This is a genomic window from Halorubrum depositum, assembly GCF_007671725.1.
GTDB lineage: Archaea > Halobacteriota > Halobacteria > Halobacteriales > Haloferacaceae > Halorubrum > Halorubrum depositum.
The window spans coordinates 57,672-115,342 of the sequence record NZ_VCNM01000003.1 but is presented as its reverse complement, the minus strand read 5'-3'; the positions used below and the strand labels follow the sequence as shown (position 1 = coordinate 115,342).

The window sequence follows — 57,671 nt, the reverse complement described above, 5'->3', positions numbered from 1 at the left end:
TCGTAGGTCCGGAAGAAGTGCGAGCGGGTGAGCGCGCGGTCGACGGAGCCCTGGTTCATCACCAGCGCGTCCTCGATGTTGAACCCCTCGTAGGACATCACGGCGACGACGAAGTTCTGCGCCGCCGGCCGCTTGTCGAAGCTGATCTGGTCGGACGTCTGCGTCTTCACCATCGCCAGCTGCGGGTAGTGCAGCAGGTGCTGACGCGTGTCCGGCCGGATCCGGTAGTTGGCGGAGGGGAGCCCGAGCGACTGCTTCATCATCCCCGCGCCCATCGTGATCCGCGGGCTGGCGTTGTGCTCGGGGTACGGGATCATCCCCGCGCCGATACCGAACACGAGCTGCGGGTCGATCTCGAGGTGCGTGTGGTCCTCGGTCACGTCCCCCTCGTCGACGGCGACGAGGATGTCCTCCTCCTCCTCGGCGTCGATGAACTCGACGTAGCCGCGGTCGATGAGGTCGTCGAACTCGACGTCGCCGCGCTCGAGCGCCTCGACCTCCTCGTCGCCCAGCAGGGGCTCGCCGTTCTCGACGACGATCAGCGGTCGGCGGGCCCGCCCCGCGTCCGCGTTGACGATCACTTCCTGGGTCCGGTCTCTGACCGAGACGTTCACCATGTCGGAGACGTCGCCTCGGCGGCGCGCCTCGCGGATCTGTTCGGCGAGGGCCTCGGGGTCCGGATGGGTCCCGACGAGGCTCCCGTTGACGTACACCTTCGCTTCGCGTTCTGCCTGTGCCATGTTAGTCGTCCGCCGTCTGTCGTTCGACGCCCTCGATGCCGGGGATCCCCTCGACACCCATCGACGCCAGTTCTCGTTTCAGCCCCTGTTCGTCCTCGACCGTCTGCGACAGCTCCATCGACTGCGCGAAGTTCTTCACGAGCCCGCAGTTCGGTCCCTCCGGCGTCTCGGAGGGACAGATGCGACCCCACTGGGTCGCGTGGAGGTCCCGCGCCTCGAAGTGCGGCTGCGACCGCGACAGCGGCGAGCGCAGGCGCCGCAGGTGCGAGAGCACGCCCATGTAGTCCGTCCGGTCGACGAGCTGGGAGACGCCCGAGCGGCCGCCGACCCAGTTGCCCGTCGCGATCGGGTGTTCGAGCCGCTCGGTCAGCACGTCCGAGCGGACGACCGTGTTGACGGTGAGCTGCCGGTTCCGCATGTTCGCGCGCTCCAGCTGGTACTTCACGTCGCGCGCCAGCTTGTTCAGGGCGGTCCGGAACAGGTCGCGCATCAGGTCGCCGGAGACCTTCAGGCGCTTGTTGGCGTAGTGGTCCTTGTCGTCGGACTCGCGGCGGTCCAAGGCGAGCTCGAAGCACGCCTCGGCCATCCGGCAGAGGTAGTACGCCTTGTTGATCCGCACGTCCTCCTCCTCGACGCCCTCCTCGTGGAGGTGCGGCAGGAGGTAGCGGTCGATGACGTAGTTCGCCCGCTTGAGCTGGTAGTTCTTCCCCTGGCCGGAGGCGACGCGCTCGCCGAGGGTCTCGATGGCCTCCTCGGTCGTCTGCACCTCCGCCTCCTCTAAGTTCTCCAACATGAACTTCACGATCTCGGGGTCGTCCGAGACGCGGTGGACGATCTCCTCGTCCGACTCCAGTCCGAGCGCGCGGACGAGGGTCACGAAGTCGATCGAGCCCGAGACGGACGGGAACGACACTTCGAGCAGCCCCTCGCGGTTGCGCTCGCACAGCACCAGCGCGCGGTAGCCGCGGCGCTGGGAGAACGTCTTGGCGACCTGGATCTCGTCGCCGTACTTCGAGTCGTACTCCGCGAGGATCTTGTTCGGCGCCAGGTCCTCCGAGGTCATCAGCACGCGCTCGGAGCCGTTGACGATGAAGTAGCCGCCGGGGTCGACGGGGTCCTCGCCGATGTCGATGAGCTCCTCGTCGGAGAAGCCGGCCATGTTACACTTGTCAGAGCCGACCATGATCGGCATTCGACCGACCTTCGTCTCGGTCGTGTCGACGACCTGTTCGGGCTCGTCCTCGCCGCCGCGCACGATGGACATCTCCATGAAGACGGGCGCCGAGTAGGTGATGTTCCGGAGCCGCGCCTCCTGGGGGTACAGCAGCTCCTCGGAGCCGTCGGCCTCGCGGACGCGCGGGGTGACCATCCGCACGTCGCCGAGCTCGACGTAGACGGGCTCTTGGCCCTCCTTGTCGCCGATGTCGGTCTCGATCGTCTCCTTCTCGTCGACGACCTCCTGCATGCCGCGGTCCAGGAAGTTGTTGAACGAGCGGAAGTGATGTTCGGCGAGCCGTTCGTCCGAGAAGTACTCGCGTGAGACCACGCGTCGGTCTTGCCTGTTCATGAGACGACTAGTCGGTACACGACCGCTTCCTCGGTCGTGCGGGAGTTTCGAACGATCTTCACCACGTCGCCGACCTCGGCCTCGTCGGGGATCGCGGGATCCGTGCGTTTGATCTTCGGTAGGTTCGTCCGCTTCACGTCGTACTCCGCCAGAACCTCGTCGACCTCGTCGTCGTCGAGGAGGACGTGATCCGGGACGAGTTCGTGTTGGCTTACGTCTACCATGGGTGGTGGTTATTGAAAGAAGCTATCACGAGATACTACAGATCGCTATATGGGCCAGCGGCATAAGACTTGCCAACCGACTCCGCCGCGCGCGGCTCACGACGACGGGGGCGTGCGATACTCACACTCATGCGGGTATCGTACAAAAGACTACCGCCGCGATCGGCGACGAGGTCGGCCGTCTTTCCCCTGTCACCCGTCCCCACCGTCGCCGGCGATGACAAGCCTTATTTGCCAGACAGGGGTACCAATGACTGCGACAAGCCCGGATGGTGTAGTGGCCCATCATACGACCCTGTCACGGTCGTGACGCGGGTTCAAATCCCGCTCCGGGCGTCCCCTGTTCGGGGCTTTTGTCGCTGTTTGCCCGGATGGTGTAGTGGCCCATCATACGACCCTGTCACGGTCGTGACGCGGGTTCAAATCCCGCTCCGGGCGTCTTTCGCTACCGCAACAACGAACGAGGAGCGACAGCGACGAGTGAGTGCCGCGGTAGCGAAGCGCCTGATGATTTGAACCCTATCAGTCGCGCGCAGCGAACGGAGTGAGCGAGCACGTCTGATTCCGGTTCAAATCCCGCTCCGGGCGTTTCTGTCGTCGCCGACTACGAGCGAGGAGCGAAGCGACGAGCGAGTCCGGCGACGACGAACTCAGACAGAGGGATTTGAATCAGGGAGTGAAGCGAGTGAAACGAGCGGAACGACTGTGGTTCAAATCCCGCTCCGGGCGTTTCTGTCGTCGCTAATCGACGAGCGGAGCGGTCGGAGCGTCGATTCGGTCGTGCCCTCACCGCGGACGACCGTCGCGGTCGACCCCCGCCTACAGGTCGAGCAGCTCCCGCAGCTCCGACACTAACGATTCCGTCTTCGCGTCCGGCTCCTCGTCGTCGGTGACCGGGGTTCGCCCGTCGTACGTCTCGTGAACCATTGAGACGCCCTCGGCGAGGGTGTCGAGCCCGTAGCCGCCTTCGAGCACGTAGGCCTCCGCCGCGCCGACGTCGTCGGCGACCGACCGGATCCGATCGGTCATCATCGCGTACCCCTCCGAGGAGACGCGCATCCGCGAGATCGGGTCGTGGCGGTGGGCGTCGAACCCCGCGGAGACGATCAGCAGATCGGGGTCGAACCGATCGATCGCCGGCGCGATCGCCTCGTCGATCGCGTACCGGTAGTCGCCGTCGCCGGCACCGGCGGCCAGCGGGAGGTTCACCGTGGTCCCCTCCCCCTCGCCGCGGCCGGTCTCCTCGAGGTCGCCGGTGTCCGGGTAGAGCCCGTCCTCGTGGATCGACGAGTAGAGCACGTCGCCCCGGTCGTAGAACACGTCCTGCGTGCCGTTCCCGTGGTGGACGTCCCAGTCGAAGATCGCGACCCGGTCCGCGTCGCCCGCGTCGAGGACGGTCTGGGCCGCGACGGCGGCGTTGTTGAAAAAGCAGAAGCCCATCGCGTCGTCGGGAACCGCGTGGTGGCCCGGCGGGCGGCCGAGCGCGAAGGGGGTGTCGCGGCCGTCGGCCCCGTCGAGCGCCGACTGGGCCGCCCACTGCGCGAGGCCCGCGGCGGTGAGCGCGGCGTCCCACGTCCCCCCGCTCGCGACGGTGTCGGGGTCCCAGCTCCCGCCCCCGTCGTCGACGAACGCCTTGAGCTCGTCCACGTACTCGGCGTCGTGAACGGCGACGACCTCCGCGCGGGTCGCCGGGTCCGCCTCGGTGTACTCGACGCCGTGCCGCTTGGCGAGGCCGCGTCGGATCGCGCGCAGTCGGTCCGGGTTCTCCGGGTGTCGCTCCCCCGTGTCGTGCGCGAGACACCGCTCGCTGTAGCCGAACCGCATCTACTCGAACAGGGCGAAGTACGTCTCGATGTCCTCGGCCTGTACGGTCCGTCGGTCGGCGTGTCGCGCGAGCGTCGCGGCCGCGCTCGCGACGTTGTCGGCGTAGTCCTCGAGGATGTCGGCCAGCGCGATCCGCGCGTCGACGCCGACCCGGTATCGGTCGTCGATCCGGAGCCGCGCGATTCGATCGATGGGCGCGACGGGCAGGGTGAGCTCCTCGCGAGCGATCACCTGTTCGACGCCGAAGTCGGCGGCCATCAGCGTCTTCCGCCCGTCCTCGGTTGCCCGTTCGGCCGCGTCGATCGCCAGCTCCGCGCCGTGCAACTGGATGCGGCGCGCCAGCTCCTCGGCGGCGTCGGCGCTGACCCGGAGCTCCCCGGCGTTCCGCCGGATGATCCCGTCGACCGGCGCGAACGGCAACTCGACACTCATACACACAGTCGCGTCCGTGTACCGTATAACGCTTTCCGTTACCGGCGTCTCCGCGCCCGAGCGCTGGCGTCGCGGCTACTCGGCGCGTCGCTCTCGTCGTCGACCGCCGCTCCGGCGGTCGACCATCCCCCCGTCGCGCCGCCGTCCGATCAGAACACGTCGTCGGCGTCGATCGTTCCGTCGCGCTCCGTCCCGCGGACCGTGATCTCCTCGCCGAGCCGCAGGCTCGCGTCCGTCTCGACGCTCTTCGTGCGCTGGCCGTCGTCCAGCACGACGGGATCGCCGGTCTGGACGACGGTCCCGGTGAACTCGACCTCCTCGGCCGATCGCTCCGCCGTCGCGGCCGCGGCGCCGCCGGACCCGGCGCTCCCGCCGCCGTCTCCGGTGGTCTCGCCCGAGACGGCCTCGGCGGCCGCCTTCTGTCCGTCCTCGGCGAAGGCGCCGAGCCCCGTGTCCTCCGCGCCGCGGTCGCCGCTCCCGCTGTCGGCGCTGGACGCCCCGTCCGCCGCCTCCGCCCCCTCGTCGAGGACGGTGACCGTCGAGCGCCAGTTCGCGGACGCCTCCAAGTCGTCCTGCCAGCCGTCCTGGATCTCCACGTCGGTGAAGACGACGCGGTCCGCCAGGTCGATCTCGCGGTCGGCCTTGTCGCCCCACAGCGCGACCCGGATCTCGCCGGTCTCGTCTTTGATCCGGACGTTCCGCACCTGTCCCTCCGACCCGTCGTCGCGGTCGAACGTGCGCTTCGGGTCCGTCTCGATGACGCCGCCGCCGACGTCGACCGTCTCGCCGATCTCGAGGTCGGCGATGTCGGTCGTCTCGGGGACGTACTCGACGTCCTCGTCGACGCGCTCGACGGTGCCGCGGTCGCCGACGTGGAGCTCCAAGTCGCCGTCGCGCTCGCGGACGTAGCCGTCGCCGACCTCGACGACCTCGCCGGCCTCGAACTCGTCGGCGAGGCCGGCCTTGTCGTCCCACAGCGTGACGCGCACGCGGCCCGTCTCGTCGCCGACGGTGAGGTTGGCCACGCGCCCCTCGCTGCCGTCGTCGCGGTCGAACGTCCGGACCGAGTCGGTGTCGAGCACCTGCCCGACGAGGTCGACGTCGGAGGCGCCGAGCGAGAGGTCCTCGACGCGGTAGGTGTCGAGCACCTGCACGTCGACCTCGGCGTCCTCGTCCGGCTCGACCTTGTCGGCGCTCACTTCCAGCCCGCTGTACCCCTCCTTCGGGCGGCCCATGACGCGGAGCACTTGGCCGACCTCCAGTTCCTCGACGGCCGCCGCGGCCATGTCGTCCCAGAGGGCGACTCGCACGGAGCCGGAGGCGTCCGCGACGTCGACGTTGCAGACGCGCCCCTCCTCGGCGTCCTCCTCGTCGCGCTCGAAGGTCCGAACCTCGCCGATGGAGGTCACCTTCCCGAGGAACTTCACGTCGTTCATCCCCGGCTCGATGTCGGCGATCGTGTCGGCCTCCTCGTCGCGCAGTTCGTGGGCGATCAGCATCGCAGCCGTCTCCTCGTCGGCGAGCCCGCCCATCTGCTCGACCTTGTCCTCGACGGCCGCCTCGAACTCCTCGAACTCGACGTCGGTGTCGAGGTCCCCGTAGACGTCCTCTATCACTCCCATACGCGTACCTCCTCGGTTGTCGAGTCCGCGGATAAGCGTTGTCCTTGCCGGGGTCTCGCGGCTGAACGCGTGCCCGTCGCCGGTCCGGTTCGGGCCGCGGTCGCCGGTCGGGTCCGCGGCGTCGCCGTCGCGGAGCGGAGTTCAGTCATACGGGTCCATCGGTCCCCTCGATACAAAAGGTGTGCAATCCGGCGCGGTCGTCTGCCCCCGACCGCGTCGCGTGCGACCCTCCGCCACGCGGCCTCCGGACCGTAACCGTCTTAAGTTCCACCGCGGTACGTTTGCTTGAGTCCTGGTAGGGTAGTGGACTATCCTCTTGGCTTGCGGAGCCAGGGACCGGAGTTCAAATCTCCGTCAGGACGTTCACTTTGCGGCTGCCTCACTTCGTTCGGCAGCCGCGGCGTTCGGTCCTGACGTGCCTCACGCTCGCTCCGCTCGCGTGAGACTCCGTCAGGACGTTTTCGGATGCACAAACGGCGAGCACCGCGAGCCGTGCGTGAATTCCACGCTGTACCCCTATTCATTCGCGATTTAGAAGGGGCGGTGGCGCGTGCCTCCGAACGCCCAACGGGGCGTGAGGAGCACGCGCGAGGTCGCCGGCGCTACGCGCCGGCTGCCAGAGAATCTTCGATTCTCGCTGGAGTCGCTGGCGCCGACGGCGCCAGCGACGAGGCTGGGGCTTTGGAGCTACTCACCGCACCAACATCGACCATTTATAAACAACCGAACGCAGCTCCGACGCTCCTCGCCCTCGCTCCGCGAACGGACGGTGCCTCTCGGTCGGCGTCTTAATCGTGCGGGTGGAACCGCTCCATCGCGCGCCTGACCGCGTCCGTGTCGCCGATGAAGGTGACGTGGTCGCCGTACTCCAGCACGCTGTCGGCCGACGGCACGTGGTTCTCCCCGTTCCGGCTGACGACGGCGACGAAGGTGCCGTCGGGGATCTCCGCGTTGAGGTCGCGGATCGTCTTCCCGGTGAGGTGCTCCGCGGTCATCTCTACCTCTTGGACGTCGTGGCTGTCGCCGAGCTCGTTCATCCAGTGGGTGATCGCCGGCCGCTCGATCTCGTCGTCGATGGCCACCGCGGTCGCCGTCGGCGAGTCGATCGCCTTCACGCCGATGCTGTCGAAGGCGTCGACGTTGTCCGGCTCGTTCACCCGCGAGTACACCGACTCCACGTCGAACTTCGTGATCGCGAGCTGGCACGCGAGGAGGTTGATGTCGTCGTCGCCGGTCACCGTGATCAGCCGCTTGGCGTCCTCGACCCCCGCCTCGCGCAGCGTCTCCGTGTCGCTGCCGTCGCCCTCGTACACGGTGAACCCGTCCGAGCGCGCCCGCTCGACCACCTCGTCGTCGATCTCGACGATGACGACGTACTCACCCCGCCGCTCCAGTCGTGTGGCGAGCGCCCGGCCGACCCGACCGCCGCCGATGATTATCGTGCGCATTGGTGACACTCCGAGAACGTCGCCGATCTGCCGCGCGAGCCCGGCCTCGACCGCGACCGTCGCGAAGATGACGGCGAACACCGTCCCGACCAGCAGCTCGCCCTGCGCCACGCTCCCCGCCAGCTCCAGCTCGATCGCGAACAGCGTGGCCACGCTCGCCGGGATGATCCCGCGCGGCCCCACGCCGGCGATGAACAGCCGCTCAGGCCAGGTGAACCGCTCGACGCCGGCGGTGGCGATGAGGGCCCCGAGCGGCCGGAGCACGAGCATGACCACGAGCACGAGCCCGACGGCTCCGACGCCGAGCGCCGCGACCGCCTCGATGTCGATCAGCGCGGCCAGCGAGATGAACACGAACGAGAGGACGACGAGCGTCGTGTTCTCCGCGAACCGCTCGATCTCCTCTCTGTTGTCGATGTCGAGGTTCCCGAGCAGGATGCCGCTCGTCGCGGCCGCCGCGATGCCCGCCTCGGCCGCGACCGCCTCGGCGGCCGCGAACGCTCCGACCGCCGCCGCCAACACGAGGAACTGCGACGCCTGCACGTCGCGCTCGGGGACGAACTCGCTGTCGAGCAGGTAGTAGATGATCACCGTCGCGAGCACCCCGGCGCCCACGCCGACGCCGAGCCGCTCGGCGAACGAGAGGAGGGTCGCCGGGACCCCGAGGTCGTCGAGCAGCAGCGTCTCGAAGATCACGACGGCGACGATGGCGGCGGTCACGTCGTTGACGATCCCCTCGGTCTCCAACGCGGTCGCGACGTGGTCCCTGACGCGGACGACGTTGAGTATCGGCGTGATCACGGTCGGTCCCGTCGCCACGAGCAGCGCCCCGATGAGCAGCGCGATCTCCCAGTCCGCCCCCTCGAAGAACCGGACCGCGACCGTCGTCCCGAGGAACATCACGAGGGCGCTGACCGTCACCAGTCGGAGCGACACCGTGGACGCGCCGCGGATGCGCTCGATCCGCAGGGCGAACGCCCCTTCGAAGACGATGATCGCGACGCTGAGTCCGACGATGATCTCGAGGCCGTCCCCGAACGTCTCGAGGGTCACGAGCCCCAACACCTCCGGTCCCATCACGACTCCGATGAGAAGGTAGAAAATGACGCTCGGCACCTTCAGACGGTGAGCGACCAGTTGGACGACGAGTCCCGACACGAGGATCGCCGCGATGACCGGCAACAGGCTGGACACGTCTACCGCTCGTACGCCCGCCGCCCTCCTTAGTGTACTGGTGGCGTCGCGCCGGAGCGGTCGTCCGTTCCGAATGAGATAATCAGAACGAATACTCCCGGACCGCCGAATCACGCCATTGATCCGCACACTCGGACAACTATTAACTCGGTTCCTCCTCTGCGTGAGTGTACGCCCGAGCGGACTCCCCCGCCGGGCGCCCCCACCATGACCGTCCGCGACCCCATTCCGACGTTCGCCCCCCTCCGGAGCGTCGGGAAGCGGGTCCGCGGGCCGGTCGTCGCTCGTCTCGACGCCGTCGCCGCGTGACCCCGACGCGGGGACGGTCGGCCCCCGCCTGTCGAGGCGAGCGCCGCCTTCTCTCCCGTCTCCCGACGCTTCAGCCGCGTTCCCGTAGGCCCGGTAGCTCAAGCGGCAGAGCCTCGGGGTGAGGAATCGACTCCCTCCCGGGTCCGTATGGCAGCCCACCCTGCCGCCGCGCGACCGACGTCGCGCTCCGGGTGGCGGTCCCCCGCGACGCCGCGGGCGACCTCCACGCCGGCGTCCGATCGAAGCTCGAGGGTCGCGACGGCGTCGCCGTCGAACGCGTCGACGTCGTCGACCTCCGCCCCCGCCTCAACGACCTCGCGGTCGAGGTCGACGCCTCGGTCCGGCTCGCGCCGGACGTCGAGGTCGCCGACCTCACCGACGTCGTCGGGATCTCGGAGGTCCGTCCGCGCGAGCGGACGGCGACCGGACGCGACCGATGACCGTTCGCGGGCGACAACCGTTCGCGACCGATGACCGCCCGCGGGCGGCGACCGCCCACGGACGCCGATCGGACCGCGACGCACCCGACACGGTCCCCGACCGACGAACAGCAATCGACCGCGGCGCGAGGCCCTCGCGCCACCCACCCCCACTCAGCATGAGACGAGACCGATCCCGCTCCAGACGCACCGCACACCCCGATCCGTACCTGGGTCCCGACCCGACCGCGCCCCTCCCGTCGGCGCGCGTCATGGCCGCCTTCGCGGCGCTCCCCGCCGCGATCGTCGCGGTCGCCTCCTTCCCGGTCGCGGCCGCGATCGCACTGGCCCTCTTCGCCGGCGTCGTCGCCGGCGCGGCGCTCGGGCGCCGGTACCCGGGCGCGGTCGACCGGACGCTGCCGATCCCCGGCGGCGACTCGGCGTCCGCCGCCGGCGATCGGTAACCCGCGTCGATCGCGGCCGGGGTCCCCGCTGACGCTTTCCTCCCACTCTCGGCGACGCCTCGCCGTCGCGGTCCGCGTCGCGACTCTCGCTTTTTTACGTCGCCGTCGCCGAGGCTCGCACGTGACCGACAGAGACTCCGGCGTCCGCGACGGCGCGGCCGACGACGGCGGGGAAGGCGACCGCGGCGGCGACTTCGAGGGGCCCCCGTCGGTCTCCGCCGCCGTCGCCGCCGGCGCCGCCCTGTTCAACGAGGGGCACGTCCTCGCGGCCCACGACCCGTGGGAGGCGGCGTGGCTCCCGCTCGACGAGGGCGACGACGAGCGCCTGCTCCACGGGCTGATCGCGGCCGCGGCGGCGACTCACCACGCGACCGAGCGGAACTGGTCCGGCGCGACCGGGTGCGCCGCCAACGCGGTTCGGTACCTCGGCGGTCTCGACGGGGGGCCGACTCGCGACGCCGACGCGGGGGCTCGCGGCGTCGACGTCGCGACCGTCCGGGAGTGGTGCCGACGGCTCGCGGCCGACCCCGAGACGGTCGAGCGCGCCGGCCCGCCGCCGATCCGCGTCGACGGCGCGGCGCCGGGGTTCGAGGATCTTGACCTCGCGGCCGCGCTGCTCGCGGCGCCCGCGCTCGCCGAGGCGGTCGACCACGCCGACGAGGAGACGTTCGAGACCGCGGCGTCGCTGGCGCGCGAGGAGCGCGGCACCGGCCGGACGCGGTTCGCGGAGCTCCTCTTCGCGTTCCTCCGCGAGCCCGACGCCCGCCCGCAGGTGGCCGCGCGGCTCGCGGACCACGTCGAACTGGCGGAGCGGAAGCGGCGCGACGTCGACGACCTGTTTTGAAAACCGGCCTCGGGCGCCGCCGACCGGTCAGGCGCCGTCGGTCGGGGTGTCCGGGTCCGAGGGGAAGTTCGGCTCCTCGGTGACTGCGGGATCGATCCCCCCGTCGGGGTCGATCCCCCCGTCGGGGTCGATCCCGTCGCCGGAGTCGCCCCCGTCCGGGTCCGCGTCCCCGTCCTTCGGCTCGCCCTCGAAGGTGTAGTTCGCGGAGTTGTCGGCGGGGTCGTAGCCGAGCGCCTCGCGTGCGCGCTCGATCGAGTAGTAGCGGCGGTCGTTGTTCGAGATGCCGTAGACGATCTCGTAGCCGTAGTCGGCCTGCAGACACCGGTCGAACAGGTGCGCGCAGTCGCGGTGCGAGAGCCACATCGCCTGCCCGCGCTCGTACTCCCGCGGCGGGTGGTCCTTCGTGAGGTTCCCGATGCGGACGCAGACGACGCTCATCCCGTGTTCGTCGTGGTAGAGGCGCCCGAGCGCCTCGCCGGTCGCCTTCGAGACGCCGTAGAGGTTCCCGGGGCGGGGGAGCTCGGTCCCGTCCAGCCGGTAGTCGTCGCCCGGGCGGTACAGGTCCGGGGTCCGGTCGTCGGTCTCGTAGCCGCCGACGGCGTGGTTCGAGGAGGCGAACGCGAATTTCTCGACGCCCTCGTCGACGGCCGCGCGCATCACGACCTGCGTCCCGTCGATGTTGTTGCGGAGCACGGAGTCCCACGGCGCCGTCTTCCGCGGGTCGCCGGCGAGGTGGATCACGGCGCCGACGCCCCGCATCGCCTCCCGGACCCCCCGCTCGTCGGTGATGTCCGCGACGTACCGGTCGGCGTCGGTGACCCCGTCCGGCACCTTCGCCGCCGGGAGCGGCTCCCTGTCGAGGAGTCGCCACTCGTAGTCGTCGCCGATGCCGCGGAGGATGGCCTGCCCCACCCGTCCGCCGGCGCCCGTCAGCAGGACCGGCTCGTCCATTCGGTCGTACGTGGGCGGGAGACGGGCATATAACACACGGTTCGGCCACGCACCGGTCGATCGCGGCCGAACGCGCGTCCGCGGCGCGAAAACGAGGCGACCGCGAGACCGAGACGAGCCCCGGCTACAGCTTCTTCCGCGAGATCGAGACGCCCGTGGGCGTGAGAACGATCTGATCGTCGCCCTTCTGGACGATGTCGCCGTCGACCTCCTGGGCGACCTGCCGCAGCTCGTCGATGATGTGTTCGATCGTGCGATCCGACGTGGAGTGGCGGGTGATGTCGGCGATGACGAAGTCGCCGTCGTAGACGGCGTCTTTGATCGGGATGACGTCGCTCTGGTCCCCGATCTCCGCGATGTGTACCTGCATCCCCGTGTCCGCGTGCGCCTCGGCGAAGTCGTCGAGGTCGAGCTCGACGTAGTCGTCGACGGAGCGGTTGCCGCCCCCGCCGAGGATCTTGCTCATGATGCCCATACACACCACACGACGAGGTCGGACATTAGTTCTTACGTCAGACGCACCGTCGCGCGGGTCGTCGGCTCTCGTCGCACCGGTCGCCGGCGACTCTCGTCGCACCGGTCGTCAGCGGTCCCCGTCGAGTCGCTCCTGCCACTCCTGGACTCGCGCGAGCAGCTCCACCGGCGCGGTCGCCGCGACGTCGACGTCGCTCAGCTCCTCGATCACGGCGCGGATCTCGGGGTCGATCCGGTCGGTTTCGGCGGTCTCCGCCGTCTCGCCAGCTCTGCCCGCCTCCCCGCCCGCTCCGCCCGCCCCGCCCGCCGTCGACGCCGAGCCCCTCCCGTTCCGGTTTCCCCCGGTGTCGGGGGCGTCGGCCCCGGCCGACCCGGCGTCGCCCTCGCCCGCGAACGACCCGGACGAGAGGTCGAAGACGACCTGCTTCGTGCCCTCGCCGCTCCCGGTTCCGTCCCCCGTACCGTCGCTTCCGGCTCCCTCGCCCCCGCCCCGCGACCCTTTCGCTTCGATGGCCTTCTCCTCGCGGAGCCGGTCGAGCACCTCGTCGGCGCGCCCGACGACCGGCTTGGGGACCCCGGCGAGGTCGGCGACGTGGACTCCGTACGACCGGTTCGTCGGCCCGTCGCGGACCGTCCGGAGGAACGTCACCTCGCCGTCGCGCTCGTCGACGGCGACGTGGACGTTGGCGACCCGCGGGAGGTGGTCCGCCAGCGCCGTCAGCTCGTGGTAGTGCGTGGCGAAGAGGGTGCGCGCGCGCACCTCGTTGTGGAGGTACTCGGTCGCGGCCCACGCGATCGAGATTCCGTCGTAGGTGGCCGTGCCGCGGCCGACCTCGTCGAGGATGACGAGGGAGTCCGCGGTCGCCGAGTGGAGGATGTTCGACAGCTCCTGCATCTCGACCATGAACGTCGAGCGCCCCTGCGCCAGCTCGTCGAGCGCGCCGACGCGGGTGTAGATCCCGTCGACGAGCCCGACCTCGGCGGCGCGGGCGGGGACGAACGACCCCGCCTGCGCGAGCAGCTGAATGAGGGCGGCCTGCCGCATGTACGTCGACTTCCCGCTCATGTTCGGGCCGGTGACGATGAGGAAGCCGCGCTCGTCGTCGAGCCGGAGGTCGTTCGGCACGAAGTCGGTCGTCCGCTCGACGACGGGGTGGCGGCCCGCCTCGACGTCGAGCCGGCGCTCGTCGGTCAGCTCGGGCCGCGTCCAGTCGTTGCCGGCGGCGTGGGTCGCCAGCGACGCGAGCGCGTCGACCTCGGCAACGACCCGACCCACGTCCTGCAGCAGCTCGGCGTCGGCGGCGACCCGCTCGCGCAGCTCCTCGAACAGCTCGTACTCCAGCTCGCCGCGGGCCTCCTCGAGCCGGAGCACCTCCCGCTCCCGCTCCGCCAGCTCGTCGGTGACGAATCGCTTGGAGTTCTTCAGCGTCTTGATCTCGCGGTAGTGCTCCGGCACCTGGTCGGCGACCGACTTGCCGACCTGGACGTAGTAGCCGTCCGTCTTGTTGCGGTCGACCGTGACGTGGCTGAGCCCGTACTGGCGCTTCTCCCGCTCCGCGAGCGTGTCGAGCCACTCCGTCGCCTCCTCGTGGCTCGCGATCAGCTCGTCGAGGTCGTCGTCGTACCCCTTCCGGAGCAGCCCGCCCTGCGTCTTCGCCTTCGGGGGGTCGTCGGCGAGCGCGTCGGCGAGCTCGCCGTGGAGCGCGCGGGCCCGCTCGCGGTCGAGGTCCTCCAGCACCGCCGCGACCGGCGACTCCGCGAGCGCGGTCCCCTCGACGGCGTCGACCATCTCCGGGACCAGCGCGAGGGTGTCGCGCACCGAGAGGAGTTCGCGTGCCCCCGCGCTCCCGCTCGTCGCTCGCGCGGCCAGCCGCTCGAGGTCGTACGCGTCTCCGAGCGTCTCCCGCAGGCGGTCGCGCGCGAGCGCCGCCGACGCCAGCGCCTCGACCGCGTCGAGCCGGCGGTCGAGCCGGGCCCGGTCCCGTCGCGGGCGCGTGAGCCACTCGCGGAGCAGTCGACCGCCGGCCGCGGTGACGGTGTGGTCGACCGTCTCGAACAGCGACCCCTCGCCGTCGCCCCGCATCGTCTCCGTGAGCTCCAGGTTGCGCTGGGTCGTCGCGTCGACGTCGACGTGGTCGCCGTCGCCGTACGCCGTCAGCCGGGTCATCGACGCGAGCACGCCGGCGCCGGTCTCCTCGACGTAGCCGAGGGTCGCGCCGGCCGCGCGGAGCGCGAGGTCGGAGTCGATCCCGACGCTGTCCGCGGTCTCTCGGCCGAACTGCTCGCGGACCGCGTGTGTCGCCCGCCCCGGCGCGAACGCCTCCGCGTCGAACAGCGACACCGACCCCGACAGGTCCTCCCGGACCGCGCCGAGCAGCCGGTCGTCGTTGCGGACGCGGGGGCCGGGGAGCACCTCCGCGGGGTCGAAACGGTACAGCTCCGCTCGAAGGTCGCTCTCGTCGTCGACCTCGGTGACGAGGAACCGCCCGGTGGTGACGTCGGCGAGAGCGAGCCCGTAGGGGCCGTCAGTTCCGTCGTCCTCGCGAACGATCGCCGCGAGATACCGCGCGTCGTCGTCGGCCGTCTCCAGCAGGGTGCCCGGCGTGACGACGCGGGTGATCTCGCGGGCGTGGCCGTCGTCGGTCTCGTACTGGTCGGCGACGGCGACCCGGTAGCCGCGCTCGACGAGCGCCTTCACGTAGGGCGTCAGCTCCGAGAGCGGGACGCCCGCCATCGGGTACGACGAGCCGTGCGAGGACTTCTGTGACACCGTCAGGTCGAGCTCGTCGGCGACCAGCTCGGCGTCGTCCGCGAAGAACTCGTAGAAGTCGCCGCACTGCATCGCGAGGACGTCCGCGTCCGTCTCCGCCTTGAGATCGAGGAACTCCCCGACGATCCCCGTTGGCATATACCCGTACTCCCGCCGTGGGCGGGTAAAACCCTACGGGTGTGGCCCGTCGAGCGCCTACCCGACCCGGTTCCGACGCGTCACCGTCCGGTGGACGACCCCGGAGACGGCGAAGAGGGCCGCGAAGAGGACCGCGTACGCGTACCCGGAGACGGACGCGAACGGGACGGTCCCGATCCACGCCGCGCCGCCGAGCAGCCCGCAGACGACCGCGAGGCCGACGTAATACTCGCTCCACAGGATCTCGTTCTCGGAGACGACTTCGAGGTACACCTCCAGCCGGCGGCTCTCCTCGGTCAGGGAGACGATCCCCCTGTCGGGCTCGTACGCGATGAAGCCGCTCTTGGCCAGCTTCGGGAGGTGCGACTGGTGGAGCGCGGTGTACACGCGTTTCCGCTGTTTGTACGTCACTTCGACGGGGTCGACCTCGTTCTCCCACGCCGCCAGCTGCTCGGCGATGTCCCTCACGCGGGCGTCGTCCCCGTGCTCTTTCAGGTAGATGATCACGTTCCGTCGCCGCCGGTTGCTCAACGCCGTGAATATCTCGTCGCGCGAGGGCCCGGTGTCCTCGCTCGGTGCCTCTTCTGTGACCGCGAGTTGGGGTGTCATGGCTCTCTTGCGGGGCAACTGCTCTGAATGTGGATTGACACCGAGCAGCATACAATTTTCCATTATATTTATATTTCATATCCAACCAAAAACGGCACACGGAGGCTTGACGCGCCAGTTATCAACATCTTAATCGCCACGGCACCGGTGCGAATGTCATTCTCTCGACGTTTGTTGCGCTCGAACGGACTGCGGCGCCCCGGTGCTCTCGCGGTCTGCCCGAAGACGCCGATCGCGGCTTCACGATGTCCGACCGCAGCCTCGCGGCGACGCCCCGTCTCTGACCGGCTCACCGGCGGTAGGAGCCGCATACATACGACCGTTCGGCGCCACGATCGACCAATGACGACTCCACGCGACACGACCGTCTCGGAACCGCCGTCGCATCGGGCCGGGCTCAGCTCCCTCGATCGCTTCCGCCGCCCGGAGTACACCGGCGAAAACCGGTGTCTCCCCTGCACGGCGGTCAACGTCGCTGTCGCCGCGGTCGTCGCCGTCGCCGTCGGCGGACTGCTCACGGCCGGGGTCGGCGCGGCGGTCCTCCTCGCCTCCCTCGCGGCGATCTGGCTCCGCGGCTACCTCGTTCCGGGGACGCCCGAGCTCACCAAGCGGTACCTCCCCGAGCGCGTCCTGCGGCTGTTCGGAAAGGGCCGGCCGGTCGCGCCGCCGGCCGACGTCGACGCGGAGTCGTACCTGCTGTCGGCCGACGTCCTCGTCGAGACGCCGGACGGGACCGACCTCTCCTTCACTCCGTGGTTCGCGTCCGCGTGGCACGACGCCGTCGACGGGATGCGCCTCGACGCGGGCGTCGTCGTCGCCGACGCGGGGGCCGCGGCCGAGCCCGGGGAGATCGACGTGACCGACGTGACCGACACCCCCGGCGACGAGGTCGACCTGGCGGCGCTCGCGTCGCTCACCGGCGTCGACGCCGAGTCGCTCTCGCTCGACTGGCGCGGCGCGACCGCCTTCGCGTTCGCCGACGGCGAGCGTATCGGCCACTGGGAGTCCCGCGCCGCGTTCCTCGCCGACGCCGCCGCCGACCGCGTGCTGACCGACCGCGTCGACGGCTGGACGGACCTCCCGCTCGCGGCGCGGAGCGGCGTGCTCGGCGCGCTCCGACTGTTCGTCGAGGAGTGCCCCGCCTGCGAGGGACCGGTGAGCCTCGAGGAGCGCGTCGTCGAGTCCTGCTGTACGAGCTACGACGTGATCGCCGGCCGCTGTGCCGCCTGCAACGCGCGGCTGTTCGAGCTGGACCTGCCGCCGTCGCTCGCGGCCGAATAATACGTCCTGACCACTCGTTCCGCGGTGAACACCTCCAAAGCCCCAGCCGCGAGGCGCTTCGCGCCTCTGGCAGCCGGCGGCGTTGCCGCCGGCGACTTGCCACTTTGAGTCTCACCCTGTACCGCACAGCGACCGCACCTCACACCTCCCCAGCCTCGTCGGCCACTCTTCGCTTCGCTCCGAGCGGCCGACTCCAGCGAGAGACCTCCGGTCTCTCTGGCAGCCGGCGGCGACGCCGCCGGCGACCTCGCACGCGCTGACTCGCGGCCGCCGGAGGCGGCCGCTCGCAGGCGCGCGCGAAACATCAGACTGCTCAGAATAGGACCGGCAGATCGCGGAACGCGGCGTTCGTCTCAGCTTCGGCGCCGCGAGCGCAGGCCGTTGCGTCCGATCCGGAGCTGCCGGAGCACGGAGAAGCGGTTGAGCCACAGTTGATAGGCGCTCGCGGCGGCGAACAGCGCGAGCGCGACGCTCGTCAGCAGGATCGGATCGACCGCGGAGACGAGCGGTGCGCCGAGCAGCGCCGCGAGCAGGACGGTCAGCGACGCGACCCCGAGCGCGCGATACAGCTCCGACCACGTCACCCCGCCCTTGGCGACGATCTCGGTGTACAGGGAGACGTCCCGCGCGTGCCGCGACAGCTCGATCGTCTGCGTCTCCCGGTCGTACTCGATGACGCCCAGCTCCTCCAGCTTCGGCAGGTGCGTCTGGACGAGCGAGGTGTACACGCTCTCGCGACACCGCGTCGGCGGCGGGCTCTCGCCCGTCTCGCGGCCCGCCACCAGCGTCGACAGCTCGTGGACCGTCACCACGCCGCCGACGCTCTCGAGCTGCTCGAGGGCGCGCCGACGGCGCTCGTTCGCGAGGATGGCGTACACCTGCTCTGCCGGAAGGACGTCGTTTCGGAGTTTCATGGATGCGGGTCCGACGCTCCGCGCGACGCGGAGATCGGTCGTTAGCGCTACATCTTCCCTCGGGGGGATAGATATGCACTCGCTACCCCCGTTCGGTCCGCGTCGCGTGGTACCTCGACCCGATATTCGACGCCTCGAAACCGATAGCCCGCGCCCCCGTGGACGCCGCCCTCTCGCTCCGATCGCCCCCGATCTCACGTCCGAAGCGGCACGCGTCCCGTACCGCCCGCCGCGGTCGAAGTATGGGGTTCATGTCGTCGATTTTGCCCGAAGTAGGATCACCGAACCGCCGATCGAACGCGGCGTTTGACCGCGCGAACCGTCCGTTCCACCGGATCGAACTGCTCGCTCCACCGAATCGAACCGATCGTTCGACGGTGACGTGGCTGCGCGTAACTAGGTGGGTATCCCTCGGAGGGGGAAGTAACCGATTCGGCTACTCGACGCGGTCGGAGGGCGAGTCGGCGAGAACCATGAACCCGGACACCAACGACACGATCGGACTCTCGCGGCGCAAGCTGCTCGCCGGCCTCGGGGCCGTCGGCGTGGCCTCCGCGGGCGCGGGACTCGGTACCACGGCGTACTTCAACGACACGGAGACGTTCGAGGGCAACACGCTCACCGCGGGCGAGCTCGATCTCAAGCTCGACTACAAGTCGACGTACCTCGGCGGCCCCGGCCGTCTGGACGACATCCGGGCGATGGGGTACGGCCCGAACGACGAGACGCTCGCGCAAGATCTCGGTGGCGGCCGGTACCTGCTCGGACAGGCGCCCAGCCCCGCGGACATGCAGGCGTGGGAAGACCTCGTTATGGGCGAGCAGTTCGACTTCTGTTCGCCCGAGGCCGACGAGTTCCTCGTCAACGGCGACGGGATCCCGGTGTTCACGCTCGAAGACGTGAAGCCCGGCGACTCCGGCGAAGTGACGATCAGCATCCACATCTGTGACAACCCCGCGTACCTCTACCTCGCGGGCGAGCTGACCGAGAACGCGGAGAACGGTCAGTCCGAGCCCGAACTGGCAGCCGAGGGCGAGGACGCCGACGGGATCGGCGAGCTCGCCGACGCCATCGAGGTCTGCGTCTGGTACGACGAGGACTGCGACAACGTGTACGAGCCCACCGGCACAGGCCAGCAACAGGAGCTCGAAGTCGCGCTCGTCAGCGACACCTCCGGCTCGATGAGCGGCTCGAACCTCTCGGCGCTGAAGGCGGCTGCGACCAGCTTCGTCGGCAACCTCTCCGCGCCGGACGAGGCCGCCGCGATCTCGTTCAGCAGCAGCACCTCGCTGGACCAGGAGCTGACGACGAACTACACCGCGGTGCAGAACGCGATCAACAACTACACCGCGGGCGGCCAGACCAACGTCGCGGGCGGCATCGACGTCGCCCAGGAGGAACTCATCAACGGGACCAACGCCACTGCCGGCGCCTCGAAGGTGATGATCGTTCTCACCGACGGCTTCGAGAACATCGGCGACGCCCGTACCGAGGCCCAGCAGGCCAAGGACGCCGGCATCCGGGTCTTCGGTATCGGCCTCGGCAACAACGTCGACGAGGACCTCGTCGAGGACATCTCCTCGTCGCCCGACGACGCGTTCCTCGCGCCCGACCCGGCCGACCTCGACACCGTCTACGCCGAGATCGCGCAGATCGTCTTGGAGGGCGAACAGAAGATCATCTCCGGTTCGATGACCGATGTCTTCGCGCAGCTCTCCGAGGGGTTCGCGCTTGACGGCAACCGTCAGGACGAGGACCGCCAGCCGTACCCCGGCGCGACGACCCAGTGCATCGGCTTCGAATGGACGCTCCCCGCCGACGTCGGCAACGAGATCCAGACCGACTCCGTCGGCTTCGACATCGCCGTCTACGCTGAGCAGTCGCGGCACAACGACAACCCGGACGTCTCGTTCAACGGGACGGACGTCGACAGCAACAGCACCAACGTATCGTAAATCGAACACGAAATCGAGCGGCACACCTGCTCACTCCCGGGCGACACTCGCCCGGTTCCCGATTCGGCGCCCTGCGGGGCGGCCGACGCGGCGGTTCGCGACCGCCGTCGGGAGTTCCCCACTGGGGATGATACACAATGAACGACGACACAATCGGACTATCGCGGCGCAAGATGCTGGTCGGACTCGGGGCGGTCGGCGTCGCCTCCGCCGGCGCGGGACTGGGCACCACGGCGTATTTCAACGACACCGAGTCGTTCGAGAACAACACGCTCACGGCCGGCGAGCTGGACCTGTTCGTCCACGTCGACTACTCTGAGGACCAGGGCAGCTACGCGCAGTACTCCACCCCTGACGGTACCTTCATCGACGGCAACGTCGTGGGCGGCGAGGAGGACGGCGAACCCCTCAGCATCCAGGTCTCCGACCTGAAGCCCGGCGACTCCGGCGAGGGCGAGTTCTGCTTCTCGATCGTCGACAACCCCGCGTACATGTGGATGTGCGGCGAGCTGACCGCGAACGACGAGAACGGACAGAGCGAGCCCGAGATGGACGCCGACGAGACCGGCGGTGACCCCGGCGAGGGCATGGGCGAGCTCGCCGACGCGATGGAAGTGACCGTCTCGTACTGCACCCCTGACGGCGAGGGCGGAAACGAGATCGTCTCCGGCTCGCTGGCGGACGTGATGAACGCGCTCAGTGCCGGCGTCCCGCTGTACGGCGACGGTAACCCCGACGCTCCGATCGCGAACCGCCCCGCCTTCGACGGCGTCGAGGAACCGTTCGTCGACGACGTGCCCAACGTCTCCGATCAGTGCGTCTGCTTCGAGTGGGTCGTCCCGACGACCGTCGGCAACGAGATCCAGACGGACTCGGTCGCGTTCGACTTCGAGTTCTACGCGGAGCAGGCCCGCCACAACGACGGGACGAACAACCCCTGCATCCCCAGCGTCACGACCCGGACGGGTGAGGGCTTCGCCAAGCAACAGGAGTTCGAAACCGAGCAGGAGACCTCCTTCGCCCGCGGCCGCTACGGGAACAACGGCCCCTCGGGCTCGTGGGAAGTCGCCGTCGGCCCCGACGTCGGGAGCGCTGACACCGACAACTACGTCTGGACGCCCGGCAACGCCGTTCCGTTCAGCTACTCGTACGACGGCAGCGGCACCGCCTCGTTCACCCTTGACGGCGTGAACGTTGCTAGCGCGATCCCCGCTCCGAGCGGGAAACTCGCGATCACGACGAAGGCCGACGAGGCGACCGTCTCCGTCGCGAACCTCGCGCTCGACTTGGATGGCGTGCCGACCGCGCTTAGCGGTCCCGACTCGATCTCGGCGACCAACGACGGTCCCGACCGCGAGGTCACCTACCTCGTGTTCGACACCGACGCGGCCGACGTCGCGAACACGTTCACCATCAGCGGCGACGTGACCGTCGACGTGCAGGGCGACTACGCTGGCGCCGAGGAGGGCGTGGCCTTCGACATCAGCGTCGAGTAAACCCTTCAACCACGCGTCGATCGCCCGGGCGATCTCGGGCGTCGACCGCGGTCGCGGCTCGGACGGCAACTACCCACACTGGCGTACGACGGTTCGACTCCGTCGGTGGGACTTCCCCTCGGGGAATCACACTCATGACAGACAACGACAACATCGACACGATCGGACTCTCGCGGCGCACGATCCTGGCCGGCCTCGGCGCGGTCGGGCTGGCGTCGGCGGGCGCTGGCTTAGGCACCACGGCGTACTTCAACGACACCGAGTCGTTCGACGGCAACACGCTCACCGCCGGCCAGCTCGACCTCCTCGTCGACTGGCAGCAGACGTACGACTTCGGCGACGGCCACACCTTCGTCAGCGCGCACCCCGACCACGACGGCGACGGCGAGCAGTCCGTCGAGATCGACGGCGAGGTGTTCACGTACAGCGACTTCCCGGACGAGGACGACGAGGACAGCAACGGGGCGAATCTCCCGGTCCTGGACTGCGAGACCATCCCGCCGCTGTCGGAGGCGGACTTCGGCACCGACCCCGTCACGGGCGAGGCGATGGAGACGCTCGCGCAGTTCTCCGACGTGAAGCCCGGCGACTCCGGCGAGATCACCTTCTCGCTGCACCTCTGTGACAACCCCGGCTACATCTGGATGCAGGCGGGCAACGTGAGCGAGGACGGCGGCGCTCACACCGAACCGGAGGCAATCGTCGACCCGGACAACCTCGGCGACCTCGGCGACGCGATCCAGGCGACGCTCTGGTACGACGAGGACTGCGACAACGTGTACGACGGCGCGGAGCCGGTCGACATCATGCTGACGCTGGACTTCTCCGGCTCGATGCTGTACGACCAGTACGGCGGCGTCGTCAACGACGACGACATCACCGTCGGCGGCACCACCTACGACGAGACGACCAAGATCGACCTCGTCGAGCTCGGCACCCGCCAGTTCGTCGACTACCTGCAGTCGCAGAACTCGGACGTGCGGGTCGGCGTCGCGTACTTCGACGGCGAGGGAAGCGACGAGTCGCTCCCCCGGACCGGCGTCTACCAGCCGCTCACCACCGACCTCTCGGCGGTCGACGCCTCGCTGACGAACCTCCGCCAGAAGCTCGCGAACGTCGTCACCGGGTCCGGATTCACCGCGAGCGACAAGCCGACCGCGCCCTTCGACGGCGACGGCGACCCCGACCCGTTCTCGAACGCGAACGGCATCGCGACGGGCACGTACATCGGCGAGGGTGTCGACGACGCGCAGTCCGAGCTCGCCACGAACGGTCGTCCCAACGCCGAGAAGCGCAATATCGTGCTCTCGGACGGCGAGTCGTTCAACGGCGACGGGACCACGCAGTTCTCCTCGCCGACCGGCGCCGCGGACGACGCCCGGGCGGCCGCGCCGGCCCCCGCCACCGACGTCTACACGATCTCGGTCGGCAGCGCGAACGACGGCGTGCTCCAGTCGATGGCCGGTCCGGCCGGCGGATCGGGCGGCGACCCGACGTTCTTCAGCGACGTCGACGACCCGCTCAACATCCCGACGGTGTTCGGCAGCCTCGCGGCCCAGACCGCACAGGAGAAGGTCATCATGGACGACTCCCTCGGCAACGTCCTCGCGGCGCTCGCGGACGGGAACGGCGTTCCGCTCGACGGCAACCGCGCGACGCCGTACGACGAGCTCGGCGACGACCCCGACGACCCGGCCCGCGACGCGTTCCGCGGTGACGGCGTGATGCACTGCGTCGCGCTCTCGTGGGAGCTCCCGATCGACGTGGGCAACGAGGCCCAGGGCGACACGCTCGGCTTCGACCTCGGCTTCTACACCGAACAGGCGCGCCACAACGACGGCGCCGGACCGGAGCAGTCCGCCTGATACGGGCGAACTCCGGGCCGACCCGATCGACGCCGGTCGGGATCGGCGACCGGTCGCCTCGCCGGTCGACGGCGAGGGTAGGCTCCGCGGACCGGACGGGTAGGCCCCGCGGACCGGACGGGTATCTCGTCCGGGCAGACGAGTAGGTCGCGCATACATACACTCGCCGGACGCGTGACGAAGCACATCGACGAACGGCCGTTCGGAGCCGCGAACACACAGTATGACACGAAAAGAGACACAATTCACGCGGCGGGAGGCGCTCGCGGGCATCGGAGCCGTCGGCTTCGCGACCCTCGGCGCCGCCGGCGGCCGGTCGACGGGCAGCTGGAACGAGTACTCCGACTACACGTACGCGCAGTCAGACACGCCGTGGAACGTCGTGGTCGGCTGGCGCCGGACCGAGAACGGCTCGGTCGTCGACGCGAGCCCGACCGACGCCGTCGCGGACGTCGAGGCCGGCGTCCGGCTCGTCGACCTGAACAACGCGCTCCCCGGCGACAGCGGGACCGCGAGCGTCGGGCTCCGGCTCGACGACCCCGCGGGGCTCGTCCCCGACGGCGTCCGCGTGTGGCTCAGGCTCGTCCCGCGCGTCGGGAGCGATCCGGCGAGCGCCGCGCTCGCCGAGCGCGTCTCGCTCGACCTTCGGTACGACACCGGCGTCTTAGGCATCGGCGGCTGCGCCGGTGCCGAGAGCGGCTTCGCGGCCTACGGCGAGCGGATCGCCGCCGGCCCCCTCGCGTCGTTCGACGGGAGCGCCCTCGCGTCGGGCGTCGAGCTGACTCCCGGCGGCTTCGGAGACGGGTGCCTCGCGCCCGACGAACGGCGCTGTCTCGCCTTCTCCTGGGCGTTCGACGCCGACGGCGGCAACGCCGGACAGGGCGGCACCGTCGACTTCGACCTCTCGTTCGCCGCGGTCGCGTGCGGCGACGAGGAGAACCCCTTCCTGACGGCGCCCGGCGACGACGGGGGGCAGTCGTGACCCCCGGACGCGACGGCGGGCGCCGCCCGAGCGGCCTGAGCCGTCGCCAGCTGCTCACCGGGATCGGCGGGGTCGGCGCCGTCGGCATGGCCAGCGGGCTCGGCACCGGCGCCTACCTCTCCGACCGCGCGACCTTCGGCGGCAACGCCCTCGGCGCGGGCGGGGTCGAGCTGACGGTGGACGGCGACGTCACCGACGGCGCCGTGGAGCTCGGCGTCTCCGGCATCGAGCCCGGGGACGCGGGCACCGAGCGGTTCGCCGTCGGCGTGCGGACGAATCCCGTTCGGGTCTGGCTCGCCGCCGACTGTCCCGACCCGGACGACGCCTTGGCGGACGCGCTCGAGGTCGACGTCCGCGTCGATGGGACCCCCGTCCCCGGTGGTCAGGGGACCATCGCGGACGTCCGGCGCGCACTCGCCGACGGGGAGCGGATCGACGTCGGCTGCCTCGACCCCGGAGACGCCCTCGACGTGGCGGTCGGCTGGCGGCTCCCGGGCGACGCGGTCGACGCGCTCGCGGGGACCGACGCCGCGCTCGCGTTCCGCCTCTACGCGGAGCAGTGCCGTCACGTCTCGGAGGCGGACGCCGCCGCGTCGAACCCCTTCGCGGGCCTGACGTGCGACGAGCCCGGGGACGACTGCCCGGCGTGCGTCGAGTTCGGCAAGGCGGACGACGTCGAGGCCGCGCTCGCGGTCGGCGACGTCCTCCCGCTCGTCGAGCTCCCCGACGGCACGGAACCGCACTCGATCGAGATCACCGCGGTCGAGACGAAGGAAGACGGCGAGGCGGTCGGCGCCGCGTTCGCGCTGATCGACGCGGACGGGAACCCCGGCCCGAACCTCTGTGCGGTCGAAATCAAGGGCGGTCAGGAGACCGTGCGGTACGAGATCGATCCCGCCGGACCCGACACGGGAGAGGCCCTGTTCGCGCCCGAGCGGGACGGAAAGGACGGAAACTACGGGATCAGCCACATCGTCGTCTTCGTCTGTGCCGCCGACGGCGATGCGGGCGGGAACGGCGGCCGGAACGGCCGCAACAACGGCGAGGGCGGCGACGGCGAGGAGGATATCTGATGAACAACCCACTCACATCACCAAACGTCAAAAAAGCGGCAAACGTGCTCGGTATCGTCGTGTTGATCGCCCTCGTGGCGCCGTTCGCGGTGTTCGCGGCCCCCGAGGTCGTCGGCGCCGACGAGAGCTTCGTCGTGCTCACGGCGAGCATGACGCCCGCGATCGCCCCGGGCGACGTCGTGATCGTCGCCGAGCGCGACCCGGCCGCGATCGCCGCCGGCGACGTGATCACCTTCTCACGCGGCACGAGCGACGTGCCCGTGACGCACCGGGTGATCGACGTCGTCGCGGCCGACGGCGGCGTCGCCTTCGAGACGATGGGCGACGCCAACGAGGGACCCGATCCGGGGCTCGTGCCGGGGACCAACCTCATCGGCGAGGTGGTGTTCGCGATCCCGTACATCGGGTACGTGATCCAGTTCGCCGGCACCCGGGCCGGGTTCGTCGCGCTCGTGGTGCTCCCGTTCGGGCTCCTCGCGGCCGGCGAGCTGTGGTCGATCGTCCGCGAAGCCGACCGAGATGCGTCGCCCGAGTCGTCGGCGGTGACCGCCGCGCCGGCGGACGCCGCGGAAGCGGGCGCCGAGGGCGCTCCGGCCGTCGCGGCCGAGCCCTCGTCCGACGAATCCGCCGCCGGGACCGGTTCCGGCGGCGTGTCGGTCGCGTCCGTCGGCGGAGCGACCGCCGTGTTGGTCGGATTCGCGCCGTACGCCGCGTACGTCGCGTTCCAGCTCCGGACCGCGGCCTCGATCGCGGTCGCGGTCGCGGTGACGACGCTGCTGCTCGGCGCGCTCGCGGTCTGGGTCCCGGCGAGCGGTGTGCTCGACCGAAAATCGACCGACGACGACGCCAGAGCGGACGCCTCGCACGCGTCGGCTCCCCGCCCGGAGGACGTCGCCGCGCCGGTCGACGGCGCGGGGGAGGGGGACTGATGAGCGCCGAGCGCCCCCTCGCCGCGATGGTCGTCGCCGCGCTGGTGGTGTGGGCCGTCGCCTTCGGCGGCGGCTACACCGTCGCCGTGTTCACCTCCTCCGCGGAGGTGAGCGTGGGCTTCGAGACGAACGAGAGCTTCGTGTCGGACGAGCGCCTCGCCCCGGCCGGACCGACGGCCGTCACCGCCGTCGGCGGCTCGGACGTCGCGGCCGACGGCGACGAGTCGGACGGGCTGAACGAGTCGAGCGAGGTCAACGGCTCGGGAGGAGTCGACGAGTCGAGCGGGCTGAACGAATCCGACGGCGATCCCGACGCCGACGAACGGGGACCGACTGACCCCGTCAACAACGGAAGCAACGAATCTGCACCCACCGACCTCGGCGACACGGAGAGCGAACCCGACGGCGATCCGGCGGCCGAACCGTCGGCCGACGGGGAGGAGACCGAAGCGTCTGACGGCGATGAGGAGACCGACGCCGGCGGGAGCACCGAAACGGGAACCGAATCGACCGCCGACGGCGGAGACGACCCCGACGCCGCGTCCGGCGAAGGCGATGACGTCGACGACTCCGACAGCGACGACGCCGACGGCGACGACCCCGACGGGGAGTCCCCCGAGTCGCCGTCCGACGAAGCGTGACCGTGACTCCGCTACCGCCCCCCCGAGGCCGCACCCGCCGGAGCGGGGCCGTCGCTCACTCAGGCGGGCGTTCCCGCCCCGGAACGAAGCTCATGGTCCTGCTGCTGTCGACCGCGCTGCTGCTCCTCCTGCTCGCGTTCGGGCTCCTTCGCGGGATCGGTTGAGGCCGTTCGGAGTCCGGACTCGCGCCGTCCCGAACCGAGGCACGGAACTCACGTGACGGGCCGGAGTCGCCGGCGCGTTCTCGCGATCCGGGCCCGCCCGTCGCAGTTATACGCGGGGTCGCCGAACGTCCGGGTAAGCGATGGTCGCGTTCGACGCGTTCGCGTTCGTCTTCGTCGCCGGCCTGCTCACGGCGCTCGCGACCGGGATCGGCGCGCTGCCCTTCTTCCTGTTCGACTCGATCAGCGACCGCGGGAACGTGGCGCTGTGGGGGTTCTCCTCGGGGATCATGGTCTCCGCGTCGCTGTTCGGGCTCGTCCGAGAGGGGCTCGCCGAGGGGACGCCCGTCGAGATCGGGATCGGGCTGGCCGCGGGCGTCGTCCTGGTCGTTATCGCGCACGACGTGCTCCTCGACGCCGAGATCGACCCGAAAGAGTACGAGGAGGCGGACTTCAAGAAGCTCGTGTTGATCCTCGGCGTGCTGACCGTCCACAGCTTCCCCGAGGGGGTCGCCGTCGGCGTCTCGTTCGCGGACCTCGGGCTGGCGGGCGGGACCGAGCTGTTCGGCTTCACCGTCCCGCTGCTCGCGGTGTTCATGACGATCGCGATCTCGATCCACAACGTCCCGGAGGGGACCGCGATCTCGATCCCGCTGCGGGCGATGGGCGTCTCGCGGTGGAAGATGGTCTGGTGGGCGGTGTTCTCCAGCCTCCCGCAGCCGATCGGGGCGGTCCTCGCCTTCGCGTTCGTCCGGTACGCCCGCGAGTTCCTCCCGTACGGCTTCGGATTCGCCGCCGGCGCGATGATCTACCTCGTCGCCACCGAGTTCGTCCCGGAGGCGCTCGACGCCGGCGCCGCGCTCCCCCGCGGCGGGAAGCCCGTGCTCGTCGCCGGGATCGCGGCCGGCGTCGCGCTGATGACGCCGCTCGCGTTCGTCTGAGATCCCGCCGTCGTCGCGCGCCCGCGTGGCGTCGCCCCTCACGCCCCGCCGTCGAACGCCGCGGGGTTCACCGCCCCCGGCCCCTCGCCAACGTCGTAGCCGCGTCGGATCACCGCCTCCATCCCGTCGATCGCGCCCGCGACGGCGTCGGTCAGGTGCTCGCCGCGCGCCAGCCGGGCCGCGATCGCGCTCGATAACGCGCAGCCGGAGCCGTGCGTCGCGTCGGTCGCCACGCGGGGGTTCTCGAAGCGGCGGACGGTCGGGTCGGCGGCGGCCTCCTCGTCCCCGATCACGAGCGTGTCGACGACGCTCTCCGCGTCCCCGTCGAGGTGGCCGCCCTTCACGAGGGCCGCGCCGGCGCCGCGGGCGACGAGCTCCCGCCCGGCGGCCGCGGCGTCCGCCGGCGTCTCGACCGGCTCGTCGACGAGGACCGCCGCCTCGTCGGCGTTGGGGGTGACGAGCGTCGCGCGCTCGATCAGCCCCTCGTAGGCCGCCTCGGCCGCGGGGGAGAGCAGCCGGTCGCCCGTCGCCGCGACCATCACCGGGTCGACGACGACCGGGGCCGGACGGCGGGCGAGCAGCCCGGCCGCGGTCTCGACGATCGGCGCCGTGGCCAGCATCCCGGTCTTCACCGCCCCGACGTCGAAGTCCTCGACCACGGCGTCGTACTGGCTCGCGACGTGGTCGGCCGGGACCGCGTGGACGTCCTCGACGCCCCGCGTGTTCTGCGCCGTCGTCGCCGTCACGACCGCGGTCCCGAAGACGCCGTGGGCCGTCATCGCCTTCAGGTCCGCCTGGATCCCCGCCCCGCCGCCGCTGTCGCTGCCGGCGATCGTCAGCGCGACCGGCGGCGAGACGGGGTCGCGGTCTCGGGTCATGCATTAGTGGTACCACTAGATTATACTAAGTCGTGGCGATCGCCGCCGCCGAACGGCCTTTGACGCTCGCCGTCGAACCCGGGGTATGTCGAACGCTCACTCCGACGACGCGGCCGACGGCGATCCGGCCGACGACGCGACCGAGTCGATCACCGTCTACTCGGACTACGTCTGTCCGTTCTGCTACCTCGGGCGACAGTCGCTCGCCGAGTACCGGGAGACGCGCGAGGAGCCGCTCGCGGTCGACTGGCACCCGTTCGACCTCCGGGCGGGCAAGCGCAATCCGGACGGCACGATCGACCACGAGGTCGACGACGGGAAGGGCGAGGACTACTACGCGCAGGCCCGCGAGAACGTCCGCCGGCTCCAAGAGCAGTACGACGTCGAGATGGTCCAGGAGATCGCGACCGACGTCGACTCGCTGCCCGCCCAGCTCGTCTCCGTGCACGTGAAAGAGACCGCCCCCGAGGCGTGGCCCGCCTTCGACGACGCGTTGTTCGCGGCGCTGTGGCGGGAGGGGCGCGACATCGGTGACCGCGAGGTGCTCGTCGACGTCGCGGAAGACGTCGAGGGGCTCGACGCCGACGTGGTCGACGCCGCGCTCGGCGACGACGACCTCCGCGAGCGCGTGACGGCGATGTTCGACGCGGCGCGGCAGCGGGGGGTCACCGGCGTGCCGACGTTCGCCTTCGACGGCCACGCCGCCCGCGGCGCGGTGCCGCCGGAGCAGCTCGAACGGCTCGTTGAGGGCGCCTGAGCCGGCTAGGTCCCGACCGTGGCGTCGCCGTCGGTTCTGCCCTCGCTCTCTTCCTCCTCGTCGACGAGCCGGCACGAGAGGTAGACGGCGCCGAGCGCGAGCGCGATCCCGCCGATCACGTCGGTGAGCCAGTGGATCCCGAGGTACATCGTCGCGATCACCACCGACGTCGAGATCCACAGCGCGACCGGCGTCCACCGCGGGTACTCATCGCGCGTCAGGACGGCGAACGCCGCGACGGTCACCGACAGCGACGTGTGCAGCGAGGGGAAGACGTTCGCGGCCTCGTTCACCTCGCTCGTCAGCGCCGTGAACTCGGGGTTGTACGTGAAAAGCAGGGACCGCCCGACGTCCAGGTTCCGCGGTCCGTGCGCGAACACGACCGTGTATATCGCGAGCCCGATCGAGTAGTTGAGCGCGTACGCGACGAGCAGCCGCCGCAGCGTCCTCGTCCGCGGGAGCGCCAGGTACGCGAGGATGGGGAACGAGAGCAGGAACGCGTACCCGTACACGTACACCGACGAGAAGTACATCGTCAGCTCGGGCGTGGCGTACGTCTGCTGTATCCACTCGATGAAGTCGCCCTCGACCGCGTAGATCAGGCCCGTCAACCGCAGACCGAACAGCTCCGAGACCGTCTGGAGCGACCCCCGGCCGACCGCGCTCGCGAGCAGGACCGCGCCGAGCGCGGCGAGTTCCCGCCGCGCGTCTCGCAGGCGCGAGGCGGCGTCGGCGCGGAGCCCCCGAAGCCGACGCGGGCCGATTATCACCGCCGCGGCGACGAGCGTCCCCCCGCCGACCCACAGGACGAGCGAGCCGAGGACCGACAGGAGCCAGTTCATTCTCCCCGCGACAGCAGCCGTCCCTCCTCGTCGAACCGATACCCCGCGTCGCGGAACAGCTCCTTCGCCTCGTCGTCGTCGAGCGATCCCGACTCCCCGACGAACGGGTACACCGGGTCCGTCTCCCGGTCGTCCCACTCCAGGTCCGGTGGCACCCACTCGGGCGAGGCCGCCAGCGGCGACGCCGCCGGCTCGGCGTACCCGCTGAACGCCTCGCGGACGAGCGTCTCCTTGTCGATCAGCGAGGCGAGCACGGCCCGGAAGCGCGGGTTCGACAGCGGCGCCCGCCGCGCGTTGTACCCGACGTGGTAGAACCCGCCCGAGCGCCCGGTCACGAGACGCGTGTCGGCCTGGCGTCCGATCCGAGGCACCGCGTCCGGACCGAGGTTCGAGACCGTCGCGTCCGCGAGCCCGTCGCCGACCGCCGCCACCGCGGCGATGTCCGAGGGCGACACCTCGATCCGCAGCCGATCGAAGGCCGGCTTCCCGCGGAACCGCTCCGGGACCTCCGCCGCGGGGTCGGTCCCCCCCTCCGTCGAGTCCGCGCGGGCGAGGAAGTGGTCCGGGTTCCGATCGAAGACGACCGACTCCTCCGCCGTCGCCTCGACGAACCGTATCGGACCGCTCCCGACCGGGTCCTCGTTGTTCGACACCACCGCCTCGGTCGTCTCCACGTCGAACTCGAAGCCGGCGATCGTCGCGACGTCGGTCCGCTCCGACCAGACGTGTTCCGGGAGGATCGGGACCTGCAGCGCCCGGACCGCGACCGCGTCGTTCACGCCGTCGAGCGCGAGCTCGACCCGCCCGTCGCCGACGACGCTCGCCGACCGGACGACGGAGCTCCGGCCGCGGAACCGCGGCGTCGGTACCTCCGTATCGAGGGATCCCAACGAGGTGTCGCGGAGGAACTCGTAGGTGAACGCCACGTCGCCCGCGGTCACCGGTTCGCCGTCGTGCCACCGGGCGTCTCGGAGGTCGACGACGAGCGTCTCGTCGTCGGTCCGTTCCCACCCCGACGCGAGCCACGGGATGGCCTCTCCGTGGTCGACGAGCGCGAGTTGGTCGTACAACAGCGCCGTGAACGTCCCCTCGCGCCGGTACTCGGCCGCGATCGGGTTCCAGTTCTCCGTGATCTGGTCGTCCGTCGTGACGAGCCGGAGCGTGGCGTCGCCGTCGGCGGTCTCCCCGTCCGCGGTGGCGTTCTCGGTGGCCCCCGCCTCGCCGTCGTCCGCGGTCGCGTTCGTCGCCGCCGACCCGTCGGTCGCCCCCGCGTACTCCAGGTCCAGCAGGGCGCCGACCGAAAGCGGCTGTCGGTTCGTCCACCCCGAGAACCGCTCCTCGCGGACCGCGGTGAGGGGGTCGGGAAACGCGACGACGGTGAACGGCTGCAGCTCGCACAGCGAGCGCTGGAGCTCGGCCACGACCTCGGGCCGCTCTTCCGTCACCCGCCGCTGGCGTTCGAGCTGTTCGTCGACGCCGTTGACGTCGGCGAATCCGAACGGGTTCTGGCGGCCGGCCTCGGCGACGAACTGCGAGTGGGCGAACGCGTACATCGCGTCCGGGTCGAACGGGTCCGACTCCAGGAACTGGCCGACGTAGACGTCGAAGTCCTGGTTGATGAGCACCTTCCGCCAGAGGTCGGTCCGGCTCAGGGTGTTGATCCGGGCGTCGATCCCCACGGCGTTCAGGTTCTCGGCGAGGTGCCTCGCGATCCGGATCGCGTTCGGATCCCTGTCGGCCGGCGCCGAGTCGATCTGCAGCGTGAGCTGCCCGGGCCTGTTGCGGCCCGCGAGGTTACGGGTCCGACCGAGACAGCCGGCGCTCAGGGCCCCCAGACCGATCCCCGCGAGCGCCTCCCGCCGGCTGACGTGCCCGTTCATTCGTCCCTTGCTGTTTCGGCGCCGATGTATATCTCTTCTGTGGTGGCCTCGCGCCGCACCGTCCGGTCGACCGGGGGTCTCGACCCCGATTCCGGCTCCGATCGCCTCAGATCACGTCCGCGAGCGGGAGCGCCAGCCCGACCGCCCACGCGAGGAGCCCCGCGGCGAGAACGGGGCGGTCGTCCGCCGCACGTCCGATCGCGACCACGCCGAGCGCCGCGAGCAGCGCCATTCGGTGAACGATGAGGGCGGGCGGCACCGCGACGCCGAGCGCGGCGAAGTCGAGGACGAACCCCGCCCCGAGTCCGACGACGCCGCCGAGCGCGGCCGCCGCCGGATCGCACTCGCGCGACCGGGCGACGACGAGCCCCGGCAGGCCGACGGCGAGGACGAGGTACAGCGGGCCGGCGATCGCCTTCGGCGGAAGGCTCGGATACGAGAGCTCCAGCGCGACTCCGCCGGTCCGAACGCCGACGACGACGGCGGCGAGCGCGACCCCGAGCACCGCGGCGTCGGCGTGTCTCGCCGCCTCTCGGCGGCTCCGCCGCGCCAGATCGACGGCGGCCGCCCGGGTCCGGCGCCGGAGCAGGGCGCCGGCGACGGTCACGAGCGACGCCAGCTCGATCACCGAGACCCAGCCGTCGCTCCAGCCGCCTTCGATCCCGCGGTACTCGCGGCGCACCTCGGCGTCGACCTCGCCGTGGATGAACTCGTCCTCCAGCCGGACCGCCGGGTCGTCGATCCCGGGAACCGTGTGGCGGAGCCGGAACCAGTCGTAGTACTCCTCGTGGGCCTGTATCGCGGTGTACTCCCCGTCGGGGGACTCGTACGCGCGGACGTGGTCGCGCACGCCGAGATACGCCCCGTCGTGGAGCTCGAACGTCTCCGTCAGCCAGACCCCGCCGTCGGGCCCCTCGACGTAGCTGTACCGCGTCGAGCTGCGCGCGTCGGCCCAGTCGCGCTCGACGAACTCCCGCACCCGCTCGGTGTCGGCGGTCGTCTCCGACTCGACGCCCTCGGTCTCCTCCCAGTCGGTCTCTGGTCCCCCCTCGATCGCCGCGCGCGTCGTCTCCGCGTCGGCGTGGAACAGGACGTTGATCGCGAGCGTCCGCCCCGAGACGGACGGGCTCCGGCTCGTGTACGGCCACAGCCGGTAGTCGCCGTCGACCGCGATGAGCGACTCCTCGGGGACCGTCGCCGCCGGCTCCTCCGCGGGCGGCCCGGAGAAGACGCCGAAGACGCCGGATAGCGCCAGCCCGACCGCGACCACGACGAGGAGCCCGACGACGACCGTCGTCCGCTTCATGCCCGGCCCGAGGGGACCCGTCTAAAAACGCCTTCGGGTGGGGCCGGCGCGGTTCGTGCTCCCCCGCACCGGCCGCGACCGGCCTCACCAGGTCTCCACGAACCCGTCGCGCACGTCTTCGGCGCAGCCCTCGCAGTCGGGGTGGTCGGCGTCGAAACACGAGGGGCGTCCCTCGGCGTCGACCGCGACCGACCGCCGCTCCGCGTGCCGCCGGCAGACGATCCGGGCGCGCCCGTCCCCGTCGGTCGGGAGGTCGTACCGCTCCGCCCCGCTGGCGTCGCCGTCGGGGTCGTCCCTCCCCTCGGAGTACGCCCGCTTCGCCTCCTCGAACTGCTTGCCCGCCTTGCGGAGCTGCTGGCGGATGACGCGTTCGAGTCGGTCGTCCATGGGGGCCGTACCGGCGCGCGGAATATAGGTCCGTTGGCGATACGGGGTTACTCGGTCCGCGGGCGGCGGACCCGTCGTGAGGGGTTCGTCACTCGTCGCCGTCGCGGTAGGCTCCGTAGACGGCCCACCTGATCGGTTATACGCGGTCGATAACCGACCGGCGGTGACGGCCTCCAAAGCCCCAGTCGCGAGGCGGGCGCACGTTCGCTGCGGTCCTCGGTCACTCGCTCCGCTCGTTCCCTGCGGTCCTTGCGTCACCTGCGCCCGCCTCGCGACTGCCCCTTTGAGCCCCGCCCCGCAACCGCACCGCAGCCTCACGCCTCCCCAGCCTCGTCAGTCGCCGTCGCTTCGCTCCGGCGACTGACTCCCTCGCGCTCGGTTCGCGCCCTCACGGGCGCTCACCGGCGCGCCACTGCCTCGTTTATTTATAAATGAGCGCCGCAGTCAGCCGTGGCTATTTGAATAGACGCTGTTGTGTCGATCCGTGACGGGTTCCCAACGGAATCCGACCTCGACACGTGCGGACGCTTCACGCGGTATCGTTCCACTTGAAACGGCGCCCGCGCACGGCTGACGGTCGTCTGACGCGGGCGGATGTAGATGCGGACAAACCGCCGGAAGAGGCCCGTCAGCACGTCGGAGACGACCACTTTCACCGCGGTTGCGGGATTTTTAATACCGTGAGGAACCAACCGTCGTACGCCTCCCATTGAAACACGACCGGAGGCGGAGACACCCCATGAGCGAACTGCGACAGGAAGCGGAAGCGATAGCGGAACAGTTCTCGGACCACCTAGACGTGGACGCCGACGAGGTCGAGGAGCGGCTGGAGAACCTCGTCAACGAGTACCGCGTCCCCCTTGAGGAGGCGCGCCGGAGCGTCACCAACAGCTACCTCGAAGACGCCGGGATGGAGCGCGACGAGCTCGGCCGCGGCGGCAGCGAGTCCGTCTTGGTCGACGAGATCGACGAGGACGAGCAGTGGGTCGACTTACGCGTGAAGCTCGTCGACCTCTGGGAGCCCCGCAGCGACTCGATCTCGCAGGTGGGCCTCCTCGGCGACGAGTCGGGCACGATCAAGTTCGTCGCCTTCGAGACCTCCGATCTCCCCGAGCTGACGGAGGGGCAGGCGTACGAGCTCTCGAACGTCGTCACCGACGAGTACGAGGGCAGCTACTCGGTGAAGCTCAACCGGACCACCGGCATCACCGAGATCGACGAGGAGATCGAGGTCGGCGACAACGCCGACACCGTCGAGGGCGCCCTCGTGGACATCCAGTCCGGCTCCGGGCTGATCAAGCGCTGCCCCGAGGACGACTGCACGCGCGTCCTCCAGAACGGGCGCTGCTCCGAGCACGGTCAGGTCGAGGGCGAGTTCGACCTCCGGATCAAGGGCGTCCTCGACGACGGCGAGACCGTCACCGAGGTCATCTTCGACCGCGAGGCCACCGAGGAGCTCACCGGGATGGGCCTCGAAGAGGCCAAGGACATGGCGATGGACGCGCTCGACACCACCGTCGTCGCCGAGGAGATGGCCGACGACGTGCTCGGGCGCTACTACCGCGTCACCGGGCCCACCTTCGGCCGGTACGTCCTGGTCGACGAGATGGAAGACCCCGGCGCCGTCGACGTTGAAAGCGCGCTGATCGAAGCGAGGTCGATTTAAATGAGTCAATCCGCACCCACCCGAGAGGTCGCCCGGCGCGTGTTCGCGAGCGAGTTCAACGACGCCGGCTACACGTTCACCGAGTCCGACGACGAGCGCGCCCCCGTCTACGCGCTGTTACCGACGGGCGAGTCCTCGAACCGCGTGTTCTTCGTCGGCACCCTCACGGAGAAGGAGGACGTCGGCGAGGACAGCGAGTACTGGCGCGGCCGCATCGTCGACCCGACGGGCACGTTCTTCGTGTACGCCGGCCAGTACCAGCCCGAGGCCGCCTCCAAGCTCCGCGACCTGGAGCCGCCCGCCTACGTCGCAGTCGTGGGGAAGCCCCGGACGTACGAGACCGACGACGGCACCGTCCGGGTCTCCGTCCGCCCCGAGTCGATCACCGAGGTCGACGCCGCCACCCGCGACCGCTGGGTCGCCGAGACGGCCACTCGGACGATCGAGCGCGTCGCCGCGTTCGACGACGACGGGAACGAGTACGCGCGGATGGCCCGTGAGGAGTACGACCTCGACCCCGAGACGTACAAGGCCGCCGCGCTGTCGGCGCTGGAGGACCTCGACGAGGGCGACGGCGACGAGCTCGCCGGCGACGCCGCGGACGAGGACCTTGCCGACGGCGACGCCGCCGGTGACGCGACGGATCCGGCCGGGACGCCGGAGCCCTGAGCGGCGGCGACGGCGACCGACCCTCGTCTAGATCGGGCGTCTCACGCCCGAAACACTCGGTATTCCCCCTTCGTCTGCCACCGTCTGACAAACGCTTAAGTGGATAGCCCGACCACCGTTCCGGTAATGGGCAACAAGAACAAGACGATCTCGTTCCGCGTCAACGAGGACGCGTTCGAGGCGCTCCGCGACATCGCCGAGGAGCGGGACATCTCGCTGTCGGCGGTGTTCCGGGACTACGTGGACACGCTCGTTGCCCACGACGGACAGGTCCGCGCCGTCCCGGAGGCGGAGCTCGAGAGCATGGGCGAGCCGGGCGAGTCGTTCCCCCCGCGCGTCGAGGTCCCGAAGAGCTTCATCCGCGAGCACGAGCGGCTGGAGCTGGAGGCCGACCACCTCCGCGAGCAGCTGGACGAGTACAAGCGGTACGTCAATCACCTCCGCGAGCAGCTCGACGACGACGAGGAGGACGTGATCCAGTTAGAGGACCTCGACGACGAGCGCGACGACCGCGGCGAGCGCGACGAGCCCTCCTTCCGGCTTGGGTAATCGCACGCCTCGACGGCCGCGGTTCCGTCCCGATCTGTTCCGCCGAGCCGCGACTCTCCCCGATCTGTTCCGCCGAGCCGCGACTCCACCTCCCGTCGAGCCGCGACTCCGCCTCCGCCGCGGATTCGATGCTCGGGAAACCTTCCCGTTTGTCCGTTACTGTTCGCGGAAACCGCCGAGTTGGCGAAAATATTGCCGGACTCGGCGCGAGTTGTTCGAAAACGTCCGGTTCTCCCCGAATCTGATGGACAGTTTCTCAGCGTCCCCACTGATTTCTGATTATAATAAACTATTTACGAAAACGATATTACCCGGGCGCCGAACCGTTCGGGCATGAACAGGTGGGTCCGACCGTGAGCGTATTCGACAGGGCGTACGACGATCCGGTCCGCGTGCTCGACGAGGACGGCGAGGTCGTCGGCGACGTCCCCGACCTCGGTGACGAGGAGCTCGTCGACATGTACCGGCACATGCGGCTCGTCCGACACTTCGACGGCCGCGCGGTGAGCCTCCAGCGGCAGGGGCGGATGGGGACGTACCCGCCGCTGTCGGGACAGGAAGGCGCGCAGATCGGCTCCGCGACGGCGCTCGCCGAGGGCGACTGGATGGTCCCCTCGTACCGCGAGCACGGCGCGGCGCTGGTCCACGGGCTCCCGCTGAAACAGACGCTCCTCTACTGGATGGGTCACGAGGCCGGCAACAAGGCGCCCGAGGACGTCAACGTCTTCCCGGTCGCCGTCCCCATCGCCTCGCAGGTGCCGCACGCCACGGGGGCGTCGTGGGCCGCGAAGCTCCGCGGCACCGACGAGGCGTTCCTCTGTTACTTCGGCGACGGCGCGACGAGCGAGGGCGACTTCCACGAGGGGGTCAACTTCGCCGGCGTCTTCGACACGCCGACCGTCTTCTTCTGTAACAACAACCAGTGGGCGATCTCCGTGCCCCGCGAGCGGCAAACCCGGAGCGCGACGCTGGCCCAGAAGGCCGAGGCGTACGGGATCGACGGGGTGCAGGTCGACGGGATGGACCCGCTCGCGGTGTACGCCGTCACGGCGGCCGCCCTTGAGAAGGCGCGCGACCCGGAGCCCGACCGGCCGCGCCCGACGCTGATCGAGGCGATACAGTACCGGTTCGGCGCGCACACGACCGCCGACGACCCCACCGTCTACCGCGACGACGACGAGGTCGAGCGCTGGAAGGCGAAGGACCCGATCCCGCGGCTGGAGACCTACCTCCGCTCGGAGGGGGTCCTCGACGACGAGCGGGTCGCGGAGATCGAGACCGCGGTCGAGGAGCGGGTCGCCGACGCGATCGACGCGGCGGAGGCGGTCGCGCGGCCGGAGCCGAGCGAGCTGTTCGAACACGCGTACGCGGAGATCCCGCCCGAGCTACGGCGGCAGCGCGAGGAGTTCGCCGCGCTCCGCGAGACGCGCGGCGACGAGGCGTTCCTGGAGGAGTAAATGAGCGATACACAGAACCTCACCGTCGTACAGGCGGTACGTGACGGGTTGTACAGCGAGATGCGCGAGGACGACGACGTCCTCGTGCTCGGCCAGGACGTCGGGAAGAACGGCGGCGTCTTCCGGGCGACAGAGGGGCTCTACGACGAGTTCGGCGGCGACCGCGTCGTCGACACCCCGCTGGCGGAGTCCGGCATCGTCGGCGCCGCGGTCGGCATGGCCGCGATGGGGCTCCGCCCCGTTCCCGAGATCCAGTTCTCCGGGTTCATGTACCCCGGCTTCGACCAGATCGTCTCCCACATGGCCCGGTTCCGCGCCCGGAGCCGGAGCCGCTTTTCGCTCCCCATGACGCTGCGCGCCCCCTACGGCGGGGGGATCCGCGCGCCCGAGCACCACTCCGAGTCGAAGGAGGCGTTCTACGCGCACGAGGCCGGCCTCAAGGTCGTCATCCCCTCGACGCCGTACGACGCGAAGGGCCTCCTCGCGGCGTCGATCCGCGACCCCGACCCGGTGATCTTCCTCGAACCGAAGCTCATCTACCGAGCCTTCCGCGAGGAGGTCCCCGAGGAGCCGTATACGGTCCCGATCGGCGAGGCCGCGACCCGCCGCGAGGGCGACGACGTGGCCGTGTTCACCTACGGCGCCATGACGCGCCCGACGCTGGAGGCCGCGGAGAACCTCGCCGAGGAGGGGATCGAGTGCGAGGTCGTCGACCTCCGCACCGTCTCCCCGCTCGACCGCGAGGCGATCGTCGACGCCTTCGAGCGCACCGGTCGCGCGGTCGTCGTCCACGAGGCGCCGAAGACGGGCGGGCTCGCCGGGGAGATCACGGCGATCATCCAGGAGGAGGCGCTGCTGTACCAGGAGGCGCCCGTGAAGCGCGTCACCGGCTTCGACGTGCCGTACCCGCTGTACGCGCTGGAGGACTACTACCTCCCGACCGCGGCGCGCATCGAAGATGGAATCCTGGAGGCGGTCGAGTTTTAAGATGGCTCCCGCGGAGATCCACCCCATGACAGTCGCGGAGGTCGAGGCATGACCGTCGAGGAGTTCAGGCTGCCGGACGTCGGCGAGGGCGTCGCGGAGGGCGAGCTGGTCTCGTGGCTCGTTGCGCCCGGCGACCGCGTCGAGGAGGACCAGCCGGTCGCGGAGGTCGAGACCGACAAGGCGCTCGTCGAGGTCCCGTCGAGCTACGACGGGACCGTCGAAGAGCTGTTCGTCGAGGAGGGGGAGATGGTCCCGGTCGGCGACGTGATCATCTCGTTCCGCGTCGACGAGGACGGGGCGGAGGCGGACGACTCCGGCTCCGCCGACGAAGGGGACGTCGACGAGACGAGTCCCGACGCGGGCGAACCGGAATCGGCCGAGTCGGACGACGCCGCCGAGTCGGAGCCGGCGACCTCGTCCGGCCGAACCTTCGCACCGCCGTCGGCCCGGCGGCTCGCTCGCGAGCTCGGCGTCGACGTCGCGGCCGTCGACGGGAGCGGTCCCGGCGGTCGCGTCACCGAGGCCGACGTGCGGGCGCACGCGAACGGAGACGCCGGAGCCGCCGACGCGGGCGACGCCGAATCCGACGAGTCGCCCGCGCCGACCCCGGCCGACGTCGACTTCGACGACCGGCAGTCGGTCGTGGACGCGCGCGGCGACGACGGTGCCGCAGAGCCCTCGCCGACCATCGATTCGGGGTCGTCGCCCGAACCGGCCGGCCGCGACACGACGCTCGCGACGCCGGCGACGCGGAAGCTCGCCCGCGACCTCGGCGTCGACATCGACGACGTGCCGACCGACGAGACCCGCGACGGCGAGGCGTTCGTCACGGACGAGGACGTGCGGGCGTACGCGGACGCGCTGGAGTCGGCGACGGCCGAGTCGGCGCCCGAACCGGAGCCGGTCGACGTGGACGAGACGGCGGCCGCGACCGCCGACGCGACCGCTGGTGACACGTCGACGGCGAGCGCGTCTGCCGCCGGCGGGGAGACGACCGCCGGCGACGAGACCGTCCCCTACCGCGGGGTGCGCCGCACCATCGGGAAGCAGATGGAGCGGTCGAAGTTCACCGCTCCGCACGTCACCCACCACGACACCGCCGAGGTCGACGCCCTCGTCGAGGCGCGCGAGGAGCTGAAGCCGAGGGCCGAGGAGCGGGGGGTGAACCTCACCTACATGCCGTTCGTGATGAAGGCGATCGTCGCGGGGCTGAAAGAGCACCCGTACCTCAACAGCGAGCTGCGCGAGGACGACGAGGAGATCGTGCTGAGGAAGGAGTACAACCTCGGGATCGCGGTCGCGACCGACGCCGGGCTGATGGTGCCCGTCGTCGACGACGTCGACGAGAAGGGGCTCTTCGAGCTGGCCGCGGAGGTGCGCGACCTCGCGACGCGCGCCCGGGACCGGTCGCTCAAGCCGGCCGAGATGAAGGGGAGCACGTTCACCGTCACCAACTTCGGCGCCATCGGCGGGGAGTTCGCCACGCCGATCATCAACTACCCCGAGACGGCCATCATGGGCCTCGGCGCCATCGAGGAGCGCCCCGTCGTCCGAGACGGCGAGGTCGTCCCGGCGCCGACCCTCCCGCTGTCGCTGTCGATCGACCACCGCGTCGTCGACGGCGCGGTCGCCGCCCGATTCGCGAACACCGTAATGGAACACCTTGAACACCCGCTGCTACTGTTGACTCGATAATGGTCGTCGGAGACATCGCAACCGGAACGGAGGTACTGGTGATCGGCGGCGGACCGGGCGGCTACGTCGCCGCCATCCGCGCCGCACAGGAGGGGCTCGACACGACCCTCGTCGAGCGGGACGCCTACGGCGGCGCCTGTCTGAACCGCGGCTGCATCCCCTCGAAGGCGCTGATCACGGGGAGCGGGCTCGCCCACGAGGCGGGCAACGCCGAGTTCATGGGCGTTCACGCCGACCCCGCCGTCGACATGGGGAAGATGGTCGAGTGGAAGGACGGCGTGGTCGACCAGTTGACCAGCGGCGTCGAGAAGCTCTGTAAGGCGAACGGCGTCAACCTCGTCCCCGGGACCGCCTCCTTCGTCGACGAGCACACCGCTCGCGTCGCCCACGGCGGCGAGGGGCAGGGCTCCGAGTCGATCGAGTTCGAACACGCGGTCGTCGCCACGGGCTCCCGCCCGATCCAGATCCCCGGCTTCGACTTCGCCGAGGACCACGTCTGGAGCTCCGCCGAGGCGCTCGACGCCGACACGGTCCCGGACCGGATCGGGATCGTCGGCGGCGGCTACATCGGGATGGAGCTGGCGACGACGTACGCCAAGCTCGGCGCCGAGGTGACCGTCGTCGAGATGCTCGACGACATCCTCCAGCCGTACGAGGACGACGTGAAGCGGATCGTCCGCAAGCGCGCCGAGGAGCTCGGCGTGGAGTTCCACTTCGGCGAGGGCGCGAGCGAGTGGTCCGAGGCCGCCGACGGCGGCTACCTCCTCCACACCGAGACCGAGGACGGCGAGGAGTCGACGTACGGCGTCGATAAAATCCTCGTCGCGGTCGGCCGCCAGCCGGTCACGGACGGGCTCGATCCGGAGAACGCCGGGATCGAGACGGACGACCGCGGCTTCATCGAGACGGACGACCGAACCCGCACCGCGGTCGAGCACATTCACGCCGTCGGCGACGTCGCCGGTGAGCCGATGCTCGCGCACGCGGCCTCGAACGAGGGGATCGTCGCCGCCGAGGTGATCGCGGGCGAGCCCGCGGCGCTCGACCAGCAGGCGATCCCCGCGGCCGTCTTCACCGACCCCGAGATCGGGACGGTGGGGCTGACCGAGGCGGAGGCCGAGGCGGAGGGGTTCGACCCGGTCGTCGGCGAGATGCCGTTCAACGCCTCCGGCCGCGCGATGACGACGGGCCACACCGAGGGGTTCGTCCGGCTCGTCGCCGACGAGGAGACCGGCTTCGTGCTCGGCGGGCAGATCGTCGGGCCGGAGGCCTCCGAGCTGGTCGCCGAGATCGCGCTCGCGATCGAGATGGGCGCGACGCTGGAGGACGTGGCGGCGACGGTCCACACGCACCCCACGCTCGCGGAGGCGGTGATGGAGGCCGCGGAGAACGCCCGCGGGCAGGCGATCCACACGCTGAACCGGTAGCCGCTCGTCGCTCGCGCTCGCTCGGTTTCCCTACGCGGACGCGTCGTAGCCCGCTTCGTCCACCGCGGCCACGAGCGCGTCCGGGTCGGCGTCGCCCTCGACGGTCGCGGACTCGCTCTCGCGGTCGGCGGTCGCGCGCTCGACGCCCGCGACGCCCTCTAATGCCTCCTCGACGCTCTGCTCGCAGTGGTCACACGACATCCCCTCGACGGTGAGCGTTCGGCTCATGGCACCCGATCGTACGTGTGGGGGACGTTTTTCGCTTGTCGCTTCTCGACTGGGGCTGAATCGACCGTTCGACTTTGGAATCCGAAGCTGAACGGGGCAACGGTCTTGTGTCGCGAGGTCGTCGTGTGGGGCATGCGCGACCTCGACGAGACGGACCTGGAGATCCTGTCGCTGCTGGCCGAAGACGCCCGGCGCCCGTTCAGCGAGATCGGCGAGCGCGTGGAGCTGTCGGGGCCGGCGGTCTCCGACCGCGTCACCCGACTGGAGGAGACCGGCGTCATCGAGGGGTTCACGGTCGACGTCGACCGCACCAAGCTCCGAGCGGGCGTCCCCGTGCTGGTCGACGTGGAACTGCCGCCGAGCCGCCCGGAGGCGCTCGGCGCGGCGCGGGACCGGACGCGGGACGCCGACGCCGTCGAGCACGTGTTCGTCACGGCCGAGGGCGACCTCCGCGTGTACGGCCGGGTCGAGGGGCGGAACGTTCGGGAGTGGGTGCAGGGGCTGTTCGAGGGGGTCGCCGTCGAGGAGTACGCGGTCACGCTGGTCGACGAGTTCGAGTGGACGCCCTCCATCGAGGGCGTGGAGTTCGCGCTGACCTGCGCGGAGTGTTCGAATACTGTTGATAGCGAAGGTGAGACGGCGCGGATCGACGGCGACGTCTACCACTTCTGCTGTCCGTCCTGCCTGTCGCGGTTCCGGGAGCGATACCAGCGGCTGGAGGAAGGGATATAATCGGGTGATTACGCAGTCGACCGCGGAGTGTCGGCGAACGCCTCCAAAGCTCCGGCCGATCGGCTTTACGCGAGTGATGTCTCTGCGGTGACCACCTCCAAAGCCCCAGCCGTGAGGGGCGCGCACGCTCGCTGCGCTCCTCAGTCGTTCGCTTCGCTAACTCCCTGCGGTGCTTGCGTCGCCTCCGCGCCCAGCGGGCGCTCGAAGGCGCGCGCCACCGCCTCCTATTTGCATACAACCTCGCCGATCGGTCTGGTTTTTCCTGTTTAATCTCCCCTCTCTGCATCTCCCGCCCGCGACAGCGCCTTTGGCATCGAAGATTTCGACCGGTCCAAACCCCCGATCGCGAAGCAGAAAACCGCCTAAGGGAGGGGCACGTAGTAGTAGACATGCCAACGCGAACAGCTCATCTGAACGTCACGGGCATGTCCTGTGCCAACTGCTCGGCGACGATCGAGGACGCCCTCGCGGACCTCGACGGGGTGGTCTCGGCGAACGCCAACTACGCCACCGACGAGGGGTCCGTCGAGTACGACCCCGAGGAGGTATCGCTCGGCGAGATATTCGACGCGATCGAGTCCGCGGGATACGGCGCGGTCAGCGAGACCGTCACCGTCGCGATCACGGACATGTCCTGCGCGAACTGCGCGGAGACCAACGCCGAGGCCCTCGAGTCGACGCCGGGCGTGATCGAGGCCGACGTGAACTACGCGACCGACGAGGCGCAGGTGCGGTACAACCCCGCGGACGCCTCCCGGTCCGACCTCTACGACGCGATCGAGTCGGCGGGCTACTCCCCGGTTCGGGAGGGGGGCGGCGGCGACGACGGCGACGACTCCGACGAGAGCGCGGGAACGCGCGACGCCGGGCAGGACGCCCGCGACGCGGCCCGTGAGGAGGAGATCCGCAAACAGCTCCGCCTGACCCTCTTCGGGGCGGCCCTCGCGGCGCCGCTGCTGCTGTTCATGGCCGACCACCTCCTGCTCGACGGGGCGCTGTTCCCGGAGACCGTCTTCGGCGTCTCGGTCGGGTGGGTGCAGTTCCTGCTCGCGACGCCCGTCCAACTCGTCTTGGGGCGCCCGTTCTACGAGAACTCCTACAAGGCGCTGGTGAGGAACGGGCGCGCCAACATGGACGTGCTGATCGCGCTCGGCTCCACGACCGCGTACGCCTACTCGGTCGCGGTCCTCGCCGGGGTCGTCGCCGGCAGCCTCTACTTCGACACGGCGGCGCTCATCCTCGTGTTCATCACGCTCGGCAACTACCTCGAGGCCCGCTCGAAGGGCCGGGCCGGCGAGGCGCTCCGGAAGCTCCTAGAGATGGAGGCCGATCGGGCCACCCTCGTCGACGAGGAGGGGAACGAGGAGGAGGTCCCCGTCGACGAGGTCGAGGTCGGCGACCGGATGAAGGTCCGACCGGGCGAGAAGGTCCCGACCGACGGCGTCGTCGTCGACGGGCAGAGCGCGGTCGACGAGTCGATGGTGACCGGCGAGTCCGTCCCGGTCGAGAAGGGCGAGGGCGACGAGGTGATCGGCTCGACGATAAACGAGAACGGCGTGCTCGTCGTCGAGGCGACCAAGGTCGGCGCCGACACCGCCCTGCAGGGGATCGTCCGGACCGTCAAGGAGGCGCAGTCGCGCCAGCCCGACATCCAGAACCTCGCCGACCGCATCTCCGCGTACTTCGTCCCGGCGGTCATCGTCAACGCCCTGCTGTGGGGGACCGTCTGGTACCTCTTCCCGCAGGCGCTCGCCGGGTTCGTGAACGCGCTCCCGCTGTGGGGGCTCGTCGCGGGCGGCCCCGCGGTCGCCGGCGGCGCGGTCTCCGTCGCCGAGTTCGCGATCGTCGTGTTCGCCTCGTCCGTGCTCATCGCCTGCCCCTGCGCGCTGGGGCTGGCGACGCCGGCCGCGACGATGGTCGGCACCACCATCGGCGCGGGCCACGGCGTCCTGTTCAAGGGCGGCGACGTGCTCGAACGCGCCAAGGACGTCGACACCGTCGTCTTCGACAAGACGGGGACGCTCACCGAGGGCGAGATGGAGCTGACCGACGTGGTCGCGTTCGACCGCGACGGGGAGCCCGTCACCGACGGCGGGGCGGCGCGGCCGTTGGAGTCCGACGACGGCGACTCCTCGGATCCGGCCCCGGACGCCGACTCCGCGGCCCCGGACGCCGACCGCGACGCCGAAGACGAGGTGCTCCGGCTCGCCGCCATCGCCGAGCGCGGCAGCGAACACCCCCTCGCCCGCGCCATCGTCGAGGGCGCCCGCGAACGCGGCCTGGAGGTCCCCGAGCCGGACGAGTTCGAGAACGTCCCCGGCCAGGGGGTCCGCGCGACGGTCGAGGGCGACGAGGTCCTCGTCGGCAACCGCAAGCTGCTAGACAACGAGGGGATCGACGCCTCGCCCGCGGTCGAGACCATGGAGCGGCTCGAAGGCGAGGGGAAGACGGCGATGCTCGTCGCTCGCGTGCCCGCTGGCACGAACGCCGGCGATCTGATCGGCGTCGTCGCCGACGCCGACACGGTCAAGGAGAGCGCGGCGGACGCCGTGACGGCCCTCCGCGACCGCGGTATCGACGTGATGATGATCACCGGCGACAACGAGCGCACCGCCCGCGCCGTCGCCGAGCAGGTGGGTATCGACCCCGAGAACGTCCGGGCGAGCGTCCTGCCGGAGGACAAGTCCGACGCCGTCGAGGCGATTCAGGACGAGGGCCGACAGGCGATGATGGTCGGCGACGGCGTCAACGACGCGCCGGCGCTCGCGGTCGCGTACGTCGGCACCGCCATCGGGAGCGGCACCGACGTGGCGATCGAGGCCGCGGACGTGACGCTGATGCGCGACGACCCGCTCGACGTGGTGAAGGCGATCCGCGTCTCGGACGCGACCCTCCAGAAGATCAAGCAGAACCTCGTCTGGGCGCTCGGTTACAACACGCTGATGATCCCGCTCGCCTCGCTCGGCCTGCTCCAGCCCGCGCTGGCCGCGGGGGCGATGGCGCTCTCCAGCGTGAGCGTGCTGACGAACAGCCTGCTGTTCCGGCGGTACGAGCCCGACCGCGACTACCGCCTGCTCGGTCGGTTCCGGTAGTCGCCGTCGCGTCTCTCGCTCGAGGCGCCGCCGACCGCCGCGACCGCCCGCCCCGCATTCCGCATCTTTCGGACCGCTCCGAGCGCGCGTTCGACAGCGGCGCGGCTCGACCGAATCGTCGGTTCTCGGAGGCCCACCGGGAGCCATTCGAGCGTCGCGGCCCCGCGTTTCCGACGGAGAGCGGGGAGGGAGGCCCGTCGGTACGACCCCGTCCTCACGGACGCGCTAGAAGTTCCACTGCCACGAATACGAATCGTCCGTCGCGTTCGTGGAGTTGGTGACCGTGCCGTTCGACGCGGTGGTCGTCGAGTTCGTCGAGTTCGTCGAGTTCGTGGACGTCTCCTTCGTCGCCGGAGACCCGCTCTCGGCGGTGACCGTCCCGCTGGTCAGGTCGCCCAGCGGTGCCTGGATGGCGTAACTCGGCGTCTCGACCTGAATCGTGCTCTGTTCCTCGACCTGCACGAACTTGAGTTCGAGCGTGTAGGAGCCGTCGGATCCGATCTCGGTCGCCTCGACCTGATCGGTCTCGGGGTGGAACGCCCACGCCGTCTCGCCGGCGTCGAATCGACTGGTCTCCCCCTCGATCGTCCGGACCGTGTAGTCGCGATTCGTGTCGGAGCCGGCGAGCGGGTAGTTCCGGTCGAGCCATCCCTGGTACCCCTCGTCGATGGCGTACACGTTCTCGAACCCGGCTTCCAGCAGCGACGCCGCACGGAGCGACGACAGGTGGTGGGGGCAGTGGCAGTACGTCACGACCCGGTCTGACTTGTCCCAGTCGGCGGTGGGGTCCAACCGTCGGCCGTCGGGTGCGGGACTGAGGACCGATCCGAAGATGTGCGAGACTTCGTACCCGGTCTCACTGCGAGCGTCGGCGAAGCGCGCCTCCTGACGTGCGTACCAATAGTACGCGTCCTCGACGGGAACGAGCGGCACTTCGGCGGTCTCGCCGTTGACGTCTCGCGTCAGCGTGTCGTAGGCGCTCGTGTCGATGTCCCGCTCCTCCGGCACGGCGTCGAACTCCGGCGGGTATCCGTTCGACGGCTCCGTGAGTTCCGGCAGGTCGTCGCCCTCGCGAGGGCCGCGGATCTGGTTTTCCGGCGTGTCGGTCGACGACTGGTTGGTCGTCGTCGTGTTGTTCGAGGCGGGTGCCGTCGTGTTCTCGGACTCTGACCCGCCCGAACAACCGGCGAGTCCGACGAGCGCTGCCGCACCGGTCGCGTGGAGGAACCGTCTACGATTGGACTGTCGGTCTGTCATCAACGAGGCATTGCGCCCTTCAGGTGTTTATTATATACAAAGTAAGGCCCTCACCCCCGAGATCTGCAGTTCGCCCGGCTCGGCGGGCTATGCGCTTCGCCGACGGAAGCGCTGAGTCAGGCGGTCTGTTTCACGTAGCTCTGCTCCCAGCGACGCCGGTTTCGGACCGCCTCGCGGCCCGCTTCCGTCAGCGAGTACTCGTTCGCTCGCCCGTTCTTGCTCCCCTTGTCAATGAGGTCGTCGTCGGCGAGCTCGTCTAGGTTCGTATACACCCGTCCCTTGACGAGGGTTCGGTCTTGGGTGCTTTCGAGCTCTGACTTGATAGCCGTTCCCGACGAGTCGGACATGCCACTCACGACGAAGAGCAAGTCACGTTGGATCGCCGTCAGTTCGTGTACGTCCATACGTCGGGTACACTCCGCCTCCCTACATGAACCACCCAGACCGTTGTCTCGCTAAAGAGACCCTAGTACCGTGAAACGATCGGGATTCCCGTCGCCGGCCGTGCTACCAACTGGATAGTAATGTGGGAACGGGCCGAGGGTCGATACGGGCCGTCTCGTTCCGTCCTCCCTCGGAAAGTGACGGCCTGTACTGTCGGTCTGCTTGGGTATGGGCCACCACCGCGCGGGTGCAGTTGAGGGGCGGCCAGTCCGCTCCCTCTCTTCTGTTACTGATACCATAGTAATGCCCGGCGCGGGCGTGGTCGAGACCATGTTCGGAACCAGCGGGGTCCGTGGAGCGGTCGGTGACGACGTTACAGCGTCTCTGGCCCTCTCCGTCGGCCGCGCACTCGGGAGCGAAGGGTACGACACGGTCGTCGTTGGACGTGACGTTCGGGAGAGCGGACCGATGCTCGAACAGGCGCTCACGGCGGGCCTTCGAGAGACCGGAGCAGATGTCGTCCGCGTCGGAACCCACCCCACGCCGACGGTCGCCCGCGCCGCAGGGTGGTTCGATGCCGACGCGAGCGTCGTCGTGACCGCCTCGCACAACCCGTCGTCGGACAACGGTCTCAAGCTGTGGACCGAATCCGGACGCGCCTTCGGTGCCGACGAGCGAGACGCCGTCGCCCGACGGGTCGAGCAAGGCGACTACGACCTCGCCGCGTGGGACGAGGTCGGCGGCCAGCGACAGCGCGCTATCGGAGACCGACACCGGGAGGCGCTCCGCGAGAGCGTCGACCTCTCGGAGCCGTGTTCGGTCGTCGTCGACGTCGGGAACGGCACGGGCCGGATCACGGCGGACGTGCTCACCGATCTCGGGTGTACGGTCTCGACGCTGAACGGCCAACGCGACGGCCGGTTCCCGGGGCGGCCGAGCGAGCCGACGGAGGCGACCTGTCACGCGCTCGAAACGCACGTCGCCGAAACCGACGCCGACCTCGGGATCGCGCACGACGGCGACGCCGACCGGATGATGGCCGTCGACGACGACGGGGAGTTCGTCGAGGGGGACTCCCTCCTCGCGCTGTTCGGTCGCGAAGCCGCTGCCGAAGGCGAACTGATCGCGGTCCCGGTGAACACGAGCCTCGCCGTCGACGACGCCGTCAACTCTGTCGGCGCCGACGTCGTTCGAACGCGCGTCGGCGACGTGTACGTCGCCGAAGCGTGCGCCGAGCCGGCCGTCGTCTTCGGCGGCGAACCGTCTGGAGCGTGGATCTGGGGCGATGAGACGCCCTGCCCCGACGGTCCGCTCGCGGCGTGCAAACTCGTCGAACTCGTCTCGAAGCGCGGGCCGCTGTCCGAACTCGTCGCCGCGACCGACACCTACCCGCTCCGCCGAGAGAGCATCGAGGTGAACGACAAGGCTCGCGTCCTCGAACGAGTCGAAGCGAGCGTTCGGGACGAGTACGACGACATCGACGACCGCGACGGCGTCCGCGTCGCCACAGACGACGGCTGGTTCCTCGTCCGCGCGAGCGGGACACAGCCGCTCGTCAGAGTCACGGCAGAGGCGCGGACCGAGGCGAACGCGGACGGGCTGTTCGACGACGCGATCGACCGCGTCGAGGCGGCCCGGGCGATAGTCGAAGCGTAGGGGGTAGTCGAAGCGCGGGCGGCAGCGGCGTCGGCGGTAGTCGAAGCGCCGGATCGGCGCTCCGGCGTCGCTGATTTTTCTCCGGGTCGACGGCAGAGACCGAGCGTGAGTCTCTCGTTCACAGTTCACACGAGTACTTGAATGCTGTCGATATGAAGTGAGAACATTCTGGGTTTCGAGAACGTCATCAGATCCAGAAGATAATGGATACCCAACTCACTCGTCGTCATTTTCTTGGCGCTACGATAGGATCCTCTCTGGTCGGTGCGGCAGCCACGTCATCCGCTGAAGCGGCGTTCGTCCCGGGCGAGGTCGGGACGGCACCGTATCTCCCTGATCGGCTCTACCCCACGATGGGAACCGACGAGACGAACCCCACGCTGACCGTGTACGTCAACTTCCTCTCCGACGCCTCGCAGTACTTCGTCCAGCACAACCTCGAGAAGATCGTTCGCGAGTACGTCCGGCCGGGCCTCCTCAACGTCGAACTTCGGTTCCTCTCGTACCGCCCCGACGCCGTCGACACGTACCTCGTCGGGGACGACGAGGGCGAGGCCCGCGCCGCCCGCGCCGCACACGGCGTCTGGCTGGTCGAACCGGAGAACTTCTGGGAGTTCTTCGAGTTCATGTACTGGAACTATACGACCAAGACGTACACGCACGCCCGGTTGGAGTCGTACATGGGCCTCGGCGGCGTCCGAAACACGATGAAGATCGCCAACCGCGCCTACGAGGACCGTTATGACGGTCTCGTGCGCTCTGCGACCGACGAGGCCGTCCGATACGGCATCTCTGACGTCCCGCGGGTCCGCCTCCTCCGCGACCACAAGCACGGCAACTACGCCGACATCCTGGGCTGGATTCGCACGCGCCTCGACAGAGTCAACGAGGGGAGCGTCCGCACCCACTCGCTCCGTCCGGGGACCAAGGATGAGACGCCGGTGCACGTCATCGACTCGGGGAAACCCGGTCCGACGGCGTTCGTCGTCGGTGGGGTCCACGGGGACGAGCCGCAAGGGTACATCAGCGCCGGGGAGATGACGCGCCTTCGCCCGACGGGCGGCAAACTCGTCGTCGTCCCCGAGGCGAACCGGCGGGCCATCGAACGGCACGCCCGGCACACAGAGGACGGAGACCTGAACCGACAGTTCCCCACCGGGTCGACCCCGGAGAGTAAACTGGCCCGAGCGCTCTGGTCGGAGCTCGTCGCGCACGACCCGGACGTCGTCGTCGACCTCCACAGTTCGAGCGGGATCTACAAGCACGACGGGAAGGTCGGACAGGCCGTCTTCCCGACTCGTGCCACGCCGGAAAACGCCGTGGACGCGTGCGCCCGGGTCGACGACCACTACGTCGACCTCTCGGAGTACCCGTCGTACTACGACTTCGACTGCGGGAACTCGCTCGACGGGTCGCGACCGCTCCTCATCCACAAGGTGTACGGTGACCTGCATCTCCCCGGATACCTCGTCGAGACGACGCGCAAAGGGACCTACATCGAGGACCAGGTGGTGTGGGGAACCGCCGCCGCGGAAGCGTTGCTCTGGCAGCACGGCTTCCTGTTCGGGTGAGCCGTCGCTACCACAGTACTAAACGCTCCCGCAACTGACGTTTCGGCCCCGATAGACGCTTATTTTGCGTATAATAAACCGCATCATTCGACTACGCTTGGGCATGCAAGCGATCGTTCTCGCGGCGGGCAAAGGCACTCGAATGCGGCCGTTGTCGAACGAGGTCCCCAAACCGATGCTGTCGGTCGCCGGCCAACCGATCACCGCCCACACCGCCGAGGCGGCGGTCGAGGCCGGTGCCGACGAACTCGTGTTCGTCGTCGGATACGGCGAAGAGATCGTCCGAGACTACTTCGGATCGTCGTATCGCGGCGTCCCCGTCTCGTACGTCGTCCAAGACGAACAGCAGGGAACCGCCGACGCCGTCCACGCCACCAAAGAACACATCGACGGCCCCTTCTCGGTGCTCTACGGCGACAACCTCTACGACCCCGAGGGGATCGACAGGCTGTTCGACGCCGCGCCGAGTATCGCCTCGATTCGGGTCCCGAACCCCTCGAACTACGGCGTCCTGAACGTCTCCGACGGCGCGGTGACGAACATCGTGGAGAAGCCCGACGCTCCGCAAAACGACCTCGTGAACGCCGGCGCGTACGTCTTCCCCGAGGAAGCACGCGACATGCTCGACGTGTCGCCGAGCGAGCGCGGCGAACGCGAACTCACCGACGTGCTCGACCGAGTCATCTCGGAGTACACCGTCTCACCCGTCACCCTCGACCGCTGGATGGACGTCGGCCGGCCGTGGGAGCTACTCGAAGCGAACGAGTGGAAGCTCGGAACGTTCGACCGCCGCGTCGACGGCGAGGTGAGCGACGACGCGACGATTCAGGGGTCCGTCGTCGTCGAGGACGGCGCGACCGTTCGCGGCGGCAGCGTCATCGAGGGACCGGCGTACGTCTCGAAGGGGGCGTCCGTCGGACCGAACGCCTACGTCCGGGGGAGCACGTTCATCGCCCCCGACGTCCACATCGGCCACGCCGTCGAGATCAAAAACAGCGTCGTCCTGGAGAACACGAACGTCGGGCACCTCTCGTACGTCGGCGACAGCGTCGTCGGCCGGAACGCGAACTTCGGTGCCGGCACCAACGTCGCGAACCTCCGCCACGACGACGAGGACGTCGAACTCACGGTCAAAGGCGAGCGCGTCTCGACGGGCCGCAAGAAGTTCGGCGTCGTCGTGGGTGACGGCGTGAAGACCGGCATCAACACCGGTCTCAACGCCGGTGTGACACTGTCGGAGGGCGCTCGAACCACCCCCGGCGAGATCGTGGCGCACGACAAGTGACGCCGACGTGACCGAGTGACCCGCACCGCCGAAACGGGTGTCCGTCTGCCGACCACCGCCCCTCCTCCGCTCGGCGCTCGACGAACCGCACTCGACGCGGCGCTTTCCGTTGACGAGCCACCTGCGAGGCACGGACCGGATCGATCGGGCGACTCCGCGGCCTCCATCGACAACTGACAAGCCTCGTGTGCCGCATTTCGAGCCCGCATTCGACGCTCTTACGAGTAGTCGCTGCGGGTTCAACAGCGGTTCGGCTCCTCTCCGGGATTCACGGCGCAGTGAACCAGGCGCGGTCAGACGAGCCGTCGACGCGAGCGGCTACAGACGGCACTCGACCCGTCGACAGCGACCGCATGGCGTCAGTTCGGACCACCGCGGCCGACACCCAAATCGACCAGCCGGCTCAGGGCTCCGTGGGAATCTTCGGCGGCGGACACAGCACGTCGTTCGGTGTGAGGAGGTTCTCATCGACGGACGAGTTCATCCATTTGGTGATGTCGTTGATGCGGAGTTTGACCCTCACCGGTAGCTCGTGGATGCTCGGATAGCCGGGGAACAGTTTGCGATCGAGCTCGTTTTCGGCGTACTGGGCGTCCATGTCCGGCCACGGCGAACTGAACGGGTCGATAACCGGCATCTTCCGCCGCAGGAACTTCTCGACCTGATTCTTCCGGAACGAGTGGTGTGGCCGGTCCGGCGGGCGGTGACGGAAGATGTCCGGGTTCAGTTTCCGCACCGCTTTCTTCATCGTCTTCGTGTTGCGTTTTTCCGGCGGCGTCTTCAGGTGCCAGTCGATGAGTTCGGCGTCGGCGGCGACGAACGACTCGATGTAGTTGTCGGCCAGCTCGAAGTGGAACGGAAGCGTCGGCTGGTTCTGGATGCCGATGAGCGCGATGCTATCGTAGACGTTGTCGTAGCGGTCCGACCATTTGTCGAACTGCTCGTCGACCACGTCGTCGATCAGGTCCATGCTCGTGTCGAACTCCTCGTAGCACTCGGGGAAGATGTGGTCGCACGCAGGGTGATAGCCGAACTTCGAGGAGAGTACCTCCGTCGGGTTCGGGTCCGGGTTGAGCCCCTGAAGCGGGAACCTGTTCCCGAGGAACTCGATGGCGTTCCGTGGGAGGAAGTGGCCACGAAGGAACGTGTCGAAGAACAACCCGTGGAAGATGGTGTCGACGTCCATCTTCTCGTCACACCCCGCATGGTGGACGTGGACCGACTCGCGGGTCCCCATGGAGTACTCGATGACGTCCTCGTCCACGTTGAGGTAGTCGTCGTCCGCGACGAGCGTCTTGTGGTCGGCTCCGTACTGACCGGCGATGTCACGTGCAACTTCGACCTCTGGATGGTCGGGTTCCCCGAGCGTGTAACAGATATCGATTCCCGGGTGTTGGGCGACGATCGTGCGAGAGTCGTACCCCCCACTCAGGAGGAGCCCCGTCTTCCCCGGGTAGTTCGACCGGCGGGCGATTGCACGCTCGATACGGTCGGCGAGTTCGTCGACGTAGTCGAACGCCTCCGGGTCCGCCGGGTCGTAGACGAACCGAGACAGCGTTCCCGTCTCCTCCCCCGTGATGTAGCCGTCGAACGGGATCGTACTGAGGCGGTCGAACACGGTTCGCTCGTCGACGACGACGCCCATGTGGGCGAATTCGAGCAAGCCGCGCCTGTCGACCTCCGTGTTCGGAACCGCCGAGAGCACGCGTTGCGGGTTCGTTCCGAAGACCCGACCGTCGGGCGTGTCCGCGTAGAAGCACTGCCACGTCCGTGCCGGGTCGGTGGCGACGATCGCCTCGTCGTCGAGTTCGACGAACGCCAGGAACGACCCGTTGAGCTCGGCGAACGCGTCGGTGCCGACCTCCTCGTATCGATCCAGGGTGTACTCGGCGACCTGGGTCGAAACGCCGTCCGGGGGAAATATCTCCCCCCAGAGGATACAGTGACCGCGCTCGTCGCTGTGGATGGCCGACCGACCGGGGAACCCGATTGCCGGGTCTCGGATCGCGACGGTCGCGCTCTCGCCGTCGGCGACCCGGTCGAAGCTCGGCCGCGACGCTAGCTCGTTGAACGCGCCGTCGTCGTCGAGTACGCCAAACAGTTCCTTGTTCATCGTTCGTAGGGACGGTTGAAAATCGGTGTCATTCGACGGTGACGCTCTTCGCGAGGTTACGCGGTTTGTCGATGGCCCGATCCAGCTCGGTCGCGCAGTGGTACGACAGCAGCTGCAGCTGAACGTTCGCCAGGAGGTTCGAACAGACGGAGTGCAGGTCGGGCACGTAGAGGTGGTCGTCGGCGGTGTCGACGATGCCGTGGTCGGGCGGCGAGACGGCGACGATCGATGCGCCTCGCGCCTGGGCTTCCTTCGCGTTCGTCACCGTCTTCTCGTTGTCCTCGGCACAGACCGCGAACACCGGCGTCTTCTCAGTGACGAGCGCCAGGGGGCCGTGTTTGAGTTCGCCGGAAGCGAACCCCTCGGCGTGTTCGTAGGTGATCTCCTTGAACTTCAGCGCGCCCTCCTTCGCGACCGAACAGCCGAGGCCGCGGCCGATGAAGAAGTAGGACTCGCTGTGGAGGAACTTCCGCGCCAATCGGGCGGTGTCACTCGACTGGAGAATGTGCTCGACCTCGTCAGGCAGCTCCATGAGGTCCGCCACGAGTTCGTCCGCGTCCTCGACCCGATTCCCGCTCTCGTTAACGCGAGCGAGGTGCTGACTGAGCATCGTGAGCAGCACGGCCTGCGACGAGAACGTCTTCGTCGCCGCGACGCCGATCTCGGGCCCCGCGCGGATGTACAGGGCCTCGTCCGCCTCCCGCGCCGCCGTCGATTGGACGACGTTCGTCACTGCGAGCGTCTCGACGCCCGCCTCGTTGGCCTGCCAGAGCGCACCGAGCGTGTCGGCCGTCTCGCCGCTCTGGGTGACGGCGACGAAGAGTCTGTTCCCCGGCGGCGTACCGGTGTTGGCCTCGTACTCGCTGGCACGGATCGCTCGCGCGGAGACGTCACAGCGGTTCAGCAGGCTCGCCCCGAAGAGGGCGGCGTGGTACGAGGTACCACATCCGACGAGGTGGACGGTGTCGATGTCGGAGAGGTCCTTGTCGATGTCGAGGTCCGTGGTACCGGCGTCGGTGTCGAGACGGCCCTCGACGGTCTTCTGAAGCGAGGTCGGTTGGCTGTGGATCTCCTTCAGCATGAAGTGGTCGTACTGGCCCTTGCCCGTCTCCTCGGGTTGCCAGTCGACCTGCTCGATCTCGTGTTGGGCCGTCTGATCGTTCTCGTCGATGAAGTTGACCCGCTCCTCCCGGACTTCGATGCTGTCGCCGTCCTCGAGGTAGACGACCTCGTCCGTGTGGTCGAGGAACGCCGGAACGTCGCTTGCGAGGTAGTAACTCTCGTCCTCGATACCGAGGACGAGTGGCGACCCTCGGCGGGCGGCGAAGATGGAGTCGATGCCGTCAACGATCACCGCGATGGCGTAGCTCCCCTCTAGGTCGTCTATCGTCTGCTCGAACGCGCTGAGCGCTTCGTTCCCTCGGTCGAGGTAGTACGCGATGAGGTTGGGGATGACCTCGGTGTCGGTGTCGCTCGTGAACTCGTACCCCTCCTCGATCAGCCGCTCCTTGATGGACTCGTGGTTCTCGATGATGCCGTTGTGAACGGCGGCGACGCGGTCTGAACCGTCCGTGTGCGGATGTGCGTTCTCGTCGCTCGGCGGACCGTGAGTACTCCACCGCGTGTGGCCGATACCGAGGTTCGCTTTGGACTCCTCGCCGTCGATGGTTTCCTTGAGGTCCGAGACGCGGCCCGAGCACTTCCAGACGTCGAGTCCGGACCCGTTCTTCACCGCGATCCCCGCCGAATCGTAGCCGCGGTATTCGAGCTTCTCGAGGCCGGTCACGATCGGATTCAGCACTCGCTCGTCCCCGATGTGGGCGATGATGCCACACATATCAGCGCACCTCCCTACGGGCGGGGGCGCGGCGGTCTGTACGACCGGTCTTTGCATTCGAACTGGTCGGTGTGGTCTGGTTCGTCGCAGCCGAGCGTTGAGTCTGGCGTTTCATGGTTATCGGGGTCCGCGGGCGGACGGGTTGCCCCTGACAACCTCCATGCGCTGAGAGCCCCATTACTATAGATGCGCTAAGGGACGATACGGCTGACAACCGAGGACTCATGGCCGCCGAGTCGAGCGGTTTCCGGACGGATCCCGTCCGTGCTCCGTTGCTCCCGGTTTAGGCACGACGTCAGAAGCGAGAACGCCTTCCAGCACGCCTTACACGACCGATAATAATGTCGTTCACGCCCGGGTAGTATGTATGGACGACAACCCGGTGAGCAGACGACGGTTGCTCGGAGTATCAGCGGTCGCCGCGGTGCCGGTACTGAGCGGCTGTGCGAGCGTCGTCGATCAGACCGACTCGGAGCCCGAACGAACGTCGACGAACGCCTCGGCGCCACAGAACACCGCGACGAACGCGACCGAGAGCGATGCCGCGACCGAAAACGGGACCGCGACCGACGATCAAGTGGCCCCGGGCGACCGGCCGGAGACGATCTCCGAACCGGACATCGACGTGCCGAGCAGCTCCCTCCTCGAAGAGCGACCGCGTCAACGATATCCGACGCTGGGGACCGCCGACACGACGGTCACCCTCTACGGGAACTGGAAGTGCCCGTACACGCAGGAGTTCGTCAACG

General features: G+C 69.4%; 48 protein-coding genes and 3 tRNA genes (2 of these 51 cut by a window edge). 29 read left to right on the top strand and 22 right to left on the bottom strand.

The annotated features are described in order from the left end of the window. The 3 genes in view from rpoB to FGM06_RS14835 are tightly spaced (at most 1 nt apart) and all read right to left on the bottom strand, a layout consistent with a single transcriptional unit that may run on beyond the window. Positions 1-740: the 5' end (the start) of a DNA-directed RNA polymerase subunit B gene (gene rpoB / locus FGM06_RS14845; protein ID WP_144800051.1), read on the bottom strand. It extends 1,090 nt beyond the left edge of the window; 740 of the gene's 1,830 nt are visible here — the first part of the coding sequence; its start codon is at positions 738-740; its stop codon lies beyond the left edge, outside the window. A 1-nt stretch (position 741) separates the two neighbouring features. Beyond that, positions 742-2,307: a DNA-directed RNA polymerase subunit B'' gene (locus tag FGM06_RS14840; protein WP_123113667.1), complete on the bottom strand. Its 1,566-nt coding sequence runs from the start codon at positions 2,305-2,307 to the stop codon at positions 742-744. Continuing rightward, a complete protein-coding gene (locus FGM06_RS14835; protein WP_094522283.1) occupies positions 2,304-2,531 on the bottom strand; it encodes a DNA-directed RNA polymerase subunit H in 228 nt (75 codons plus the stop codon). Before FGM06_RS14835 ends, FGM06_RS14840 begins: the two co-directional genes overlap by 4 nt. Positions 2,532-2,794: 263 nt before the next feature. On the opposite strand from FGM06_RS14835, the gene FGM06_RS14830 reads away from it, so the two are divergent. Further along, a tRNA-Asp gene (locus tag FGM06_RS14830) sits at positions 2,795-2,867 on the top strand. Positions 2,868-2,896: 29 nt separating this feature from the next. Further along, positions 2,897-2,969 (top strand) — tRNA-Asp (locus FGM06_RS14825). 381 nt (positions 2,970-3,350) lie between these two features. Here FGM06_RS14825 and FGM06_RS14820 read toward each other — a convergent pair. The 3 genes from FGM06_RS14820 to FGM06_RS14810 all read right to left on the bottom strand — a co-directional run bounded on the left by FGM06_RS14820 (position 3,351) and on the right by FGM06_RS14810 (position 6,409). Further along, positions 3,351-4,355: a histone deacetylase family protein gene (locus FGM06_RS14820; RefSeq protein ID WP_144800050.1), complete on the bottom strand. Its 1,005-nt coding sequence runs from the start codon at positions 4,353-4,355 to the stop codon at positions 3,351-3,353. After that, positions 4,356-4,787: a histone gene (locus tag FGM06_RS14815; RefSeq protein WP_144800049.1), complete on the bottom strand. Its 432-nt coding sequence runs from the start codon at positions 4,785-4,787 to the stop codon at positions 4,356-4,358. It lies immediately after the preceding gene. 149 nt (positions 4,788-4,936) lie between these two features. After that, a complete protein-coding gene (locus FGM06_RS14810; RefSeq protein ID WP_144800048.1) occupies positions 4,937-6,409 on the bottom strand; it encodes a single-stranded DNA binding protein in 1,473 nt (490 codons plus the stop codon). A 289-nt stretch (positions 6,410-6,698) separates the two neighbouring features. Between FGM06_RS14810 and FGM06_RS14805 the strand changes: the two genes are divergently transcribed. Beyond that, positions 6,699-6,771, top strand: a tRNA-Arg gene (locus tag FGM06_RS14805). Positions 6,772-7,197: 426 nt separating this feature from the next. Here the strand turns inward: FGM06_RS14805 and FGM06_RS14800 are convergent. After that, positions 7,198-9,039 (bottom strand): cation:proton antiporter domain-containing protein, encoded by a 1,842-nt coding sequence (locus FGM06_RS14800; RefSeq protein WP_144800123.1) that lies wholly within the window; start codon positions 9,037-9,039, stop codon positions 7,198-7,200. Positions 9,040-9,551: 512 nt separating this feature from the next. Here FGM06_RS14800 and FGM06_RS14795 point away from each other — a divergent pair. From FGM06_RS14795 to FGM06_RS14785, 3 genes are all read left to right on the top strand, one after another. Continuing rightward, positions 9,552-9,800: a hypothetical protein gene (locus FGM06_RS14795; protein ID WP_241662598.1), complete on the top strand. Its 249-nt coding sequence runs from the start codon at positions 9,552-9,554 to the stop codon at positions 9,798-9,800. 251 nt (positions 9,801-10,051) lie between these two features. Then, positions 10,052-10,243, top strand: a complete 192-nt coding sequence (locus FGM06_RS14790) for a hypothetical protein (RefSeq protein WP_144800046.1) — start codon at positions 10,052-10,054, stop codon at positions 10,241-10,243. Between the two features lie 121 nt (positions 10,244-10,364). Further along, on the top strand, positions 10,365-11,087 hold the full coding sequence (locus tag FGM06_RS14785) for a DUF309 domain-containing protein (RefSeq protein WP_144800045.1): 723 nt from the start codon (positions 10,365-10,367) through the stop codon (positions 11,085-11,087). Between the two features lie 27 nt (positions 11,088-11,114). Here FGM06_RS14785 and azf read toward each other — a convergent pair whose 3' ends face one another. From azf to FGM06_RS14765, 4 genes are all read right to left on the bottom strand, one after another. Further along, on the bottom strand, positions 11,115-12,038 hold the full coding sequence (gene azf, locus FGM06_RS14780; RefSeq protein WP_144800044.1) for an NAD-dependent glucose-6-phosphate dehydrogenase Azf: 924 nt from the start codon (positions 12,036-12,038) through the stop codon (positions 11,115-11,117). Positions 12,039-12,162: 124 nt separating this feature from the next. Further along, complete coding sequence (locus tag FGM06_RS14775) at positions 12,163-12,513, bottom strand: cell division protein SepF (RefSeq protein ID WP_144800043.1); 351 nt, start codon at positions 12,511-12,513, stop codon at positions 12,163-12,165. 108 nt (positions 12,514-12,621) lie between these two features. Continuing rightward, complete coding sequence (gene mutS, locus FGM06_RS14770; RefSeq protein WP_144800042.1) at positions 12,622-15,420, bottom strand: DNA mismatch repair protein MutS; 2,799 nt, start codon at positions 15,418-15,420, stop codon at positions 12,622-12,624. 57 nt (positions 15,421-15,477) lie between these two features. Beyond that, positions 15,478-16,029, bottom strand: coding sequence for a DUF7344 domain-containing protein (locus tag FGM06_RS14765; RefSeq protein WP_144800041.1), 552 nt, complete (start codon positions 16,027-16,029; stop codon positions 15,478-15,480). 342 nt (positions 16,030-16,371) lie between these two features. Between FGM06_RS14765 and FGM06_RS14760 the strand changes: the two genes are divergently transcribed. After that, on the top strand, positions 16,372-17,310 hold the full coding sequence (locus tag FGM06_RS14760; RefSeq protein ID WP_144800040.1) for a hypothetical protein: 939 nt from the start codon (positions 16,372-16,374) through the stop codon (positions 17,308-17,310). Between the two features lie 353 nt (positions 17,311-17,663). On the opposite strand, the gene FGM06_RS14755 is transcribed toward FGM06_RS14760, so the two are convergent. Then, complete coding sequence (locus tag FGM06_RS14755; RefSeq protein WP_144800039.1) at positions 17,664-18,224, bottom strand: DUF7344 domain-containing protein; 561 nt, start codon at positions 18,222-18,224, stop codon at positions 17,664-17,666. Positions 18,225-18,697: 473 nt separating this feature from the next. Between FGM06_RS14755 and FGM06_RS14750 the strand changes: the two genes are divergently transcribed. The 8 genes from FGM06_RS14750 to FGM06_RS14715 all read left to right on the top strand — a co-directional run bounded on the left by FGM06_RS14750 (position 18,698) and on the right by FGM06_RS14715 (position 28,267). Then, on the top strand, positions 18,698-20,179 hold the full coding sequence (locus FGM06_RS14750) for a vWA domain-containing protein (RefSeq protein WP_144800038.1): 1,482 nt from the start codon (positions 18,698-18,700) through the stop codon (positions 20,177-20,179). Between the two features lie 137 nt (positions 20,180-20,316). After that, a complete protein-coding gene (locus FGM06_RS14745) occupies positions 20,317-21,675 on the top strand; it encodes a choice-of-anchor W domain-containing protein (RefSeq protein WP_144800037.1) in 1,359 nt (452 codons plus the stop codon). A 134-nt stretch (positions 21,676-21,809) separates the two neighbouring features. Further along, complete coding sequence (locus FGM06_RS14740; protein WP_144800036.1) at positions 21,810-23,540, top strand: SipW-dependent-type signal peptide and vWA domain-containing protein; 1,731 nt, start codon at positions 21,810-21,812, stop codon at positions 23,538-23,540. A gap of 223 nt (positions 23,541-23,763) precedes the next feature. Continuing rightward, on the top strand, positions 23,764-24,522 hold the full coding sequence (locus FGM06_RS14735; RefSeq protein WP_144800035.1) for a hypothetical protein: 759 nt from the start codon (positions 23,764-23,766) through the stop codon (positions 24,520-24,522). Next, positions 24,519-25,595 (top strand): hypothetical protein, encoded by a 1,077-nt coding sequence (locus FGM06_RS14730; RefSeq protein ID WP_144800034.1) that lies wholly within the window; start codon positions 24,519-24,521, stop codon positions 25,593-25,595. Before FGM06_RS14735 ends, FGM06_RS14730 begins: the two co-directional genes overlap by 4 nt. Beyond that, positions 25,595-26,524, top strand: a complete 930-nt coding sequence (locus FGM06_RS14725) for a signal peptidase I (RefSeq protein ID WP_144800033.1) — start codon at positions 25,595-25,597, stop codon at positions 26,522-26,524. Before FGM06_RS14730 ends, FGM06_RS14725 begins: the two co-directional genes overlap by 1 nt. Continuing rightward, positions 26,524-27,165 carry a hypothetical protein gene (locus FGM06_RS14720; protein ID WP_144800032.1) on the top strand — a complete coding sequence of 214 codons (642 nt, stop codon included), beginning with the start codon at positions 26,524-26,526 and terminating at the stop codon, positions 27,163-27,165. The genes FGM06_RS14725 and FGM06_RS14720 overlap by 1 nt, the downstream gene beginning before the upstream one ends. Positions 27,166-27,469: 304 nt before the next feature. Then, entirely contained in the window at positions 27,470-28,267 is a 798-nt protein-coding gene (locus tag FGM06_RS14715; protein ID WP_144800031.1) for a ZIP family metal transporter, read from the top strand. A 38-nt stretch (positions 28,268-28,305) separates the two neighbouring features. On the opposite strand, the gene thiD is transcribed toward FGM06_RS14715, so the two are convergent. Further along, entirely contained in the window at positions 28,306-29,145 is an 840-nt protein-coding gene (gene thiD, locus FGM06_RS14710; RefSeq protein ID WP_144800030.1) for a bifunctional hydroxymethylpyrimidine kinase/phosphomethylpyrimidine kinase, read from the bottom strand. A gap of 85 nt (positions 29,146-29,230) precedes the next feature. Between thiD and FGM06_RS14705 the strand changes: the two genes are divergently transcribed. Further along, entirely contained in the window at positions 29,231-29,902 is a 672-nt protein-coding gene (locus FGM06_RS14705; RefSeq protein WP_144800029.1) for a DsbA family oxidoreductase, read from the top strand. 5 nt (positions 29,903-29,907) lie between these two features. Here FGM06_RS14705 and FGM06_RS14700 read toward each other — a convergent pair whose 3' ends face one another. From FGM06_RS14700 to FGM06_RS14685, 4 genes are all read right to left on the bottom strand, one after another. Next, positions 29,908-30,744: a phosphatase PAP2 family protein gene (locus FGM06_RS14700; RefSeq protein WP_144800028.1), complete on the bottom strand. Its 837-nt coding sequence runs from the start codon at positions 30,742-30,744 to the stop codon at positions 29,908-29,910. After that, positions 30,741-32,624, bottom strand: coding sequence for an ABC transporter substrate-binding protein (locus FGM06_RS14695; protein ID WP_144800027.1), 1,884 nt, complete (start codon positions 32,622-32,624; stop codon positions 30,741-30,743). Before FGM06_RS14695 ends, FGM06_RS14700 begins: the two co-directional genes overlap by 4 nt. Positions 32,625-32,730: 106 nt before the next feature. Continuing rightward, positions 32,731-33,930: a hypothetical protein gene (locus FGM06_RS14690; protein WP_144800026.1), complete on the bottom strand. Its 1,200-nt coding sequence runs from the start codon at positions 33,928-33,930 to the stop codon at positions 32,731-32,733. A gap of 84 nt (positions 33,931-34,014) precedes the next feature. Then, the gene (locus FGM06_RS14685; protein ID WP_144800025.1) at positions 34,015-34,317 is read right to left on the bottom strand and encodes a DUF7091 family protein; all 303 of its coding nucleotides are present in this window, start codon (positions 34,315-34,317) and stop codon (positions 34,015-34,017) included. Between the two features lie 739 nt (positions 34,318-35,056). Between FGM06_RS14685 and FGM06_RS14680 the strand changes: the two genes are divergently transcribed. The 7 genes from FGM06_RS14680 (at position 35,057) to lpdA (ending at position 42,767) form a co-directional block, all read left to right on the top strand. Continuing rightward, complete coding sequence (locus tag FGM06_RS14680; RefSeq protein WP_144800024.1) at positions 35,057-35,983, top strand: replication factor A; 927 nt, start codon at positions 35,057-35,059, stop codon at positions 35,981-35,983. Then, positions 35,984-36,652 carry an RPA family protein gene (locus FGM06_RS14675; protein ID WP_144800023.1) on the top strand — a complete coding sequence of 223 codons (669 nt, stop codon included), beginning with the start codon at positions 35,984-35,986 and terminating at the stop codon, positions 36,650-36,652. Positions 36,653-36,778: 126 nt separating this feature from the next. Beyond that, positions 36,779-37,201 carry a CopG family transcriptional regulator gene (locus FGM06_RS14670; RefSeq protein WP_144800022.1) on the top strand — a complete coding sequence of 141 codons (423 nt, stop codon included), beginning with the start codon at positions 36,779-36,781 and terminating at the stop codon, positions 37,199-37,201. A 353-nt stretch (positions 37,202-37,554) separates the two neighbouring features. Then, positions 37,555-38,658: a pyruvate dehydrogenase (acetyl-transferring) E1 component subunit alpha gene (gene pdhA, locus FGM06_RS14665; RefSeq protein WP_144800021.1), complete on the top strand. Its 1,104-nt coding sequence runs from the start codon at positions 37,555-37,557 to the stop codon at positions 38,656-38,658. Beyond that, complete coding sequence (locus FGM06_RS14660) at positions 38,659-39,645, top strand: alpha-ketoacid dehydrogenase subunit beta (RefSeq protein ID WP_144800020.1); 987 nt, start codon at positions 38,659-38,661, stop codon at positions 39,643-39,645. It begins immediately after the preceding gene. 48 nt (positions 39,646-39,693) lie between these two features. Next, entirely contained in the window at positions 39,694-41,340 is a 1,647-nt protein-coding gene (locus FGM06_RS16390; protein WP_144800019.1) for a 2-oxo acid dehydrogenase subunit E2, read from the top strand. Then, positions 41,340-42,767, top strand: a complete 1,428-nt coding sequence (gene lpdA, locus FGM06_RS14650; protein WP_144800018.1) for a dihydrolipoyl dehydrogenase — start codon at positions 41,340-41,342, stop codon at positions 42,765-42,767. Before FGM06_RS16390 ends, lpdA begins: the two co-directional genes overlap by 1 nt. Positions 42,768-42,797: 30 nt before the next feature. Here the strand turns inward: lpdA and FGM06_RS14645 are convergent, their stop codons facing one another. Continuing rightward, positions 42,798-42,995 carry a CopZ family metallochaperone gene (locus FGM06_RS14645; protein ID WP_144800017.1) on the bottom strand — a complete coding sequence of 66 codons (198 nt, stop codon included), beginning with the start codon at positions 42,993-42,995 and terminating at the stop codon, positions 42,798-42,800. Between the two features lie 132 nt (positions 42,996-43,127). On the opposite strand from FGM06_RS14645, the gene FGM06_RS14640 reads away from it, so the two are divergent. Together FGM06_RS14640 and FGM06_RS14635 are read left to right on the top strand one after the other, a co-directional pair. Next, positions 43,128-43,727 carry an AsnC family transcriptional regulator gene (locus FGM06_RS14640; RefSeq protein ID WP_144800016.1) on the top strand — a complete coding sequence of 200 codons (600 nt, stop codon included), beginning with the start codon at positions 43,128-43,130 and terminating at the stop codon, positions 43,725-43,727. 389 nt (positions 43,728-44,116) lie between these two features. Beyond that, positions 44,117-46,819, top strand: a complete 2,703-nt coding sequence (locus FGM06_RS14635; RefSeq protein WP_144800015.1) for a heavy metal translocating P-type ATPase — start codon at positions 44,117-44,119, stop codon at positions 46,817-46,819. A 225-nt stretch (positions 46,820-47,044) separates the two neighbouring features. Here FGM06_RS14635 and FGM06_RS14630 read toward each other — a convergent pair whose 3' ends face one another. Beyond that, the gene (locus FGM06_RS14630) at positions 47,045-48,076 is read right to left on the bottom strand and encodes a rhodanese-like domain-containing protein (protein WP_144800014.1); all 1,032 of its coding nucleotides are present in this window, start codon (positions 48,074-48,076) and stop codon (positions 47,045-47,047) included. Between the two features lie 116 nt (positions 48,077-48,192). Beyond that, positions 48,193-48,480, bottom strand: coding sequence for a PadR family transcriptional regulator (locus FGM06_RS14625; RefSeq protein WP_144800013.1), 288 nt, complete (start codon positions 48,478-48,480; stop codon positions 48,193-48,195). 310 nt (positions 48,481-48,790) lie between these two features. Here FGM06_RS14625 and glmM point away from each other — a divergent pair, with 310 nt between their 5' ends. The 3 genes from glmM to glmU all read left to right on the top strand — a co-directional run bounded on the left by glmM (position 48,791) and on the right by glmU (position 52,972). Continuing rightward, positions 48,791-50,116: a phosphoglucosamine mutase gene (gene glmM / locus FGM06_RS14620; protein ID WP_144800012.1), complete on the top strand. Its 1,326-nt coding sequence runs from the start codon at positions 48,791-48,793 to the stop codon at positions 50,114-50,116. 353 nt (positions 50,117-50,469) lie between these two features. Further along, positions 50,470-51,687 carry a M99 family carboxypeptidase catalytic domain-containing protein gene (locus tag FGM06_RS14615; RefSeq protein WP_241662597.1) on the top strand — a complete coding sequence of 406 codons (1,218 nt, stop codon included), beginning with the start codon at positions 50,470-50,472 and terminating at the stop codon, positions 51,685-51,687. Positions 51,688-51,790: 103 nt separating this feature from the next. Further along, positions 51,791-52,972 carry a bifunctional sugar-1-phosphate nucleotidylyltransferase/acetyltransferase gene (gene glmU, locus FGM06_RS14610; RefSeq protein ID WP_144800010.1) on the top strand — a complete coding sequence of 394 codons (1,182 nt, stop codon included), beginning with the start codon at positions 51,791-51,793 and terminating at the stop codon, positions 52,970-52,972. Positions 52,973-53,375: 403 nt separating this feature from the next. On the opposite strand, the gene FGM06_RS14605 is transcribed toward glmU, so the two are convergent. Together FGM06_RS14605 and glmS are read right to left on the bottom strand one after the other, a co-directional pair. After that, positions 53,376-55,085: an asparagine synthase-related protein gene (locus FGM06_RS14605; RefSeq protein WP_144800009.1), complete on the bottom strand. Its 1,710-nt coding sequence runs from the start codon at positions 55,083-55,085 to the stop codon at positions 53,376-53,378. 28 nt (positions 55,086-55,113) lie between these two features. Then, entirely contained in the window at positions 55,114-56,922 is a 1,809-nt protein-coding gene (gene glmS / locus FGM06_RS14600; RefSeq protein WP_144800008.1) for a glutamine--fructose-6-phosphate transaminase (isomerizing), read from the bottom strand. 367 nt (positions 56,923-57,289) lie between these two features. Between glmS and FGM06_RS14595 the strand changes: the two genes are divergently transcribed. After that, on the top strand, positions 57,290-57,671 hold the beginning of the coding sequence (locus tag FGM06_RS14595) for a DsbA family protein (RefSeq protein ID WP_144800007.1). Its footprint extends 509 nt past the window's final position; the window shows 382 of its 891 coding nt (coding positions 1-382); the start codon lies at positions 57,290-57,292; the stop codon falls past the right edge of the window.

Coding starts and splice junctions, on each gene's coding strand:
- FGM06_RS14840 (WP_123113667.1), bottom strand. CDS start 2,307: ATGAACAGGCAAGACCGACGCGTGGTCTCACGCGAGTACTTCTCGGAC.
- FGM06_RS14835 (WP_094522283.1), bottom strand. CDS start 2,531: ATGGTAGACGTAAGCCAACACGAACTCGTCCCGGATCACGTCCTCCTC.
- FGM06_RS14820 (WP_144800050.1), bottom strand. CDS start 4,355: ATGCGGTTCGGCTACAGCGAGCGGTGTCTCGCGCACGACACGGGGGAG.
- FGM06_RS14815 (WP_144800049.1), bottom strand. CDS start 4,787: ATGAGTGTCGAGTTGCCGTTCGCGCCGGTCGACGGGATCATCCGGCGG.
- FGM06_RS14810 (WP_144800048.1), bottom strand. CDS start 6,409: ATGGGAGTGATAGAGGACGTCTACGGGGACCTCGACACCGACGTCGAG.
- FGM06_RS14790 (WP_144800046.1), top strand. CDS start 10,052: ATGGCCGCCTTCGCGGCGCTCCCCGCCGCGATCGTCGCGGTCGCCTCC.
- azf (WP_144800044.1), bottom strand. CDS start 12,038: ATGGACGAGCCGGTCCTGCTGACGGGCGCCGGCGGACGGGTGGGGCAG.
- FGM06_RS14775 (WP_144800043.1), bottom strand. CDS start 12,513: ATGGGCATCATGAGCAAGATCCTCGGCGGGGGCGGCAACCGCTCCGTC.
- mutS (WP_144800042.1), bottom strand. CDS start 15,420: ATGCCAACGGGGATCGTCGGGGAGTTCCTCGATCTCAAGGCGGAGACG.
- FGM06_RS14765 (WP_144800041.1), bottom strand. CDS start 16,029: ATGACACCCCAACTCGCGGTCACAGAAGAGGCACCGAGCGAGGACACC.
- FGM06_RS14760 (WP_144800040.1), top strand. CDS start 16,372: ATGACGACTCCACGCGACACGACCGTCTCGGAACCGCCGTCGCATCGG.
- FGM06_RS14755 (WP_144800039.1), bottom strand. CDS start 18,224: ATGAAACTCCGAAACGACGTCCTTCCGGCAGAGCAGGTGTACGCCATC.
- FGM06_RS14750 (WP_144800038.1), top strand. CDS start 18,698: ATGAACCCGGACACCAACGACACGATCGGACTCTCGCGGCGCAAGCTG.
- FGM06_RS14745 (WP_144800037.1), top strand. CDS start 20,317: ATGAACGACGACACAATCGGACTATCGCGGCGCAAGATGCTGGTCGGA.
- FGM06_RS14740 (WP_144800036.1), top strand. CDS start 21,810: ATGACAGACAACGACAACATCGACACGATCGGACTCTCGCGGCGCACG.
- FGM06_RS14735 (WP_144800035.1), top strand. CDS start 23,764: ATGACACGAAAAGAGACACAATTCACGCGGCGGGAGGCGCTCGCGGGC.
- FGM06_RS14725 (WP_144800033.1), top strand. CDS start 25,595: ATGAACAACCCACTCACATCACCAAACGTCAAAAAAGCGGCAAACGTG.
- FGM06_RS14720 (WP_144800032.1), top strand. CDS start 26,524: ATGAGCGCCGAGCGCCCCCTCGCCGCGATGGTCGTCGCCGCGCTGGTG.
- FGM06_RS14715 (WP_144800031.1), top strand. CDS start 27,470: ATGGTCGCGTTCGACGCGTTCGCGTTCGTCTTCGTCGCCGGCCTGCTC.
- thiD (WP_144800030.1), bottom strand. CDS start 29,145: ATGACCCGAGACCGCGACCCCGTCTCGCCGCCGGTCGCGCTGACGATC.
- FGM06_RS14705 (WP_144800029.1), top strand. CDS start 29,231: ATGTCGAACGCTCACTCCGACGACGCGGCCGACGGCGATCCGGCCGAC.
- FGM06_RS14700 (WP_144800028.1), bottom strand. CDS start 30,744: ATGAACTGGCTCCTGTCGGTCCTCGGCTCGCTCGTCCTGTGGGTCGGC.
- FGM06_RS14695 (WP_144800027.1), bottom strand. CDS start 32,624: ATGAACGGGCACGTCAGCCGGCGGGAGGCGCTCGCGGGGATCGGTCTG.
- FGM06_RS14690 (WP_144800026.1), bottom strand. CDS start 33,930: ATGAAGCGGACGACGGTCGTCGTCGGGCTCCTCGTCGTGGTCGCGGTC.
- FGM06_RS14685 (WP_144800025.1), bottom strand. CDS start 34,317: ATGGACGACCGACTCGAACGCGTCATCCGCCAGCAGCTCCGCAAGGCG.
- FGM06_RS14680 (WP_144800024.1), top strand. CDS start 35,057: ATGAGCGAACTGCGACAGGAAGCGGAAGCGATAGCGGAACAGTTCTCG.
- FGM06_RS14675 (WP_144800023.1), top strand. CDS start 35,984: ATGAGTCAATCCGCACCCACCCGAGAGGTCGCCCGGCGCGTGTTCGCG.
- FGM06_RS14670 (WP_144800022.1), top strand. CDS start 36,779: ATGGGCAACAAGAACAAGACGATCTCGTTCCGCGTCAACGAGGACGCG.
- FGM06_RS14660 (WP_144800020.1), top strand. CDS start 38,659: ATGAGCGATACACAGAACCTCACCGTCGTACAGGCGGTACGTGACGGG.
- FGM06_RS16390 (WP_144800019.1), top strand. CDS start 39,694: ATGACCGTCGAGGAGTTCAGGCTGCCGGACGTCGGCGAGGGCGTCGCG.
- lpdA (WP_144800018.1), top strand. CDS start 41,340: ATGGTCGTCGGAGACATCGCAACCGGAACGGAGGTACTGGTGATCGGC.
- FGM06_RS14645 (WP_144800017.1), bottom strand. CDS start 42,995: ATGAGCCGAACGCTCACCGTCGAGGGGATGTCGTGTGACCACTGCGAG.
- FGM06_RS14640 (WP_144800016.1), top strand. CDS start 43,128: ATGCGCGACCTCGACGAGACGGACCTGGAGATCCTGTCGCTGCTGGCC.
- FGM06_RS14635 (WP_144800015.1), top strand. CDS start 44,117: ATGCCAACGCGAACAGCTCATCTGAACGTCACGGGCATGTCCTGTGCC.
- FGM06_RS14630 (WP_144800014.1), bottom strand. CDS start 48,076: ATGACAGACCGACAGTCCAATCGTAGACGGTTCCTCCACGCGACCGGT.
- FGM06_RS14625 (WP_144800013.1), bottom strand. CDS start 48,480: ATGGACGTACACGAACTGACGGCGATCCAACGTGACTTGCTCTTCGTC.
- glmM (WP_144800012.1), top strand. CDS start 48,791: ATGTTCGGAACCAGCGGGGTCCGTGGAGCGGTCGGTGACGACGTTACA.
- FGM06_RS14615 (WP_241662597.1), top strand. CDS start 50,470: ATGGGAACCGACGAGACGAACCCCACGCTGACCGTGTACGTCAACTTC.
- glmU (WP_144800010.1), top strand. CDS start 51,791: ATGCAAGCGATCGTTCTCGCGGCGGGCAAAGGCACTCGAATGCGGCCG.
- FGM06_RS14605 (WP_144800009.1), bottom strand. CDS start 55,085: ATGAACAAGGAACTGTTTGGCGTACTCGACGACGACGGCGCGTTCAAC.
- glmS (WP_144800008.1), bottom strand. CDS start 56,922: ATGTGTGGCATCATCGCCCACATCGGGGACGAGCGAGTGCTGAATCCG.